This window comes from Nocardia goodfellowii (assembly GCF_017875645.1).
Lineage (GTDB): Bacteria > Actinomycetota > Actinomycetes > Mycobacteriales > Mycobacteriaceae > Nocardia > Nocardia goodfellowii.
In genome coordinates, this window is the sequence record NZ_JAGGMR010000001.1 from 2,971,152 (window position 1) to 3,027,284 (window position 56,133).

Annotated in this window: 57 protein-coding genes (2 of these 57 running past the window's edge); 30 read left to right on the top strand and 27 right to left on the bottom strand. The window is 67.8% G+C overall.

Translation table 11 applies throughout. From position 1 onward, the window contains the following. The 3 genes from modB to BJ987_RS13310 all read right to left on the bottom strand — a co-directional run. Positions 1–242: the beginning of a molybdate ABC transporter permease subunit gene (modB, locus tag BJ987_RS13300; protein ID WP_307869893.1), read on the bottom strand. 559 nt of this gene lie to the left of the window's left edge; only the first 242 of its 801 coding nucleotides appear in the window; it begins with the start codon at positions 240–242; the stop codon falls past the left edge of the window. A 199-nt stretch (positions 243–441) separates the two neighbouring features. Beyond that, positions 442–1,206, bottom strand: coding sequence for a molybdate ABC transporter substrate-binding protein (modA, locus tag BJ987_RS13305; RefSeq protein ID WP_209888922.1), 765 nt, complete (start codon positions 1,204–1,206; stop codon positions 442–444). Between the two features lie 2 nt (positions 1,207–1,208). Continuing rightward, positions 1,209–1,607 (bottom strand): TOBE domain-containing protein, encoded by a 399-nt coding sequence (locus tag BJ987_RS13310; protein ID WP_209888925.1) that lies wholly within the window; start codon positions 1,605–1,607, stop codon positions 1,209–1,211. 184 nt (positions 1,608–1,791) lie between these two features. Between BJ987_RS13310 and BJ987_RS13315 the strand changes: the two genes are divergently transcribed. From BJ987_RS13315 to BJ987_RS13350, 8 genes are all read left to right on the top strand, one after another. Continuing rightward, positions 1,792–3,156 (top strand): glutamine synthetase family protein, encoded by a 1,365-nt coding sequence (locus tag BJ987_RS13315; RefSeq protein ID WP_209888928.1) that lies wholly within the window; start codon positions 1,792–1,794, stop codon positions 3,154–3,156. Next, complete coding sequence (locus BJ987_RS13320; RefSeq protein ID WP_307869595.1) at positions 3,137–3,889, top strand: gamma-glutamyl-gamma-aminobutyrate hydrolase family protein; 753 nt, start codon at positions 3,137–3,139, stop codon at positions 3,887–3,889. The genes BJ987_RS13315 and BJ987_RS13320 overlap by 20 nt, the downstream gene beginning before the upstream one ends. Before the next feature lie 74 nt (positions 3,890–3,963). Further along, positions 3,964–5,325, top strand: coding sequence for an aldehyde dehydrogenase family protein (locus tag BJ987_RS13325; RefSeq protein ID WP_209888934.1), 1,362 nt, complete (start codon positions 3,964–3,966; stop codon positions 5,323–5,325). 13 nt (positions 5,326–5,338) lie between these two features. Beyond that, the gene (locus BJ987_RS13330) at positions 5,339–6,133 is read left to right on the top strand and encodes a 3-oxoacyl-ACP reductase (protein ID WP_209898316.1); all 795 of its coding nucleotides are present in this window, start codon (positions 5,339–5,341) and stop codon (positions 6,131–6,133) included. A gap of 52 nt (positions 6,134–6,185) precedes the next feature. Beyond that, positions 6,186–6,407: a hypothetical protein gene (locus BJ987_RS13335; protein ID WP_209888937.1), complete on the top strand. Its 222-nt coding sequence runs from the start codon at positions 6,186–6,188 to the stop codon at positions 6,405–6,407. A 56-nt stretch (positions 6,408–6,463) separates the two neighbouring features. Then, a complete protein-coding gene (locus tag BJ987_RS13340) occupies positions 6,464–7,915 on the top strand; it encodes a nitrilase-related carbon-nitrogen hydrolase (protein WP_209888940.1) in 1,452 nt (483 codons plus the stop codon). 248 nt (positions 7,916–8,163) lie between these two features. Continuing rightward, positions 8,164–9,615, top strand: coding sequence for an MFS transporter (locus BJ987_RS13345; protein WP_245365943.1), 1,452 nt, complete (start codon positions 8,164–8,166; stop codon positions 9,613–9,615). A 23-nt stretch (positions 9,616–9,638) separates the two neighbouring features. After that, the gene (locus BJ987_RS13350) at positions 9,639–10,535 is read left to right on the top strand and encodes a TIGR03619 family F420-dependent LLM class oxidoreductase (protein ID WP_209888942.1); all 897 of its coding nucleotides are present in this window, start codon (positions 9,639–9,641) and stop codon (positions 10,533–10,535) included. 5 nt (positions 10,536–10,540) lie between these two features. Here BJ987_RS13350 and BJ987_RS13355 read toward each other — a convergent pair whose 3' ends face one another. Continuing rightward, positions 10,541–11,428: an NmrA/HSCARG family protein gene (locus BJ987_RS13355; RefSeq protein WP_209888945.1), complete on the bottom strand. Its 888-nt coding sequence runs from the start codon at positions 11,426–11,428 to the stop codon at positions 10,541–10,543. 114 nt (positions 11,429–11,542) lie between these two features. Here BJ987_RS13355 and BJ987_RS13360 point away from each other — a divergent pair, with 114 nt between their 5' ends. Beyond that, complete coding sequence (locus tag BJ987_RS13360) at positions 11,543–12,373, top strand: helix-turn-helix transcriptional regulator (RefSeq protein ID WP_209888948.1); 831 nt, start codon at positions 11,543–11,545, stop codon at positions 12,371–12,373. A gap of 79 nt (positions 12,374–12,452) precedes the next feature. Here the strand turns inward: BJ987_RS13360 and BJ987_RS13365 are convergent, their stop codons facing one another. Both BJ987_RS13365 and BJ987_RS13370 read right to left on the bottom strand, forming a co-directional pair. Further along, entirely contained in the window at positions 12,453–13,463 is a 1,011-nt protein-coding gene (locus BJ987_RS13365) for a hypothetical protein (protein ID WP_209888951.1), read from the bottom strand. 65 nt (positions 13,464–13,528) lie between these two features. Then, positions 13,529–14,062: a hypothetical protein gene (locus BJ987_RS13370; protein ID WP_209888954.1), complete on the bottom strand. Its 534-nt coding sequence runs from the start codon at positions 14,060–14,062 to the stop codon at positions 13,529–13,531. A 901-nt stretch (positions 14,063–14,963) separates the two neighbouring features. Between BJ987_RS13370 and BJ987_RS13375 the strand changes: the two genes are divergently transcribed. Both BJ987_RS13375 and BJ987_RS13380 read left to right on the top strand, forming a co-directional pair. Further along, entirely contained in the window at positions 14,964–16,169 is a 1,206-nt protein-coding gene (locus BJ987_RS13375) for a helix-turn-helix domain-containing protein (protein WP_209888956.1), read from the top strand. Positions 16,170–16,523: 354 nt separating this feature from the next. Then, positions 16,524–17,054 carry a hypothetical protein gene (locus BJ987_RS13380; RefSeq protein ID WP_209888958.1) on the top strand — a complete coding sequence of 177 codons (531 nt, stop codon included), beginning with the start codon at positions 16,524–16,526 and terminating at the stop codon, positions 17,052–17,054. Here the strand turns inward: BJ987_RS13380 and BJ987_RS13385 are convergent. From BJ987_RS13385 to BJ987_RS13395, 3 genes are read right to left on the bottom strand one after another with little or no spacing between them, the layout of a single operon-like run. Then, the gene (locus BJ987_RS13385; RefSeq protein WP_209888960.1) at positions 17,033–17,371 is read right to left on the bottom strand and encodes a hypothetical protein; all 339 of its coding nucleotides are present in this window, start codon (positions 17,369–17,371) and stop codon (positions 17,033–17,035) included. The genes BJ987_RS13380 and BJ987_RS13385 overlap by 22 nt on opposite strands. 31 nt (positions 17,372–17,402) lie before the next feature. Then, positions 17,403–17,750 (bottom strand): SUKH-4 family immunity protein, encoded by a 348-nt coding sequence (locus BJ987_RS13390; RefSeq protein WP_209888962.1) that lies wholly within the window; start codon positions 17,748–17,750, stop codon positions 17,403–17,405. 35 nt (positions 17,751–17,785) lie between these two features. Further along, positions 17,786–18,355, bottom strand: coding sequence for a TetR/AcrR family transcriptional regulator (locus tag BJ987_RS13395; protein ID WP_209888964.1), 570 nt, complete (start codon positions 18,353–18,355; stop codon positions 17,786–17,788). Positions 18,356–18,454: 99 nt separating this feature from the next. Between BJ987_RS13395 and BJ987_RS13400 the strand changes: the two genes are divergently transcribed. Next, positions 18,455–18,892, top strand: coding sequence for a DoxX family protein (locus BJ987_RS13400; RefSeq protein WP_209888966.1), 438 nt, complete (start codon positions 18,455–18,457; stop codon positions 18,890–18,892). A gap of 158 nt (positions 18,893–19,050) precedes the next feature. On the opposite strand, the gene BJ987_RS13405 is transcribed toward BJ987_RS13400, so the two are convergent. Then, on the bottom strand, positions 19,051–19,800 hold the full coding sequence (locus BJ987_RS13405) for an SDR family oxidoreductase (protein ID WP_209888968.1): 750 nt from the start codon (positions 19,798–19,800) through the stop codon (positions 19,051–19,053). A gap of 19 nt (positions 19,801–19,819) precedes the next feature. Next, positions 19,820–20,191, bottom strand: a complete 372-nt coding sequence (locus BJ987_RS13410) for an Rv1352/Rv1906c domain-containing protein (protein WP_245365944.1) — start codon at positions 20,189–20,191, stop codon at positions 19,820–19,822. 154 nt (positions 20,192–20,345) lie between these two features. On the opposite strand from BJ987_RS13410, the gene BJ987_RS13415 reads away from it, so the two are divergent. The 4 genes from BJ987_RS13415 to BJ987_RS13430 all read left to right on the top strand — a co-directional run bounded on the left by BJ987_RS13415 (position 20,346) and on the right by BJ987_RS13430 (position 24,527). Further along, positions 20,346–20,882, top strand: a complete 537-nt coding sequence (locus tag BJ987_RS13415) for a sigma-70 family RNA polymerase sigma factor (RefSeq protein WP_307869596.1) — start codon at positions 20,346–20,348, stop codon at positions 20,880–20,882. A gap of 43 nt (positions 20,883–20,925) precedes the next feature. Further along, positions 20,926–22,212: an ATP-binding protein gene (locus tag BJ987_RS13420; RefSeq protein ID WP_209888970.1), complete on the top strand. Its 1,287-nt coding sequence runs from the start codon at positions 20,926–20,928 to the stop codon at positions 22,210–22,212. Continuing rightward, positions 22,213–24,258: a CocE/NonD family hydrolase gene (locus BJ987_RS13425; protein ID WP_307869597.1), complete on the top strand. Its 2,046-nt coding sequence runs from the start codon at positions 22,213–22,215 to the stop codon at positions 24,256–24,258. It abuts the gene before it with no gap. 86 nt (positions 24,259–24,344) lie between these two features. After that, positions 24,345–24,527, top strand: coding sequence for a DUF2795 domain-containing protein (locus tag BJ987_RS13430; protein WP_209888972.1), 183 nt, complete (start codon positions 24,345–24,347; stop codon positions 24,525–24,527). 73 nt (positions 24,528–24,600) lie between these two features. On the opposite strand, the gene BJ987_RS13435 is transcribed toward BJ987_RS13430, so the two are convergent. From BJ987_RS13435 to BJ987_RS13485, 11 genes are all read right to left on the bottom strand, one after another. Further along, on the bottom strand, positions 24,601–25,914 hold the full coding sequence (locus BJ987_RS13435; RefSeq protein WP_209888975.1) for a UDP-glucose dehydrogenase family protein: 1,314 nt from the start codon (positions 25,912–25,914) through the stop codon (positions 24,601–24,603). Then, on the bottom strand, positions 25,907–26,851 hold the full coding sequence (locus BJ987_RS13440) for a glycosyltransferase family 9 protein (RefSeq protein WP_443677955.1): 945 nt from the start codon (positions 26,849–26,851) through the stop codon (positions 25,907–25,909). The genes BJ987_RS13435 and BJ987_RS13440 overlap by 8 nt, the downstream gene beginning before the upstream one ends. Beyond that, positions 26,842–27,531: an SDR family oxidoreductase gene (locus tag BJ987_RS13445; protein WP_209888980.1), complete on the bottom strand. Its 690-nt coding sequence runs from the start codon at positions 27,529–27,531 to the stop codon at positions 26,842–26,844. Before BJ987_RS13445 ends, BJ987_RS13440 begins: the two co-directional genes overlap by 10 nt. Before the next feature lie 17 nt (positions 27,532–27,548). Then, on the bottom strand, positions 27,549–28,922 hold the full coding sequence (locus BJ987_RS13450) for a PfkB family carbohydrate kinase (RefSeq protein ID WP_209888983.1): 1,374 nt from the start codon (positions 28,920–28,922) through the stop codon (positions 27,549–27,551). After that, the gene (locus tag BJ987_RS13455) at positions 28,919–29,482 is read right to left on the bottom strand and encodes a D-sedoheptulose-7-phosphate isomerase (protein WP_209888986.1); all 564 of its coding nucleotides are present in this window, start codon (positions 29,480–29,482) and stop codon (positions 28,919–28,921) included. Before BJ987_RS13455 ends, BJ987_RS13450 begins: the two co-directional genes overlap by 4 nt. Further along, positions 29,479–30,522, bottom strand: coding sequence for a glycosyltransferase family 9 protein (locus BJ987_RS13460; protein ID WP_209888990.1), 1,044 nt, complete (start codon positions 30,520–30,522; stop codon positions 29,479–29,481). The genes BJ987_RS13455 and BJ987_RS13460 overlap by 4 nt, the downstream gene beginning before the upstream one ends. Next, positions 30,519–32,015 (bottom strand): HAD-IIIA family hydrolase, encoded by a 1,497-nt coding sequence (locus BJ987_RS13465; RefSeq protein ID WP_209888993.1) that lies wholly within the window; start codon positions 32,013–32,015, stop codon positions 30,519–30,521. The genes BJ987_RS13460 and BJ987_RS13465 overlap by 4 nt, the downstream gene beginning before the upstream one ends. Next, the gene (locus tag BJ987_RS13470; protein ID WP_209888996.1) at positions 32,015–33,634 is read right to left on the bottom strand and encodes a carbamoyltransferase family protein; all 1,620 of its coding nucleotides are present in this window, start codon (positions 33,632–33,634) and stop codon (positions 32,015–32,017) included. The genes BJ987_RS13465 and BJ987_RS13470 overlap by 1 nt, the downstream gene beginning before the upstream one ends. A gap of 98 nt (positions 33,635–33,732) precedes the next feature. Then, complete coding sequence (locus BJ987_RS13475; RefSeq protein WP_209888999.1) at positions 33,733–34,710, bottom strand: UDP-glucuronic acid decarboxylase family protein; 978 nt, start codon at positions 34,708–34,710, stop codon at positions 33,733–33,735. Further along, positions 34,707–35,975 carry a glycosyltransferase gene (locus BJ987_RS13480; RefSeq protein WP_209889002.1) on the bottom strand — a complete coding sequence of 423 codons (1,269 nt, stop codon included), beginning with the start codon at positions 35,973–35,975 and terminating at the stop codon, positions 34,707–34,709. Before BJ987_RS13480 ends, BJ987_RS13475 begins: the two co-directional genes overlap by 4 nt. Next, positions 35,972–36,982: a glycosyltransferase gene (locus BJ987_RS13485; RefSeq protein ID WP_209889005.1), complete on the bottom strand. Its 1,011-nt coding sequence runs from the start codon at positions 36,980–36,982 to the stop codon at positions 35,972–35,974. The genes BJ987_RS13480 and BJ987_RS13485 overlap by 4 nt, the downstream gene beginning before the upstream one ends. A gap of 123 nt (positions 36,983–37,105) precedes the next feature. On the opposite strand from BJ987_RS13485, the gene BJ987_RS13490 reads away from it, so the two are divergent. The 6 genes from BJ987_RS13490 (at position 37,106) to BJ987_RS13515 (ending at position 44,298) form a co-directional block, all read left to right on the top strand. Then, complete coding sequence (locus tag BJ987_RS13490; protein WP_209889009.1) at positions 37,106–38,449, top strand: aldehyde dehydrogenase family protein; 1,344 nt, start codon at positions 37,106–37,108, stop codon at positions 38,447–38,449. A 33-nt stretch (positions 38,450–38,482) separates the two neighbouring features. Then, entirely contained in the window at positions 38,483–39,370 is an 888-nt protein-coding gene (locus tag BJ987_RS13495; RefSeq protein ID WP_209889011.1) for a polysaccharide pyruvyl transferase family protein, read from the top strand. Further along, entirely contained in the window at positions 39,367–40,251 is an 885-nt protein-coding gene (locus BJ987_RS13500; protein ID WP_209889014.1) for a glycosyltransferase family 2 protein, read from the top strand. The genes BJ987_RS13495 and BJ987_RS13500 overlap by 4 nt, the downstream gene beginning before the upstream one ends. A 4-nt stretch (positions 40,252–40,255) precedes the next feature. Continuing rightward, positions 40,256–41,152 carry a glycosyltransferase family 2 protein gene (locus tag BJ987_RS13505; RefSeq protein ID WP_245365947.1) on the top strand — a complete coding sequence of 299 codons (897 nt, stop codon included), beginning with the start codon at positions 40,256–40,258 and terminating at the stop codon, positions 41,150–41,152. Between the two features lie 247 nt (positions 41,153–41,399). Then, on the top strand, positions 41,400–43,160 hold the full coding sequence (locus tag BJ987_RS38200; RefSeq protein ID WP_372446857.1) for an N-acetylmuramoyl-L-alanine amidase: 1,761 nt from the start codon (positions 41,400–41,402) through the stop codon (positions 43,158–43,160). Positions 43,161–43,260: 100 nt separating this feature from the next. After that, the gene (locus tag BJ987_RS13515; RefSeq protein ID WP_209889018.1) at positions 43,261–44,298 is read left to right on the top strand and encodes a CobW family GTP-binding protein; all 1,038 of its coding nucleotides are present in this window, start codon (positions 43,261–43,263) and stop codon (positions 44,296–44,298) included. A 585-nt stretch (positions 44,299–44,883) separates the two neighbouring features. On the opposite strand, the gene BJ987_RS13520 is transcribed toward BJ987_RS13515, so the two are convergent. From BJ987_RS13520 to BJ987_RS13530, 3 genes are read right to left on the bottom strand one after another with little or no spacing between them, the layout of a single operon-like run. Further along, positions 44,884–45,309: a molybdenum cofactor biosynthesis protein MoaE gene (locus BJ987_RS13520; RefSeq protein ID WP_209889020.1), complete on the bottom strand. Its 426-nt coding sequence runs from the start codon at positions 45,307–45,309 to the stop codon at positions 44,884–44,886. Next, positions 45,302–46,555, bottom strand: coding sequence for a bifunctional molybdenum cofactor biosynthesis protein MoaC/MoaB (gene moaCB / locus BJ987_RS13525; protein ID WP_209889022.1), 1,254 nt, complete (start codon positions 46,553–46,555; stop codon positions 45,302–45,304). Before moaCB ends, BJ987_RS13520 begins: the two co-directional genes overlap by 8 nt. 31 nt (positions 46,556–46,586) lie before the next feature. Beyond that, positions 46,587–47,780: a molybdopterin molybdotransferase MoeA gene (locus BJ987_RS13530; protein ID WP_209889025.1), complete on the bottom strand. Its 1,194-nt coding sequence runs from the start codon at positions 47,778–47,780 to the stop codon at positions 46,587–46,589. A gap of 181 nt (positions 47,781–47,961) precedes the next feature. Here BJ987_RS13530 and moaA point away from each other — a divergent pair, with 181 nt between their 5' ends. The 4 genes from moaA (at position 47,962) to BJ987_RS13550 (ending at position 51,315) form a co-directional block, all read left to right on the top strand. Further along, positions 47,962–49,020: a GTP 3',8-cyclase MoaA gene (gene moaA, locus BJ987_RS13535; RefSeq protein WP_209889028.1), complete on the top strand. Its 1,059-nt coding sequence runs from the start codon at positions 47,962–47,964 to the stop codon at positions 49,018–49,020. After that, a complete protein-coding gene (locus BJ987_RS13540) occupies positions 49,013–49,255 on the top strand; it encodes a MoaD/ThiS family protein (RefSeq protein ID WP_209889031.1) in 243 nt (80 codons plus the stop codon). The genes moaA and BJ987_RS13540 overlap by 8 nt, the downstream gene beginning before the upstream one ends. Before the next feature lie 97 nt (positions 49,256–49,352). After that, positions 49,353–50,063 carry a YciI family protein gene (locus tag BJ987_RS13545; RefSeq protein WP_209889034.1) on the top strand — a complete coding sequence of 237 codons (711 nt, stop codon included), beginning with the start codon at positions 49,353–49,355 and terminating at the stop codon, positions 50,061–50,063. Between the two features lies 1 nt (position 50,064). Continuing rightward, a complete protein-coding gene (locus tag BJ987_RS13550) occupies positions 50,065–51,315 on the top strand; it encodes an RNA polymerase sigma factor (RefSeq protein ID WP_209889037.1) in 1,251 nt (416 codons plus the stop codon). Between the two features lie 3 nt (positions 51,316–51,318). On the opposite strand, the gene nadE is transcribed toward BJ987_RS13550, so the two are convergent. Next, the gene (gene nadE / locus BJ987_RS13555) at positions 51,319–52,143 is read right to left on the bottom strand and encodes an NAD(+) synthase (protein ID WP_209889040.1); all 825 of its coding nucleotides are present in this window, start codon (positions 52,141–52,143) and stop codon (positions 51,319–51,321) included. A 6-nt stretch (positions 52,144–52,149) separates the two neighbouring features. After that, positions 52,150–52,752: a TetR/AcrR family transcriptional regulator gene (locus BJ987_RS13560; RefSeq protein WP_372446937.1), complete on the bottom strand. Its 603-nt coding sequence runs from the start codon at positions 52,750–52,752 to the stop codon at positions 52,150–52,152. A gap of 147 nt (positions 52,753–52,899) precedes the next feature. Between BJ987_RS13560 and BJ987_RS13565 the strand changes: the two genes are divergently transcribed. The 4 genes from BJ987_RS13565 to nrdE all read left to right on the top strand — a co-directional run. After that, the gene (locus BJ987_RS13565; protein WP_209889045.1) at positions 52,900–53,469 is read left to right on the top strand and encodes an NAD(P)H-dependent oxidoreductase; all 570 of its coding nucleotides are present in this window, start codon (positions 52,900–52,902) and stop codon (positions 53,467–53,469) included. A gap of 486 nt (positions 53,470–53,955) precedes the next feature. Then, positions 53,956–54,189 (top strand): redoxin NrdH, encoded by a 234-nt coding sequence (locus tag BJ987_RS13570; protein ID WP_194814874.1) that lies wholly within the window; start codon positions 53,956–53,958, stop codon positions 54,187–54,189. 34 nt (positions 54,190–54,223) lie between these two features. Next, the gene (nrdI, locus tag BJ987_RS13575) at positions 54,224–54,676 is read left to right on the top strand and encodes a class Ib ribonucleoside-diphosphate reductase assembly flavoprotein NrdI (RefSeq protein WP_209889047.1); all 453 of its coding nucleotides are present in this window, start codon (positions 54,224–54,226) and stop codon (positions 54,674–54,676) included. 65 nt (positions 54,677–54,741) lie between these two features. Continuing rightward, positions 54,742–56,133 carry the 5' portion of a class 1b ribonucleoside-diphosphate reductase subunit alpha gene (nrdE, locus tag BJ987_RS13580; RefSeq protein ID WP_245366949.1) on the top strand. 690 nt of this gene lie beyond the right edge of the window, so only the first 1,392 of its 2,082 coding nucleotides appear in the window; it begins with the start codon at positions 54,742–54,744; its stop codon lies beyond the right edge, outside the window.

Genomic DNA, 56,133 nt, shown 5'->3' on the forward strand with positions numbered 1-56,133 from the left:
CGCGCGAGCAGCCAGGCCAGCGGGATGCCCAGGACCAGACAGACAGCCGTCGCCAGCGTCGCGCACACCAGGGAAAGCCGCAGTGCGGTAAGAACTTCGCCGCTGAACAGTCGATCCGGCATCGTTGTCCACGGCGCTCGCACCAGCAACCCGAGCAGCGGCACCACGAGAAACGCCAGACCGGCCAGCGCCGGTACCACCAGCACCAGCGGCCGCCGCGCCCGCACCGAACGCCTTCGCACCGCGCGTTTCGACGCCGGGCGGATATCCGCACGCAGATCGGTCACGACTGCACGTCACCAGTGCGAGCGCCTCGACACAAGCAGGCACGCCGGAGGCCGTCTCCGTGTGTCGCGAGCGCCGTGCGGCGCGCGGCTGCCGGCCGGAGGCTGTCTCCGTCCGTCGCGAGCGCCGTGCGGCGCGCGGCTGCCGGCCGTGTGCTCACGGTGCCTCGAAGCCCGCTCGGTCGAACACCGCACGTGCCTGCGCGGAGCGGATGAACTCGACGAAGGCCGCGGCGGTGGCGGGGTTGGGAGCCTGGGCCAGGGGAGCGATGGGGTAGTCGTTGATCGCTCGCGCCGCCTCCGGGAATTCGATGCCCTCGACCTTGTCGCCGGCGGCTCGGACGTCGGTGCGGTAGACCAGCGCGGCATCCACCTCGCCGAGCGTCACCTTGGTCAGCACCGCTTTCACATCGGTTTCCCGGGTATCCGGTCGCGGGGTAACGCCCGCGGCCTGGAACACCGTCGCGGCCGCGGCCCCGCACGGCACCTGCTCCGCACACAGCGCGAGTTTCGGTTCGGATTTGCCGAAGTCGGTCAAGCCGCTGATGCGCCCCGGATTACCCTGGGGCACAACTATTTCCAGCCTGTTGCGGGCGAAGGTGACCGGTCCGGCGGTGATCTCGCCTCCGTCCACCACCTGCTGCATATTCTTGGGCGCGGCCGAGGCGAAGACGTCGGCGGGCGCGCCCTGCTTCAGCTGCTGAGCCAGTGCCGAACTCGCGCCGAAGCTGTAGACGACCTCGACTCCGGGGTGCGCGGCCTCGAATTGCTCGCCGAGTTCGGTGAACGTCTCGGTCAGCGAGGCGGCGGCGAACACCGTCAGCCTGCCGGTTACCCGCCCGTCCGGTGCGGCCGCGTCCTCGGCCGCACAGCCTGTCACCAATGCGGCGGCCAAAGCCGCCGCCATACCCGCAAGCTTCATACTCAACTCTCCGGAATCTCCACCACGACATGTGTCGACTTCACCGATGCGACGGCGACGCTGCCGACCTCCAGCCCGAGCTCTTCTACCGATTCCGCGCTGAGCAGCGACACCAACCGGAACGGTCCGGCCTGCATCTCCACCTGCGCCATCACCCGGTCCTTGACGACCCGGGTGACGATGCCGCGCATCCGGTTGCGGGCGGACGCCGCCACCGTCACGCCGGGTTCGGGCGCGTCGGCGCGGGTGCGCGCGAACTCCGCGAGTTCCCGTCCGCTCAGCCACTTGCGCCCGTTCTCCAACGGGATCGCGGTGAGTTTGCCCTGATCGATCCAGCGCCGCACCGTGTCATCGCTGACACCCAGTAGCGCCGCTGCCTCGCTGATCCGCAAATACGACACGAATGGGACTCTACATCCGTATCTGCGTGGATCAATGCGCGATATCTCCGAATATGCGCGCAGCAGCTCGGCTGGCACTTGGGCGATGCGACAGCGGTGCGGCGGGGAATTTCGTGTCCGTCGCACGCGGCGGACGGAATTCCTTTAGCGTGAGCAGCGGATTGGACGCCGAGAGGGGCCTGGGATGCGATCGGGGATGCTGGGGCTGGCGGAGTTGCGGGTGCGGGTGGAGTCGGGAGACATCGACACCGTGCTGGTCGCGATGACCGACATGCAGGGCCGATTGCAGGGAAAGCGGTGTGCGGCACAGTATTTCCTGGACGAGGTGATCGGGCACGCCACCGAGGCCTGTAATTACCTGCTGGCGGTGGACGTGGAGATGACCACCGTCGACGGCTACGCCATGTCCTCCTGGGACACCGGCTACGGCGATTTCGTGTTGCGCCCCGACCTGAGCACTCTGCGGCTGCTGCCGTGGTGGCCCGGCACCGCGCTGGTGCTCTGCGATGTCGAGCAGGTGCACCCGAGCGGGACGCCGGTGTCGGTCTCTCCGCGCCAGGTACTGCGGGCACAGTTGGATCGGCTGGCCGAGCACGGCCTGAAGGCCTATGTGGGGACCGAACTGGAATTCCTGGTGTTCGACGACACCTACGAATCCGCCTGGAACAGCGGCTATCGCGCCCTGACGCCCGCCAATCAGTACAACGTCGACTACTCCATGCTGGGGACCGCCCGGGTCGAACCGCTGCTGCGCCGCATCCGCAAGGAGATGGCCGGGGCCGGTTTGTATGTCGAGTCGGCCAAGGGCGAGTGCAATCCCGGCCAGCACGAGATCGCCTTCCGCTACGACGAAGCCCTGGTCACCTGTGACAATCACAGCATCTACAAGACCGGGGCGAAGGAGATCGCCGCGCAGGAGGGGCGCAGCCTCACTTTCATGGCGAAATACGATGAGCGCGAAGGTAATTCCTGCCATATCCATCTGAGTCTGCGCACCGCGGGCGGCGATCCGGTGTTCGCCGACGGCACGGACGCGGAAATGTCCACGCTGATGCGGCACTTCTTGGCCGGGCAACTGGACTGCCTGCGTGAGTTCACCTACTTCCTGGCTCCGAACATCAACTCCTACAAGCGATTCGTCGCGGGCAGCTTCGCGCCGACCGCACTCGCGTGGGGCCGGGACAATCGCACCTGCGCGCTGCGCGTGGTGGGCGCGGGACAATCGCTGCGCATGGAGAACCGAATACCCGGCGGGGACGTGAATCCCTATCTGGCGGTGGCCGCGACCATCGCCGCCGGTCTGCACGGCATCGAACGCCGGTTGCCGCTGGAGCCGGAATTCCACGGCAACGCCTACCGCTCACAGCGGCCCCGGGTGCCGAGCACGCTGCGCGAAGCGGCGCGGTTGTTCGGGGAGAGCAAGCTCGCGCGCACCGCTTTCGGCGATGATGTGGTGGACCACTACCGAAACGCGGCGCGAGTCGAGCTGGATGCCTACGACGCCGCTGTCACCGACTGGGAGCGCATCCGTGGGTTCGAACGGCTCTGATCCGGTCGCCGGGCGCGGCTCGGCGCGTCCGCTCATCGGCCTGCCCACCTACCGCGAGCGGGCGCGGTTCGGCACCTGGGACACCGAAAGCGCCGTTCTGCCCATCGGTTACCCCGCCATGGTGGAGCGCGCGGGCGGCATCCCCGTGCTGTTGCCACCCACCGGAGTGGCCCGGCCGGAGTTGGTGCACCGGCTCGACGGCCTGGTTCTGACCGGCGGCGCCGACATCGACCCGGCCCGCTACGGGCGGCCACTGGAACAAGCTCTCGGCTACACCCGGCCCGATCGGGACGCGTCGGAATTCGAGCTGTTCACTCTCGCGCGGGCGGCGGGTCTGCCGGTTCTGGCGGTGTGCCGTGGGCTACAGCTGGTCAATGTGGCGCTGGGTGGCACGCTGATTCAGCACCTGCCCGATGTGGTGGGCCACGACGAGCACTCCGGCGGCCCCGGCTCGTTCACCGTGCTGCGCGTGCTGACCACGCCGGGCAGCCGTCTGGCCGCGCTGATCGGGCCCGAGGTGAAGGCGCACTGCCATCACCACCAGGCGATCGAGCAGCTGGCCCCCGGGCTGTCCGCCACGGCGCACACCGCCGACGGCACCATAGAAGCCATCGAGGCTCCCGGTGATCCGTTCTTGCTCGGTGTGCAGTGGCACCCGGAGGCCGACACCGCCGACGACCGGCTGATGCGCGCGCTGGTCGACGCGGCGGCCGCGAGCCGGAATCGCGACTGAGGAACAAGGAAAGACGGCGTCGGCCCGCCGGCCGCCGAACAAGGTGCGGGTGAGCGTGTGAAGGGAGCGGTGTCGTGACGACTACCGAGGTGATCAATCCGGCGACCGAAAAGGTCGTAGCGACAGTAGAACTCGTGGACGCGGCCGGTGCCGACGCCGCGATCGAGCGGGCGGCGCGTGCGGCGCGGGACTGGCGCGAGGTCGCGCCCGGGGACCGGGCCCGGCTGCTGCGCCGATTCGCCGAGGCGGTCGACGCGAATCTGGAAGAACTCGCGCGGCTGGAGGTCGCCAACGCCGGGCACACCATCGGCAACGCGCGCTGGGAGGCGGGCAATGTGCGTGATGTGCTGCACTTCGCCGCCGGAATGCCGGAACGGCTGCTGGGCAACCAGATTCCGGTGGCGGGCGGCGTGGACATCACGTTCCACGAACCGCTCGGCGTGGTCGGGGTGATCGTGCCGTGGAACTTCCCGATGCCGATCGCCGCCTGGGGTTTCGCGCCCGCGCTGGCAGCGGGCAACGCGGTGGTGCTGAAGCCCGCCGAACTGACTCCGTTGACCGCGATCCGGCTGGGTGAGCTCGCACTGGAAGCTGGTCTGCCGGAGCACGTTTTCCAGGTGCTGCCGGGTAAGGGCTCGGTGGTGGGACAGCGGTTCGTCACCCATCCGGGCGTCCGCAAGGTGGTCTTCACCGGTTCCACCGAGGTCGGCAAGCAGATCATGGCGGGGTGCGCCGACCAGGTGAAGCGGGTGACCCTGGAATTGGGTGGCAAGAGCGCCAATATCGTCTTCGCCGACGCCGACCTGGAGCGCGCCGCCGCCACCGCGCCCTACGGGGTGTTCGACAACGCGGGGCAGGATTGTTGCGCCCGGTCGCGAATCCTGGTGCAGCGCGGCGTTTTCGATCGTTTCCTGGAATTGCTGGAACCCGCCGTGCTCGGCGTGCGCGTGGGCGACCCGGCCGAGGAGACCACCGAAATGGGTCCGCTCATCTCCGCCGCTCATCGCGAGCGGGTGGCCGGTTTCCTGGAGCCGTCGACCAAGATCGCGTTCACCGGGACCAAGCCCGAGGGTCCCGGATTCTGGTACCCGCCCACGGTCGTACTGCCGGACGCGCCCACCGATCGCGTGCTCACCGAGGAGATCTTCGGCCCCGTCGTCGCGGTGCTCCCGTTCGACGACGAAGCCGACGCCCTGCGACTGGCGAACGACACCGACTACGGTCTGTCCGGCTCGATCTGGACCAACGACGTCGGGCGCGCGCTGCGGGTGTCCCGGGGTGTGGAAGCCGGCAATCTGTCGGTCAATTCGCACTCGTCGGTGCGGTACTGGACCCCGTTCGGCGGCTACAAACAGTCCGGCCTCGGCCGGGAACTGGGACCCGACGCCGCGCTCGCCTTCACCGAAACCAAGAACGTCTTCATCGCCACCCAGTAGAGGAGAAGTGTTGCTGAGTTCATCCACCCCGCCGGCCGCCGTCCCCGGGCGCTTACACGATCGAGTCGCCGTGGTCACCGGCGGCGGTAGCGGCATCGGCCTCGCCACCGTCCGCCGTTTTGCCGCGGAGGGTGCGAAAGTTGTTGTGGCCGACATTGATACGGACAGCGGCGAGGCCGCCGCGACGGCGGCCGGTGGCCTGTTCGTCAAGGTCGACGTCACCGACGAGGCCCAGGTGCGGGCGATGTTCCAGACCGCGGTGGACACCTACGGCGGCCTCGACATCGCCTTCAACAACGCGGGAATCTCACCGCCGGAGGATGATTCGATTCTCACCACCGGCATCGACGCCTGGCGGCGCGTGCAGGAGGTGAACTTGACTTCGGTCTATCTGTGCAGCAAATACGCCATCGAACACATGCTGGAGCGCGGTAAGGGTTCGGTGATCAACACCGCCTCCTTCGTCGCCGTAATGGGCGCGGCCACCTCGCAGATCTCCTACACCGCCTCCAAGGGCGGCGTGCTCGCCATGAGCCGCGAACTCGGAGTTCAGTTCGCGCGTCAGGGCATTCGCGTCAACGCCCTGTGCCCTGGACCGGTGAACACCCCGCTGCTCCAAGAGTTGTTCGCCAAGGACCCGGAACGCGCCGCTCGTCGCCTCGTGCACATCCCGGTGGGCCGGTTCGCCGAACCCGAGGAAATCGCCGCCGCCGTGGCGTTTCTCGCCAGCGACGACGCGTCGTTCATCACCGCGTCCCAATTCCTGGTGGACGGCGGGATCGCCGGGGCGTATGTAACACCGCTGTAGGACAACCGATTCCACTGGTAGAACGGTGAACTACTCGGGGAGGGTTGACACCATGGCCGTCCGGTTCTGCGCAGGTGACGGCTGCCGACGCATGCTCTCGATCTCGGTGATCCCCGGCGGCAATCCGGTCGCGCGGGCCGACCCCGAACACTTCGCCGTCCGCTTCCGCACCTGCACGGTCTGCCGCTCGGGGTTCTGCGATCGGTGCCTGCCCGAGGATTCCCCGTTCTACCGGCTCCGCGCCTGCCCGAAATGCGGTGCCGATCTGCTCTGAGCAGTCGGCGCACCGGATCTAGCACTTCAGGGTGATGCGGGGGTGCGCTGTCTCCCGTGACGATCCCCTCAGCAGGCGATCTGGAGGGACGGACGATGAAGTGGTGGTGGGTGGCCGGTGCGGCCATGGTGTCGGCGCTGTTGTGGCGCTTCGGTTTCGGGCTGACGCCGACGCCGGGTCTGGCGCTGCTCGCGCCGCTGCCGGTGCTGCTGGTGGCGCCGCGGGTATCGGGAAGGGTGACGTTCGGAATAGGGCTCGGCTCCTGGTTGGCCGGGGCGCTGATCAGCTTCTGGTCGTACCTGGTCGTCACGCTCGAGCAGCCGGTACCGACTGCCGCCGCGCTGATCGGTGTCTCCGCGCTGGTGTACGGCGGCGCGGTGACGCTGTGGCGGACGCTGCTGTTGCGCGGACGGGTGGGCCTGGCCGTGCTGGCGCTGCCCGCGGTCTGGGTCGCTTTCGAGTTCCTGCTCGCGCTGACGGAGTTGTTCGGCGCGTGGTGGAGCATCGCCTACACCCAAGCCGCGGTGCTGCCGCTGATCCAGACCGCGGCGTTGACCGGGCCGTGGGGACTCAGTTTCCTGATTCTGCTGGTACCGGCGGCCATCGCGGTGCTGTCCGCTCCGGCGGTGACCCGGCCGCAACGGGTGCGGATCGGTGCGTCGGCCGCGGCCGTGCTGGTGGCGGTGGCGGCGTTCGGATTCTGGCAGCTGGCGCTGCCGCGGCCGGAGAACTCGGTGCGGGTAGGTCTGCTGGCGGTGGCGCAACCGCCGGAATATGTGCCGGTCGATTCCGCCGCGGGCCGCGACATGATCCAGCGCGTCGTCACCGAGGTCGAACGGCTGGCGGACCGCGGGGCGCAGGTTGTGGTCCTGCCGGAAAAGGCTTGGCGCGCAGAGGAATCCACGCTTCCAGTGCTCGCCGCCCCGTTGACCGAGGTCGCGACGCGACGCAACATCGATATCGTCGCCGGGCTGATCAGCACCCGCGACGGCCGCAGTGTGAACGCCGCGATCGCCTATCCGTCGGGCGTCGAATACGCCAAGCACTACTTGATCGCCGGGCTGGAGGATGAACTGCGGCCCGGCAGTGCGTGGCAGCAGGTCCCGGGCAGGCCCTGGGCCCTGGCAGTGTGCTTCGACCTGGATCGGCCCGCGCTGGTTCGCGAGAACGCCCGCCGGGGCGCCACCATGATGCTGGTTCCAGCTCTCGATTTCACCGTCGACGCCTGGCTGCACAGCCGGATGGCGATCCTGCGCGGCGTCGAGTCCGGGGTGGCGGTGGCGCGCGCACCGCAACTCGGCGAACATGTGGCAAGCGACGCGCGGGGCCGTATTCACGCCACCGCGCGGACCGACGTCAGCGTCACCCGGTCCGCGCTCGCGACGCTGCCGCTCACCGAGAGCCGGACCGTCTACGCCCGTTTCGGCAACTGGTTCGGCTGGCTCTGTGTCGCGCTGGGCGCGATTGTCCTGCTCGTGGTTGCTGTCGGCGGAAAGCGTCGTTCCTGAGCTCGCGATTAGCCGAATAGCTGCCCGCTCTGCGGTATGCGCTGTGCGTTATGTGATGGGGATCACATTTATCGAGAAAGTGGCAGGTCACCCTTCGTGCTTCTAGGTCCTCCGTGTCTGACCCCGGGTTTGTCCGCCAGCAAATCTGGGTAACGGAAGGTTCGGTGCCGTGCACTCCCGAGAGCCGGGAGGCTCGGCCGGGGAGAACCGAGTTAGGTCCGCGGGGGAGCGGGCCGAAGGAGGTACGAATGACCGCGTCCACAGCCGCCGAGACGGGCAGTCCGGGGTCCGGGCAATCATTACGCAAGTCCGTCGCCGCGTCCGCGATGGGCAATGCCACGGAGTGGTTCGACTACGGCGTCTACGCCGCTACCGCCACCTACCTGACCGAAGCCTTCTTCCCCGGTGAACTCGGCACCCTGGGCACCATGCTCGGTTTCGCGGTCTCGTTCCTGCTGCGCCCGCTCGGCGGCATGGTCTGGGGCCCGATCGGCGACCGGATCGGCCGCAAAGCGGTGCTGGGCACCACGATTCTGCTGATGGCCGCCGCCACCGGCGCGATCGGCCTGATCCCCACGCACGCGTCCATCGGCGTCGCCGCGCCCATTCTGCTGATCCTGCTGCGCGTCGTCCAAGGTTTCTCCACCGGCGGTGAATACGGCGGCGCCGCGACCTATCTCGCCGAATGCGCCACCGACCGCAAACGTGGCTTCTTCGGCAGTTTCCTGGAGTTCGGCACGCTGTTCGGTTTCGTCGGCGGCTCGGCGACGGTGCTGGCCTGTCAGCTGGTCCTCGGCTCCGACGCCATGCAGGCCTGGGGCTGGCGGATCCCGTTCCTGATCGCGGTGCCGCTCGGCCTGATCGGCTGGTATCTGCGCGCCCGCCTGGACGAGTCGCCGGTGTTCGAGGAAGTCGCCGACCAGCCGCATCCGCCGGGTGGCCTGCGCGAGGTGCTGACCACCTACCGGCGCGAAACCCTCACGCTGATCGGCCTGGTCGTGGCGTTGAACGTGGTGAACTACACCCTGCTGACCTACCAGCCGACGTATTTGCAGAACACCATCGGCGTCAGTGACTCCACCACCACCGCGATGATGCTGATCGGTCAGCTGGTGATGATGGTGGTGCTGCCCTTCTTCGGCGCGCTGTCCGACCGAGTCGGCCGGCGCCCGATGTGGCTGGTTTCGCTGATCGGTCTGTCCGTGCTCGCGCTGCCCATGTATTGGCTGATGGGCAAGGGCATCGTCTGGGCCGTCATCGGCTTCGTCGTACTCGGGTTGTTCTACGTGCCGCAGCTGGCCACCATCAGCTCCACCTTCCCGGCGATCTTCCCCACACATGTGCGCTACGCCGGTTTCGCGCTCGGCTACAACGTGTCCACCGCCGCGTTCGGTGGTACCGCCCCGCTGGTCAACGAGGCCGTCATCGAGAGCACCGGCTGGGCGCTGTTCCCCGCGGCATACATGATCGGCGCCTCGCTGATCGGCCTGGTGGCGTGGTCGTTCCTGCGCGAGACCGCCGGAACGTCGTTGCGCGGCACCGAGGTTCCCGATGTGGAGAACAGCGAGGTGCCCGTCGCGGCCGCGGCATTGACGAATACCGCCGTCCTCGATCCGATCGTGGACACCGCCGTGCTCGACGCCCTCGGCCCGGATACCGACGATCCCGGTCCGGCCGCCCCCGCCACAGCACCCGCCTGACCGAAACCTGGTACGACAGTGCCATGAAGATCGGTTTCTCGATTCCACAGTTCGGTGCCCACGCGCGGGCGGCGGCTCGGATCCCAGAGTTCGCCGCAGCGATGGAAAACGCAGGGGCGGATAGCCTTTGGGTCGGCGATCGCCTCATCGCCGCCACCGAACCGAAGGTCGGTTACGGCGGGACCGACAGCATCCCGGCGGAGTTCAATCAGGTGCTGGACCCGTTCCTGACCCTCGCGCTGGCCGCGGCGGCGACGGAGCGGGTCCGCCTGGGCGCGAATGTGCTGATCGCGCCGCTGTATCCGCCCGCCGTCCTCGCTCGTGCGCTCACCACGCTGGACGTGGCCAGCGGCGGCAGGCTGATCCCCGGCTTCGGTATCGGCTGGTCGCCGGAGGAATACGAGGCCGCGGGGGTGCCGTTCAGTCAGCGCGGTGCGCGGCTGGAGCAGACGCTCGATGCGCTGGAAGCGATCTGGACCACCGACCCCGCCGAATACTCCGGCACCTTGGTGTCCGTGCCCCGGCATCGCGCCGAGTTGAGCACGGTGCAAAAGCCTCGTCCTCCAGTGCATCTCGCCGCCTTCACACCTGCGGCGCTGGACCGCGTCGGCCGCCGCGGCGACGGCTGGCTGCCGGTGGTCCCGGTGCCCGGGCCGCCGCAGTGGGGCGTGCGGCTGCGCGAACTGCGCGACGTGGTCGACCGCGCCGCCGAACAAGCCGGTCGTGACCCTGCCGCGATCGAGACCATCGTCCGGGTCAACGTCAAGGCGGGCACCGGGCTCGACCACATCGCGGAAGCGGTGCGGCGCACCGCGGACCAATCCGGGTTCGACGACTTCTTCATCGACCTGACCTACTTGTCCGCGTCGGTGGACAGCGCCCTGACCGACGCCCACCGTCTGCTCGACCTGCTCGCCTGAGGTGTTCACGGTTTCCAATCGGTGCTGCGCAACCAGGTCTCCAGGTCCATCAGGCCCGGATGCCGGGCGCGCAGCGCCGCGGTATCGACAGGCTCGCCCGCACCTTTGTTGAAGTAGGCGAACATCTTCCCGACCTGCTCGTCGAACGCCATGACCTGCTCGACCGGTATCTGGTTGCTGTGCGCCGGGAGTTCGGTGATCCGCCCGAACACCTCGGCGATCTGCGGGGGAGTAAGGCGGTCGCCGGACAGGGGCACCGTGCGGCCCAGGTACTCCGCGGGGTGGTCGAACGCGACGGCGGCGAACGCGCCGATGTCGTGCACGGAGATCAGCTCCATCGGAATATCCGGCCGGACAGCGAGATTCACCAATATATCGCCGCGCTCGGTGCGCATCGGCCGATTGAAGGTGTTGAAATTGTCCATGAAGAACACCGGCCGCAGAATCGTCGCGGGCAACCCGGAATCCCCGATATAACTCTCGATGGCTTCTTTCGCCGCGTAATACTCCACACCGGAGTCCTCGCCCGCACCTTTGAGCGAGCTGTAGACGAAGTGCCGGATACCGAGCTCCGCGGCGAGATCGACCACCGTTTTGCCCCGGCGTTCTTCTGCCGCAACACCTTCCGCGGTGATATGCACGCCCTCCATCATGGTCAGCATCATGAACACCCCGTACGCACCGGTCATCGCGGCCCGCACCGAGCCGATGTCGTCGAGATCGCCGACGGGCAACTCCGCCCCCGCCTTGCGCAGCGCCCGCGCCGCGGGTGCCTCCGGGTCGCGCACGAAAGCCTTTACTTCCCAACCCCGTTCGAGCAACTGCCGTGTGGTTGCCCGGCCCTGCTGCCCGGTCGCTCCGATGACCAGAACCGGTCCCTTGTCGCTACTCATGTCATGCTCCTTGTCGGTGGTGATCGGTGCTCGATCACCTGATGACTGGAACGTTAGAGACGGGTAGCGGTCTGGTCCTGGCACCAATACTGCTACCCATAAAGGGATCTCGGGATGAGTGAGAGCCATCGTGCGGAGCTGGCGGACTTTCTCAAGGCACACCGCTCGCGGTTACGGCCTTCTGATGTCGGTTTGCCCGGGGATCTGATCCCTGGGCGGCGACGCACACCGGGCTTGCGTCGCGAAGAGGTCGCCGAGTTGGCTGGGGTGAGTCTCACTTGGTACACGTGGTTGGAGCAAGGCCGAAAGATCGCTGCCAGCCCGCAGGTGGTGGATGCGCTGGCGCGGGCGCTGCGTCTGAATCCTGTGCAGCACAGGCAGTTGCGCAGGCTCGCCGGTCTCGCCGACCCGGTGGTGAAGTATCAGGCCGGCGATGAGATCGCGCGTTTACAACGGTTGGTCGACGCGATGTATCCGAGCCCGGCCGTGGTGCACGATGCCCGACTGGATTTCGTCGTCTGGAATAGTGCATTCAGCCGGATTCGTACCGACCCGACCGCGCTGGCACCCGAGCGCCGGAATCTGCTGTGGTGGATGTACACCGACGACCGTAACCGCGCCATGATGCGCCGCTGGGAAGCAGCCGCACGGGCGATCATCAGCCAGTTCCGGGTGCTGCTCGGCAACAGCCCCGGCGACCCGCGCCTGACCCGGGTGGTGACCGAATTGTGCGCTGTCAGCAGCGAATTTCGCACATGGTGGTCGGAGTATCCGGTGCAGGACTTCCAACCCACCATCATCGGCATCGACCACCCCGAGGCGGGGCCGATCAACCTGGAACTGTTCCAACTGCGCCTGGTCGAGAACCCGGAACTGCTACTCGTCGTCCAGCTTCCAGCAACCGACGATGACCGCGAACGCATCGACACATATCTGAACACATGAAGGTTGCAGAAGTGGTCCGAGATCATCCGCGGCCTGCAGACGCTAACGGAACGCCCGCTGATGGTTAACCGCACCCGCACTACTTGCCTCGCGCCCTATCGTCTCGATCCCGGGCCTCTCGTGCGCGTGTCTCAGCTTCTCTACGGTGGCGGCACACCTCGTCTGCGGTACGCGCCTCGGGAGCAGGAGGCGGAACCGATGTTGTGCCAGGTACTTGGAATGGTCCCATTCGTCCTCGAGCCCACTCGATCGCTGCGTTGCGCTCTCTGTCGGCTGCCGCCCGGGCTGCCCTGGCCTGGTCATCTCCTGAGGTGCGAGACGGCGCCGCAGGTGGTTCCATCGCCTTGTCCATCGCAGCGCGAGCTTCTTTGGCAACGGCCTCGGCCGCGTCACGGATGACCTTGTCTCGCCCTGTCGGCTCTGGTGCCGACCGGGGCTCCGGGGCGCTACGTGCAGGTTGAGGTGAGCCGACTGCCCGCTCCATCCGTGCCCGGGCTTCCTCGGCGACCCGGGTAGCGGCCTCTCGCTGAACACGCTCGCGGTCGGCACGGACCCGCTCCTGATGGCGAGCTTCCTTCTCTTTCGACCGTTGCTGGTCCCGCTGCTCGCGTGCCTTCTCACCAACCCCCGGCAACTCCATCTGCTTGCCGGGCTCTCTCTGAATGCCTTTTTGGAACGCCTCTCGCGCTTCTGATCGTGATAAGAGCTGATGAGTGAACTTGTCGGGGAAGTCTCTCTTCAGAGCTTCTATTTCTTCCCTGCACTGTGGATCGACATGTTCGCCTGCAACAGATCTCAGGGTGTGCTGGTCGATTTCACCCCGCGTGAGTGCCTCTCGCACGCCCTTCAGCTGCTTGAGATCTTTGCGCCCGCTGATCCTGCCGGACTTCTCCTCGATCGTATGCAGTTTGTCGTTGATCTCTCGTTCTTTATCGACCTGAAAGTGTGCGTCGCCAGGGCCGTAATTACGGGAATGCTGGCTGTAGCCGTTCTCGCGATCCCGAAAGTGAGATTCGCAGCCATTCTGAAATATACGACCACGATCGTTTGGTTCGATGTTGTCTCGGATTTTGTCGTAGTCATCAGGCATGGCTCGACCGGCCCCCGCTCGCGGTGCGTAATGCGCAGTCCTTCAGAGAGTTCGGCTGCTATTTGTTACTCGGGAACGAACTTGCATTCCTCTTTGTACTCGCCCATGAAGTCGACCATCACTGAGAAAAGGCCATAGTCGTACTCTTTCGCCTCTTCGAACATGACTTCCATGAGCTGCCAGGCCGTCTGGTCCGTCGACCCCTTGAACCCGTAGTGCAGGGCCGGATTCACGTCAGGGTAGAACGAGCGCTCTCGCCCGACCGGGCTGTCGTACCAGGAGGCGCGTGCGAAGTTCGCGAAACATTGACCGAGGAAGCACAGGTAGGCATCTGCCATGTCTGCGCGCTCGGTCGAACGCATCGCGGCCATGTCAGGAAACAACTCCGCCACTGCGGCGTCGGCGGACTTGCGCTCTGCCATCAATTCGGGAGACTCGCTTTCGGTCCACAGCTCGGCCGGGACCTCCAGAATGCCGGCGTAGTCCATGAACTTTCGCGCCTGGATCGTCTGCCGACTGGTATCGACCCATCGCGCCCACGCGGATGGCTCGACCTCTACGCCGAGGTCCATGCTGATCTGGTCGTCGGTGTCGCTCATTACTCCGCCTCCCTCGTGTGGTCGGTCACCGGCCAGTTTGACACGGCTCGGCGCAGGGGTGGGCTCCCGTCTCCTTCGGGCGTTTCGCGCTCCGAGCGATCTTCAGAGTGTGCCGGATTCGACTTGTCGTGAGATGCGAACCGATGGTGTCTCCATCTTTGGACGGCGGCATCGACGTTCCGTTGATCCGCTGATGCGCTTTCCCATTCGAGATCGAGGACACTCGGGTCGGCCACGCGGAGCCTGGCACGTAGGACAGACGACAGTGGCAACCCGCTGAAATGGATTGTTCCGGGCACGTAAATGATGGGCTCACCGAGGTTGTTCCACATTGTCCGGAGTCGTTCCAGCGGACGAGGCTGCTCGTCTGCGGCAGGGTTGTGGAGGACGAATCCGCAGAAGTCCGTTCCGTCTACGCTCGCCACCGCGCGGATCAACTGTTGGTGCAGGTGCAGTTGATTGCCACACAGTTCGGTGTTCAGGAAGCCGATTGCGTTGGGCCGCCGTGTCATCGACTCACCTCTCCCTCTCCCAGCAGTTGGTCGGAATGATCACGACTTGGAGATCGCCCCTGATCGTTGCGACGAATCGGTGGCGTAGGACATCCACTGGCAGGCCGCAGTCGCGGAGGTGTCTGTACTCGCTCACGAGCTGGGCGGGTATGGCTGTCGTGGTCATCATGACCCCCCTCTCGCGTAGTGGCTTAGGTGCACCCGGGGTGTCCCGACTCCTCGGTCCGAGAGAGCCGAACTGCTACGAACATTCGGTTCCCGGGTGCAAGTTCAGATGACCACAAGACGCCGTTGACCTGCGGGACTATGCTGTTTTCAAGACCCATTCGCCGAACTGAAAACAACAGACGGGGTGCGACGTGAACTCCGCAGCGCCACGATTGGGTGGGATGGACGCAAACCGGACTGGTGCCACGCTCAAGCGACTCCGCGAGGAGCGCGGGCTCACCTTGCGCGAACTCGCGGGCCTGACCTTCGACTCGTATTCACAGCTGGCCAACATCCAAGAGGGTCGAAGATGGCCGAAGGATCGCGGCTGGGCCGAACGGGTAGACCTGGTGCTGGGCGGCAAAGGTCAGCTCGTGGCGGCCTGGGATCAGGACCAGCGTGCACGGGCACAAGCCGAGGACACCGTTCGAATGCTGGACCAAGCGCGGCGCGATTCTGAAGCGCTGCTGGTCGCCCCGGACGGAGCCGAACTGGACTCCATTCAGGACGGAATCCTGCATATCTCAACGAACGCCCGATTCGAGCCGTATGAGAAGACATTGACCCGCGCACTAGAGATTCGCGCAGAGCTGATGAGACGCGTTCGTTCCGGAGCCTATCGTCCCGAGGAGATCCGAGAACTGTACGTGGCCCTGGGGCGGACCTCTGGCGTGCTGTCCTACTTGACACTCGATCTCGGTCAGGCCGACACAGCGCGGGTGCACGCGCAGGCTGCATTCTCGTTGGGCGATCGGGCGGGCCATGATCACCTGAGGGCGTGGGCTCGCGGGACACAAGCGCTGGCCTATCGATTCGTCAAGGATTTCGAGGCCGCGAGAGACGCGGCCACAGATGGCTTGAACTACGTTGGCCGCTCCACAGGGACCGCCGAACCACGCCTCCTGTGCGGTCTAGCCGCCTCGGTCGCCAACCTCGGTGATTCGGCACGCGCGCTGGAGTTGTTGGAGCAGGCAGATCGGGTCCGAGAGACAGTTCGGCCCGACGAGGTTCCTGGGCTATTCACTTTCTCGCCTGCGAAACAGGTTTATTACCACGGGTTTTCGCTGATGTGGGCGGATGAGAAGAAGTTGCTCGAGAAGTCGGTTGCGGCGTCTGAGGATGCCATTGAGGCATGGCAGGCACAGCACTCGCCGGGCGACGAGATGCTGAGCCAGATCTACTTGTCCACGGCAAGCGCCCGGCTGGGCGACCTCGACGCGAGTATCGCGGCAGTGACGCCGGTCTTGGAGTCCCCCATCTCGGCCCACTTCTCGTGGGTACGGAAACGCCTCAACCAACTCGACGGGCTCCTGCAAGAGCATTTCCCGGACTCCCGCGTGGCGGGCGATATGCGCGAAACGCTACGAGCGTACGTCCACGCTGCTTGAACAAGCGGGGAGCCTGCGCCACCAATAGTCCAGATTGTCGGGTACGTACTTGTGCAGTAAGGCAGTACATCACAGGATCAGCCGTGGATTTCGTGGCCATGGGGAATCCGGAACTGCGACTGGTGCTTCAGATTCCGCTAGCGGGAACGACCACGAACGCATCCGTGCCTACCTGAACTGAATCACGAAGAAGGGGAAGCGGCGTCCTGCCTGCGGAATGCTCGGTGGCGCGCCATTGACAGACCATACGCATGTGCATATCGTAAGCGCACGCAGACGATCTGCGTCGCGAGCTCGGAAGGAGAACGGGGGCCGCGAGGTCTGCCCTGTGGGCGGATAGGTCCCCGACTATCAATGGAATCGACACGCACACCCTGGCGCAATCTGCTCGATATCCGGCCCCCGTGGCAGACCTGGTGGCGGGGGCGGGCGGCTGGTTCGCCGCTGGCCGAGTTTGTGCTCAACAGCGGATGGAAACATGGGGGCGGGGATGCGGTTGGTGGGCCGCTCATGATCAGTTTGACCCAGTACACGACGAAGCACGCCACCGATATTCCGGCGATCTGGCGTGCCTCGGAGCGGCTCGGTGATCAGTTGGCGTTGATTGACGGAGCGGTGGGGATGCTTACTTATTTCCGGCCTGTCCGGCGGCAGGTTGGGTCGCTGTCGATCTGGGCGGATGACAAAGGGTTGGCGGAGTTCATGAGTTTGCCTGAGCACGTTCGGATCATGCGGACGTATCGGCCGCGTGGACTGCCGATTCGGTCAGCTCAATGGTGGTCCGAGGAGTTGGATGTCGGGGCGGCGTTGATGGAGAGCTTGCGGATGCTCGACACGAATCCGGATCGCAGGCGGGTTCGTGTTCATCGTTCGGCTGAAGCGTAATCGGCTGTGACGGAACCGGTTCGGTCCACCGTGATGACGAAGCTGTCCCAGGGGTCGGTGTCGCTCATCAGCTGACGCAGTGTGATCATGTCGCCGGTGATCGCCGCGGCCTCGTAGGCGGGGAGCTGGTCGAGGGCGAAACCGCGGAAGACGCCTGTGCTGTCCTGGAATTCGATCGCCGTGCGGGTCCAGCCGTCGCCGGCATCGCCGGTCGCGCGGATCCGCACGGCGTCGGCCGGCAGGATCGCGCGCAGGGTCTGCCCGATCCGGTCGGTGATTTCGGTGGCCGGATCCCCGGCTGCGGCTGCTGAATTCATGGGCCTCTCCCGCGGCGGGGGTGGGGCTCGTTCAGCCCTGCGCGGCGTCCGGCCACTCGTCTTCGATGATCAAGCCGTCATCGGCGATGGCGGCCGTATAGCGTTCGGCGACCAGCGAGACCGGGTAACTCGGCCAGTATGAGACAGCGCCGGTGGCCTTGTCGATGACCGACACCGGCCGCAGGGGCGGCGCGATCGTCTGATCGGCGGTACTGCGGATCTCCGCCACGACCGTGAAGCACGATTCGAATTCGGTGACCACATTCTCGACGCCGGTCGCCGTATCGCTCGGATCCGTCAGGTGGGTGGCCGCGATCCGCTCGGCTTCGGGGAGTTGCACCGGCACAGTGGCATCGGTCGGATAGGCGTGGACTTGCATGGTTCTGCCTATCACAGATAGAAATCGGCTGCGGCTCAATCGAGTTGGACGGTGGCCAGCATCTCCCGGGCGAGCGCCTCGGGGTCGTCGGTGGTGGCCAGTGCCGAGTTCTGTAGTGCCCCTTCGCGCCACAGTGCCGCGAACCCGTGCACGAGCGACCATGCCGCCAGCTGAGTGGCGTGTTGACGATGCTGCGGGCGGGTGGGCGACAGCTCGGCCACTCCGGCCCGCAGTGCGGTGCCCGATCGAGCGCGGGCGGCCGCCAGGTCCGGATCGTCGCCGCGCAGCAGGTCTCGGCGATACATCACGTCGAAGTGTCCGGGATGGCGCAACGCGAATCGCACGTAGGCGACCGCGACTTCGCGGAAATCCGTTCCGGCGCTGGTCAATTCGGCGCCTAGTAGATCGAAGCCCTCGATCGCCAGCGCGGTGAGCAGCCCCGCGCGGTCGCCGAAGTGATGGGTCGGCGCCGCATGGGACACCCCGGCCCGCCGGGCGAGGCCGCGTAGGGACACCGCGTCTACGCCCTCGGTCGCGATCTGCTCGGCGGCCGCGCCCAGGATGGTGGCCCGCAGATCGCCGTGGTGGTAGCGGCTTTTTCCCATGGGCCCATCATGGCCCGGAATCTAGGCATTGACAAGTTTCGGGTCGCGGGCCTATCTTTCCACTGTCAAGATTCGCTGCCACAGCTCAGGAGAACCCCGATGGCACCGCTGCTCGTCCTCGCCGTCATCACCCTGCTCGCCCGTCTGACGGGCTGGCTGGGCGATATCGCCTGGCTCGATTCGTGGCCGCGCGCCGCGACGCTCGGCCTGGCCGCCATGTTCCTGCTCACCGCCTCGGCGCACTTCGCGGAACCACGCCGCGGCGCGCTGGTCGCGATGGTGCCGCCGCGGCTGCCCAATCCGGGGGCCTGGGTCACCGGCACCGGCGTGCTCGAAATCGCGGGGGCCGTCGGCCTGCTGATTCCGGCGACCGCGAAACTCGCCGCAATCTGCTTGGCGCTGTTGCTGATCGCGATGTTCCCCGCCAACATCCGTGCGGCGCGGGCGAACCTGGGTATCAAGACGATGCCGTTGCCGGTGCGCACGCTGGTGCAGGGCGTCTTCCTGGGCGCGACTGCCCTGGTGGTGTTCGGCTGAGGTGCGGAAAACCGAAAAGCTCGGCGGCACCGGTCATGCCGTCGAGCTCTTCGTTCCCCGGTGGCCCTGCTCCCCCCTCCTGGAGCAGGCCCTGCCGGTTGATAAGAACAATGCCTTGGGGTACTTGACAGGCCCTTAAAGCACCCTTAAGGAAGCGATCACCCCATCTTGGCGATGACCGAACCCGGCAGCCGGGGGAGCACTAGGTCGAACAACCGCCACGGCCAGGCGGGCACACAGGCCCGGACCTGCTCTTTCTCGATCGCCCGCACCATCGAGGCCACGCCCTTGTCCAGTGGTGCGACCAATTTCGCGTCACCGGCCTGGGTGACCATGTCGGTGGCGATGAACCCGGGCAGCAGGGTGGTCACGGCGATGGGGGATTTCGCCAGCTCCACCGCGAGCCCCGCACCCAAGGCGGCCAGTCCGGCTTTGCTCGCCGCGTAGGCGGCTTTCTTCCCGGGCAGCCCGCGCACGGCGCTCATCGAGGAGACCAGCACCAGATGCCCGGCACGCTGCGCTCGGAAAATCTCCAGCGCGGCCTCGGCCTGGGCCAGTGCGCTCACGAAATTCGTTGTCGCGGTAGCGATATTCGCGTCCGCGCGGCCACCGCCGACGCGTGCGCCCTTGCCCAGGCCCGCGTTGACGATCACCCGGTCCAGTCCGCCCAGCTCATCCCGAAGCTCGCCGAACACCTGCGGCACCGCCGCGTGATCGTCGACATTTAGCGCCCGCACGGCGACGGTGATATTCGGATGGGCGGCAATCAATTCCGCGCGCAAAGCTTCCAGTGCGTCCAATCGCCGGGCGCACAGGGCCAGATCGCGCCCCTTGGCCGCGAATTCCCGGGCCATGCCCGCGCCGAGTCCGGCGCTGGCTCCGGTGATCAGAATTTTGGTCCTCGTCATACCGAGGACCCTAACTGTCTCAGCCGCCGAATGACCCGGTGCTGGGTGGCGTGGGAATCAGCCGCCAGGGCCCGCAATTGGTGGTCTTGAACGCCACGTCGGTCGGTTTGATCACGGTGCGCAGCGGGCGCACCCGGGTGAAGTCGTTGCCGATGATGTTGCGTTGGTCGGTGTTGTCGCCCTCGACCTTCCACAGCCGCCGGAAATCGCAGCCGTGGGCGAGGTCCGGTGTCCCGGGGGCCTCCCAGGTGCCGGGCACGATATCGACGTTGACCAGGTAGAGGCCGTCTTCGGGCATGATCGTGGCGGGCTCGGCCGCCGCGACTCCGGATAGGGACAGGGTCATAGCGGACGCCATCGCCCCCGCGACCACGAACGCGCGTGCACGCATGATCTGCTTCTCTCCTTGTGAAACGGGCCCGACCTCAGCGGTCAGAGATACCAGAGTTCATTCATAGCCGCAGGCGATTCGGGAGATTCCGGTCACGCGCACAAGCCGCCCGCGCCGCGGTTGTCATTCGTGTCCGCCGCCGCGATATCGATGCGTGAACGGTTGTGGCACCACCTGCGCCGGCTTGTGCACCGAGCAAGGCATCTCCACCGTGCTGAAAGCGGATCGGGCGCTGCTGCATTGGCGCGCCATGCGCGGACTCGGCGATTCCGGACTGGCCGAGCAGGCGGTGCAGGAGACGCTGTTGCGGGCCTGGCGCGCCTGCGCCCGCTTCGACCCGGAAAAGGGCAGCGTGCGGACCTGGCTGCTGGCGATCCAGCGCAATGTGCTGATCGATCTGAGCCGCGCCCGCGCCGCCCGGCCGGTGTCCGCGGACTGGGCCGAGCACGGCGAGCTGCTCGAGCTGCGGCATGCCAGCCCGGATTTCGCCGACGGTTTGATCGACGGTCTGGTACTCGACGACCTGCTCGCGCGGCTGCCGCGGGTGCAGCGGGAGGCCGTGATCGAGGTGATCCTGCGCGACCGCGCCTATGGCGAGGTGGCCGCTGAACTCGGCATTCCGGTGGGGACGGTGAAGACGCGGGTGCACTACGCGCTGCGGACCTTGCGCAGGCTACGAATGGCCGCCTGAACAGCGAGTGTTTCATAATGCTTGATTCGGCTAGGCCTCAAGAATGCCGAAGAATGTTTTCGTTCCTGCCCTGACAGACCTACAACGCGGTGAGATCGGCACGGTCGAGATCCCCGGCGGCATGCGGTTGCACCAGCTGCTCGACTACGAGACCCTGGTCGGCGCCGACGAGTTCGACTTCGAGGACCTGCTCGACCGCTGCCGCGCCCAACTGCGCGCCTTCGACGGCGAGGTCGACGCCATCATCGCGCACTGGGACTTCCCGACCAGCGTGATCGTCCCGATCCTGGCGGCCGAGCACGGTCTGCCGGCACCGAGCCTGGAGAGTGTGCTCCGGTCGGAGCACAAGCTGTGGAGCCGGCTACTGCAGCGGGAGTCGGTGCCGGAATGCGTGCCCGAATTCAGTGCCTTCGACCCCTTCGACCCCGACGCGCTGGACCACATCGACGTGGCGTTCCCGTTCTGGGTCAAGCCGATCAAATCGCACTCCTCCCAGCTCGGATTCAAGGTGTCCACGCCTGAGGAGTTCGCGGCCGCCACCAAGCGCATCAGAGCCGAGATCGGCCGGATCGCGGACCCGTTCGACCAGGCCCTCGCCCACGTGCGGGTGCCCGAGGAAGTCCGCGCCGCCGGAGCCCGGACCTGTCTGGCCGAGCAGATCGTCACCGGTACGCAAGCCGCGCCGGAGGGGTCGATGTTCCGCGGTGAGTACCACGTGCACGGCGTGTTCGATATGCGCAAGGACGCCAACGGCCACAGCTTCTCCCACCTCGACTATCCGGCGCGCACCGTCCCGGAGTCGGTGCAGCAGCAGATGATCGACGTCACCGAGCGTTATCTGCGCCACGCCGGATACGACAACGGCTGTTTCAACTCCGAATTCATGTGGGACGAGGAGACCGGCAAGCTCTGGTTGATCGAGGTGAACACCCGGATCTCGCAGTCGCACAGCGACCTGTTCGCCAAGGTGGACGGTGTCTCCAACCATGCCGTCGCGATCGACGTCGCGCTGGGCCGGCGCCCCGAAATGCCCAGGAGGAAGGGCGAATTCGCGGTAGCTGCGCAGTGCATGGTGCCCCGGTACGAGGACGGTGTCGTCACCCGCGTGCCCGGCCCCGAGCAGATCGACGCGCTGCGACGGCGCTTTCCCGGCACCGTGGTGCAGCTCGACGTGGCGCCCGGCGATCGCCTGTCCGAACTGGCCGACCAGGACTCCTACCGCTACAAGCTCGCCACCCTGTACATCGGCGCGGCCGATCACGACGCGCTCGAGCAGCGCTATCAGGACTGCCTGGAGGCGTTGACATTCGAATTCGAGGAGGTCGACTGAGTGCACACGGTCGAATCGTTCCCCTACGAGGTACGCGTCACCGAAAACGTCTTCATCCCCATGCGCGACGGCACGCGTCTGGCGGCCCGGTTGTGGCGACCGGTCACCGACGAACCGTTGCCCGCGGTCTTCGAGTACATCCCGTACCGCAAACGCGATCTCACGCGCGCGCGTGATGCCCTCAACCACCCGTATCTCGCCGGGCACGGCTATGTGGCCGTGCGCGTCGACCTGCGCGGCAGCGGTGATTCCGACGGCGTGCTGCGCGACGAGTACCTCGCGGCCGAGCACGACGACGCCTGCGACGTCATCGAATGGCTGGCCGCGCAGCCCTGGTGTGACGGCAATGTCGGCATGATGGGCATCTCCTGGGGCGGGTTCAACAGCCTGCAGGTCGCCGCGCGCCGGCCGCCCGCGCTGAAGGCGATCGTCAGCGCCTCCGCCACCGAGGATCTGTACGTCGACAACATGCACTACATGGGTGGCTGCCTGCTCTCGGACAATCTGTCCGAGGCGACGGTCATGTTCGCGTTCAACAGCCTGCCGCCCGACCCCGAGATCGTGGGGGACCGGTGGCGCGAGATGTGGCAGGAACGTCTCGTCGGCAGCGGATTGTGGATCGAACAGTGGCTCGAGCACCAGCATCGCGACGACTACTGGAAACGGGCCTCCGTCAACGAGGACTACAGCGCGGTGCGGTGCCCGGTGCTGGCGGTCGGCGGGTGGGCCGACGGTTACACCAACGCGATCTTCCGGCTGCTCGAGCATCTGGACGTGCCGCGTCGCGGCCTGATCGGGCCGTGGGGTCACAAGTACCCGCATCTGGGCGTGCCCGGACCGGCGATCGGATTCCTGCAGGAACTGGTCCGCTGGTGGGATCACTGGCTCAAGGGCCGCGACACCGGAATCATGGACGAGCCGATGTTGCGCGCGTGGATGCAGGACAGCATCTCGCCGCATCCGTCCTACGCGGACCGGCCCGGCCGCTGGGTGGGCGAACCGCAGTGGCCCACACCGCATATCGATCAGCGCCGATTCGTCCTCGGGCGGTACGTCATGTCCGAAGATCCCGAGGCGGTGCAGGCCCGGGAGCTGTCCGTGCAGTCGCCGCTGAGCGTCGGCATGTTCGCCGGTAAATGGGCGTCCTACGCGGCGACACCGGACCTGCCGTCCGATCAACGCGACGAGGACGGCGGTTCGCTGGTCTTCGAAACGGACGAGCTGACCGAGACCTTCGAAGTGCTCGGCCTACCGGCCCTCGACCTGGAGATAGCGGCGGATCGGCCCAACGCGATGGTCGCCGCCCGGCTCTCCGATGTCGCGCCCAACGGTGAGGCGACCCGGGTGACCTACGGCCTGCTCAACCTCACTCACCGGAATGGCAGCGCGACGCCGGAACCGCTCGAACCGGGCCGTGCCTACCGCGTGCGCGTGCCGCTCAACGGCTTGGCGCACTCCTTCCCGGCCGGGCATCGGATCCGGCTGTCGGTGTCCTCGTCGTATTGGCCGCTGGCCTGGCCCTCCCCGGAGCCGGCGATGCTGACGATCTCCACCGGGCGCAGCGCGTTGACCTTGCCGCACCGCCCGCCGCGCGCCGAGGACGATCGGCTGCGGCCGTTCGATCCACCGGAGGCCGCACCCGAAGCGCCCGCTACCCGCGTCGAACCCGGTAAACACCACTGGAAGGTCGAGCGCGACCTGGCCAGCGGCGTGTCCACCCTCGAGATCGAGAACGACCAGGGGACCGTCGTCCTCGACGATGTCGGCACCCTGGTGCGCGGCGCCACCACGGAGTGGTTCAGTTTCCGCCACAACGACGTCACCTCGGTACGCGGCGAAACCCGCACCCTGCGCCGGTTAGAGCGCGACGACTGGCGCACCGAGGTGATCACGAACACCGTCTTGCGGTGTACGGCCGAGGACTTCGTGCTGGACGCGCGACTCGACGCCTTCGAACTGGAAGATCAGGCGACAGACCCGCGCACTGTGCGCAAGCGGGTGTATTCACAGAACTGGCAGCGCCGGATTCCGCGCAATCTGGTCTGATCGGTCACAGGCGGTTTGGCCTCGCACCGCGGTGGTAGTGCGTTCGGGTCCAACGATGAGAAGCGAGTCCGAAAGGAGACACATTCATGGGCCAGAATCCGATCCAGGTGCAGAAATACTTGTCCGGTGTCGACTACCCGTGTGACCGCGACGGCATTGTCTCGGCCGCCCGCGACAACGGGGCCGACCAGGGCATCATCAAAGCGCTCGAGTCGATGCCCGACCGGGTCTACAACGGACCCAACGCGGTCAGCGAAGCTGTCTCGTAGCAACTGAACTCGTGTGAGACGGTGCGGTCGGACAAGTTACCGACCGCACCGTTCATCGTTTTCGACAAGGAGTTCAGGCGCGTTCGGCCACTGCCACCTTGCCGGTGCCCAGCACCGTGAAACCGGCCTCGCTCAACTGACGTTCATCGAGCAGGTTGCGGGTATCGACGATCACGGCCTGGTCCACGTAACTGGCGAGTTTGCCCCAGTCGAGCGCACGGAACTCGGGCCATTCGGTGAGGATCACGATCGCCGCGGCGCCCTTGGCGACCAGATACGGGTCGTCGACCACCTGAATGCCATCGAGATCGGTGTGGTCCGACTCGGACACGCACGGGTCGTAGGCGGTGACCACGGCCTCGTGCCGGGAAAGCTGCCGTGCGATCGCCACGGCGGGGGATTCGCGCAGGTCGCCCGTCCCGGCTTTGAAGGTGAGACCGAGCACGCCGATGCGAGTTTTCGCCAGCGACCCGTCCACCGCTCCGGTGACCGCCCGCCGGACCTTGCGCATCACCAGCGCGCGCTGATAGTCGTTGGCGCGCAGCGCGTCTCGGACCAGCGCGAAATCCACGCCGGTCGCCTCCGCGCCGCGCAGCAGTGCCCGCGTGTCCTTGGGCAGGCAGGAACCGCCCCAGCCTGGTCCGGGTGCGAGGAAGGCGGGACCGATCCGATCGTCGAGGCCCATCGCCTCGGTGACCTTGGTGATATCGGCGCCGACCTGTTCGCAGAGCTCGGCGAGCGTATTGACGAAGGACAGCTTGACCGCGAGGAACGCGTTGCTCGCGTATTTGGCGAGTTCCGCACTGGCCGAGTCGGAGCGCAGCACCGGCGCGCCCGTCCCGGCGTACAGCGCGGCCACCCGGTCGGCGGCCTCCCGGTCCGGCTCGTCGGCCCCGATCAGCACCCGATCGGGGCTCAGGAAGTCCTCGACCGCGCGGCCCTCCCGCAGGAATTCGGGATTGCTGACGATCGGCCGGTCGGCGAGACCCGCGCGTATTCGCGCCGCGGTCCCTACCGGAACGGTGGATTTGGTGACCAGCACGCACTCGGGCGCGAGAACGGGAGCGAGAGCGTCTAGCGCGTTCTCGAGGATGCCGAGGTCGGCCGTCCCGCCGGCACCCATCGGGGTGGGCAGGCACAGGAGAACCACTTCGCATTCGCGCAGTTCCCCGGGGTCGGTGGTGAAGACGAGCCGGTTCTCCGCGAGATTTTCCCGGACCAGTTCGGGCAGACCTGGTTCGACGATCGAGACCGTACCCGCGCGCAGCGCGTCGACCTTGGTGTCGTCGTTGTCGACACACACCACGTGATGACCCAGGTGCGCGAGGCAGGCGGCGCTGGTCAGTCCGACATAACCGGCACCCACCACGCCGACACGATTACCCATGGCGCACCTTCTCTCCGAGTAGACCGGACGCGGCTGTCAGTACGTGTTCGGGTCGCACCATGAGCAACCCGGGGTCTGGCTGGTCGCCGTGCGGATCCCCGACGCGCCCGGCCCACAGCGTTCGATGCTGGGCCGCGGCGGGCGGTCCCCATCGAGCCGGTGGCGTAGGACCGAAGATCAGCACCGAGGGAGTGCCGAACGCGGTGGCGAGATGTCCGACGCCGGTGTCTCCGCACACGACCAAGGCCGCGGCCGCCACCAGTGCGGCCAGTTCCGCGAGACCGGTGCGGCCCGCGTACACCGTGTCCGGCGGTAGCTCCGCCTGCTCGGCGACGGCGGTAGCCAACGGCACTTCCGCCGGTGATCCGGTGAGCACCACGCGGTGGCCCTCGGCGGTCAGTTCCCGGGCGACGCGCGCGAAGCGATCGACGGGCCAGCGCCGCGCGGGATAGGCCGCACCGGGATGGAGGACGACGACATTCGACTCGACCGGCGGCCCGGGCGGCTCCGGCAGCCGCAACGCTGCCGGATCGGCGTCGATTCCGCTGTAAGCCAACAGCCGGCACCAGCGGTCCACTTCGTGCAGGTCCGGGTTCCATTCCGGGCCCGGCAATTCCGGAAAATCCGGGTGGCGATGGGTCAGCAGCTCGTCCGCGCCGACAGCGCGGAGATCACGGATGCTTTCCGGTCCGCTGCCGTGCAGGTTGACCGCCAGTCGCGGCGGCTCCAACTGCGGCAGCGCGCCCAGACCGGCGGTGGGCAGCAACTCGTCGACGGCGTCGATGAGCTCGACCAGATCGCGTAGTCCCTCCGGCGCGGCGAGCACCACCCGGTCCGCCGGGTAGGCCGCGCGTAGCCCGCGCAACGCCGGCACGGCGGTCAGCAGGTCGCCGAGCCCCAGCGCGCGGAGCACGAGAATCGAGCGGCTCAAGGCCACGATCCCTCGACCGACGCGCAGACGACCATTTCCCGCACCTCGCATCCCGGTGGTTGGCGCAACGCGAAAACCACTGTGTCGGCGACATCTTCGGGCCGGTTGAGCTTGGCGTCCGGCGGCGGCTTGTACTGCTCGTCGCGGTCGTCGAAAAACGCCGTGTGCATGCCGCCGGGAATCAACAGGGTCACACCGACGCTGCCGGCGGTCTCGGCGGCCAGCGCCCGGGTGAACCCGACGACGCCGAATTTCGACGCGCAATAGGCGGTGGCGTCACCGACCGCCTTGATACCCAGTGTCGACGCGCAGGTGACCACCGTTCCGTTGCTCTCCCGCAGAGCGGGTAGGGCGGCCCGGATGACGGCCACGGTGCCGAGCAGATTCACCCGGACCACGTTCTCCCACTTCGCGGTCGGCACGGCGTCCAGCGGACCGCAGGCATCGGTACCGGCGGCGGTGAAGACGCCGTCGATGCGACCGTCCGCGCGTTCGATGAGCTGCCGGACCGCCGCTTCGGTGGCGGCGGTATCGGCTAGGTCGGCTTGCGCGAAATCGACGGGGTGCTCGGGCTGGACCCGGTCGATCACGAGGGGCCGGCCGCCGTTGTCACGGACGGCCGCGGTCACCGCCGCGCCGAGCCCGGAGGCTCCGCCGGTGATCAAGATATTGCCAAGGGTTCGCATCGCGCTCCTTCGTCGTATCAATCGGCGGACTGGGCCGCTGCGACCAGTTGTGAGGTCGAGTAGCCGGGAACCGTGGGAATCAGGGCTATTTCGCCGCCGTAGCCGCGAACGACATCGGCCTCCGGCAGGTCCGCGCCGGTGTAATCACCGCCTTTGACCCAGATATCGGGACGCAGCCGGTCCAGTACCGCGCTCGGTGTCGGTTCGTCGAATATGACGACGGCGTCCACCGAGGCGAGTTCGGTGAGCAGGCGGGCCCGGTCGGGTGCGGCCACGATCGGGCGGCTCGGTCCTTTCAGATTCCGCACGGACGCATCGGAATTGAGACAGACCACCAGCGCGTCACCCATGGCCCGCGCCTGGCGCAGCAGACTCACATGGCCCGGGTGCAGCAGGTCGAAGCAGCCGCCGGTGGCGACCAGCTTGCCGCCGCGGGACCGGATTCGGGCCGCCACCTCGAAGGCCGAGCCGCCCGTCGCGGTGGCGGCGACCGAGGTGCTGTCACAGGTCGACATGGTCGCCGCGCCGCCCGCCGCCACGAAGGTGGCCGCCGCTTCCACCGCGTGCGACACCGCTTCCGCCACCGTCGACCCGCCGAGCAGGGCGGCGGCCGCGGCGGCGGCGAAGCGATCGCCGGCACCGCAGGTGTCCGAGCGGATGTGGCCCGCGACCTGAACCTCGACGGGCACCGGTACCACGCTGAGCCGCTTGCCGTTGGCCAGCACCGCGCCGTCGGCGCCGGTGGTGACCGCGACGGAATCGGCGGCCCACTCGTCCCGGAGCACTTTCGCCAGCTCGTCCGCTTCGGCGTATCCCGGCGCGAATTGGCGCGCCTCCTTCAGGTTCGGCGAGACCAGCGACGCACCGGGCGTCGGCGCCGGGCCGCGCGGATGTGGATCCCACACCACCGGCACGGTCCGGGCCAGTTCGGTCAGCACCTGCCGAATCCGCGGATGCGCGGCGACGCCTCGACCGTAATCCGCGACCAGGATGGCACCGGCGGCGCGCAGCGTATCGAGCACCGCCGCGTTCACCGAACCGATATCGGCGGTGCCGCCGCCGGTGTCGAGCCGCACTACGGACTGCCCTGCGGCTCGGACGCGGGTTTTGCGGACCGTCTCACCGCGCAGCGCCAGCGGGACGACCTCTACGTGCCGCCGGAGCAGTTGGGTGAGCGTGTGGCCGTCCGGGTCGTCGGCGACCGCGGTGATGAGACAGACCTCCTCGACCGACTGCGCCGCCAGCGCGGCCGCCAAGCCGGCGCCGCCGGGCCGCCGCCATTCCCGTTGCACGTCGACCACGGGCACGGGCGCTTCGGGACACAACCGTTCGGCCACCCCCTCGATGTCGACATCGAGGATGGCATCGCCGAGCACCACCAGCGGCTTCATGTCGGCACCCCCAACGCTTCGTCGAGCGCTGTGCACAGGGCATGCACCAAGACCAGGTGCACCTCCTGGACGGTGGCGGTGCTCGGCGCTTCGACGGCCAGCGCCTCATCGCACAGCGCCGCCAGGGGATTCGGCGCGGGTCCGGTGATCGCCCAGGTGGTGACGCCGATGTCGTGCGCGGCTTTCGCCGCCGCGACGACGTTCTGACTGGTGCCGCTGGTGGACAACAGCACAAGAACGTCGCCGGGCCTGCCGTGCGCCCGGACCTGACGGGCGAACATCTCCGCTTCGCCGTAGTCGTTGACGATCGCCGTCCCCGCCGACGTGTCGGCGTGCAGGGCGATCGCCGACAGCGGTCGCCGCTCGTTGCGGAAGCGGCCGACCAGTTCCGCGGTCAGGTGCTGGGCTTCGGCGGCGCTGCCGCCATTGCCACAGGCGAGCAACCTGCCGTCGTCGTCGAACACTTCGGCCAGATGCCGGCCCCACCTGCGGATAATCGGTGCGAAGCCGCTGTTGCGTTCCAGCGCTGTGCGTAACGCCGCGAAATGCTCCTCGATCACGTCATACTCCTGTCCCGCAGACGACCCAACCTGCCTGCGCTGAGTTGTTCCGTCACCCGGACGACTTCTTCCGGAGTGATCGATTCGAGGCAGGGATGCCCCGCGACCGGACATTCGCGCGCCCTGGTGCCGCGGCAGGCGGCGTGCTGATCACCGAGCACCGCCACCGGCACCCCATAGGGCGCCCACCGTTCGGCGGGCACCACCGGCGCGAACAGGGAAACCACCGGCGTTCCGACGGCGGCGGCGAGATGGGCCGGACCGGTGTTGGGCGCCACCACGACACTCGCATCACGCAGCACCGCGGCGAGCTCGGCCAGCGTGGTGTCGCCGCCGAGGTCGGTGCCGTGCGCACCGGCGACCGCGGCGGTGAGCGCGCGCTCGGATCGGCCGCCGGTCACGATCACTCGATGCCCGGCCTCGGCCAGGGCGGCCACGATGGCGGCCGCCTTGGCGGTGGACGGCTGCCGCGCCGGTACCGAGGCCGCCGGATGGACCACTACATAGCCGGGTTCGCCGGTCACCCCGGAGACATCCGGCAACGGCCGGCGGACAGCGAGTTTCCCGTCGTCGCCGGGCGGCAACCGGAAACCGGCCGCCGTTGCGAGCGACAGGGCCCGTTCGGCCTCGGGCGGATCACCGTCGACGCGATGGCGCAGATCCAGCAGTGCGCCGGGGTAGTCGTCGGAGATCGCACCGATCCACGGCACGCCCGCCATCCGGAGCAGCAGCGCCAGCGGCAGCGGGGACTGGTGGAAGGAAGTGAGGATCAACGCGAGATCCAGTTCCAGCGAACGTATTTCGTCGACGAACGCCGTCATGCCCGCCGAGGTCACCGGTGGCGGCTCCAGATCGATCCACGGCGCGCACCAGGTGACGACGCGGTCCACACCGGGCAGCAGTTCGGCCGCCGCGCGACCGCGCGGACCCGCCAGCAAGGTCACCGAATCGGTGTGTGCCGCCACCGCGCGCACGCACGGCCCCGCCAACAGCACGTCACCGGCGTTGTCCAGCCGCGCTACCAGCGCGCGCCCGGTCACGACACACCTGCCATCGCCAATCGGACGGCTTCGGTCAGGTCCAGCGCCACGGTCGCCTCGCGGTGCGCGCGCTCCACCTCTTCGGGCAGCGTCCGGGCCGTGGGTACCAGGATCGCGCGCGCTCCCGCCGCGGTCGCGGCATCGACGTCGGCGCCGGTGTCACCGATCAGCACGCATCGGCGGACATCGACTCCCAGCTCGGCCGCGGCCCGGTGGACCAAGCCGGGCGCGGGTTTACGGCAGCCGCAGCCATCGTCTTCCCCGTGCACACAGACCTGCCAGGTGCCGAACGGTCCGAGCAACTCCTCCACGCGAGAGTTCACCGCGGCGAGCTGATCTGGACTGATCAGCCCACGCGCGACACCGGATTGGTTGCTCACGATGCCGAGCCGCAGCCCAGCCGTCCGGATCGAGCGGAGGGCGGCAGCGGCTCCGGGCACCGGTTGCACCTTGGTCGGATCGGCGTTGTATGGCACATCGACGATGAGGGTGTCGTCCCGGTCGAAGAGCACCGCCAGCGGCGAACTGTGGGTGGCGTGCCGATGACGCACTTCGCCGCGCAGACGGTGCCAGCACGCGACCGGCGGAATCAGCGCACTGCTCAACAGCATTCGGCCGATCTCATCGGGTGTCCGAGGACCCGGCGCGATCCGTCGTGCGGCGAAGTCGCCGGTCAACGCGGTCCAGACCGCCGCCGACCCGAGGGCGGCGCGTTTGCGTCCCGCGATACCGAACGCCACGGCCAGCGCGCCCGCGGCGGTGGTGAGCGCGTGGCGGGGCAGGAGTCCGGCGCCTTCGCCGATGCGCTGACGCCATCGGTTGCCGTACTTACGTCGCATCAACGCGTTGTCGGCGTTCCCGCGTTGGGCCCGCACGCTGGCCAACGCCCCGGAATTGCGGACCGGATGACGTGTACATCGCTCCCCGGCCGCGATGCGGTAACCGGCCAGGCAGACGCGCATCGCCAGGTCGGCGTCCTCCCGAAAGGCTCGCGGGAACCGTTCGTCGAATCCGCCGACCTCTTCGAGCGCGGAGCGGCGATAGGCCATATCGGCGGTGATCCACCGTGCGGTGGCCAGTCCGGCGACGCCGCGCTCCTCATCGGTCGGCCGGCGGTGCGCGGGCAGCGGCACTTCGATCTGCGCGGTGGAAGCCGCGGTTTCCGCGTCCAGGTCGCGCAGATCGTCGGCGAGACGGGCGGCCCAATCCGCAGCGATCACCACGTCGTCGTCGAGGAAGGCGATCCAGGCGCCGCTGGCCTGCCGCCAGCCGGCGTTGCGTGCGGCCGCCGGTCCCCGGCCGCCGGACTGGACGACCCGCACCGGCGGCTCCGTCGGCGGCAGTGTGAGCGCCGCACCCGCCGGGCGATCGTCGACCACGATGATCTCTCGTGGCTTCGGGCCCGTCGCCCGGTCGAGCGACTCGAGCAACAGCATCAGATTCGCCCGGCCGGTGGTCGGGATGACGACGCTGTAGTCCAGGCTGTCGTTCATCAGCGCCGCACCAGGAACGGGCCGATGGCGAGCAGATCGATGGGTGCGGAGCCGAAGCACTCGAGCGCGTCCCGCGGCGAGTCCACCATGGGGCGTCCCGCGGTGTTCAGACTCGTATTGACGACCACGGGTAGCCCGGTGCGCCGCTCGAATTCGCTCAGCATCCGGGCCAGCACGGGGTTGTCGCCGGGGTCGACCGTTTGCACCCGGGCGGTCCCGTCCACATGGGTGACGGCCGGAATGCGTTCGCGCCAAGCGGGTTCGACGTCGTGTACGAACAGCATGTACGGGCTCGGCAACGGTCCGCGCCGGAAGATCTCGGGCGCCCGATCGGCGAGCACCATCGGCGCCACCGGCCGGAACTGTTCCCGGCCCTTGACGTCGTTGAGGCGTTCCAGATTCGCCGCCCGGCCGGGATGCGCGAGCAGCGAACGATGCCCGAGCGCGCGCGGGCCGAACTCGGCCCGGCCTTGGAACCAGGCGACCACCTGATCGTCCGCGAGCGCTTGCGCCACCTCGGCGGCGAGGTCATCGGCCCTGGTGTACCGCACCTTCGCGGTGCGCAGAATGTTCTCCAGTTCCTCGTCGGTCCACTCGCGGCCGAGGTCGGCTCCGCGCATCGGCGTTGTCCGCTCGCCGAATTCGGCGGCCAGCTGCAAGGCGGCGCCGAGTGCGGTGCCCGCGTCACCCGACGCGGGCTGGACCCAGATCTTGTCGTACGGCCCTTCGGCGTACAGGCGTGTGTTCGCGACGCAGTTGAGCGCGATGCCGCCGGCCAGGGTGAGATGACGCTGTCCGGTCTGCTCGTGCAGCCACGAGGTCAATTCCAGCAGTACGTCTTCCAGTCGGCGCTGCACGCTCGCCGTCAGGTCGGCGTGGTCCCGGCCGAGTTCGCCACCCTTCGCGGCGGGCGCGAAGGACGCCCAGTCCACCGGTTCCGTGCGGAAGCCGCCGTCACCGGTGGTGTAGATCAGTTCCCGGAATTCGTCGAGGAATCGCGGTGTGCCGTAGGAGGCGAGGGCCATCACCTTGTATTCGTCGCTGGATCGGGCGAACCCGAGATGTTCGGTGAGGTCCTCGTACATCAAGCCGAGCGAGTGCGGCAACTGCTGGGCCGCCAACTCGACAAACTTGCCGTCGCGATATTCACCGGCGAGATAGGACTGACTCTCCCCGCGTCCATCGGCCACCAGGACCGCGGAGTCGCCGCCGGGGGCGGCCAGCGCCGCGGACGCCGCGTGCGCGACGTGATGTCGCACGAAACGCACGATCGAGGGGTCCAGGCCCGGCAGCGCGGCCGCCAGAAACGCGGGGGCCCGGCGCGCGTAATCCGTTCGGGTCTCCTCGCTTCGCTGATCCAGGCCGCCCAGCGAATGATCGACCAGCCGTGGGTCGTAGGAGTAGCCCACGGCGTCGAGTTGGTCCGGCCGGATGCCGCCGCGCTCCAGGCACCACGCGGCCGCTTGTTCAGGCAACTCCCACGCGGAGAACGGGACCGGCCGTTTGCCGTGCTTGCGCCGCGTGAAGCGCTCTTCCTCGGCGGCGGCCACGATTTCGCCGTCCACGATCAGAGCAGCAGCAGGGTCATGAAATACCGCGTTGATCCCGAGGATGCGCACGAAGGTGCCTTTCTACTCGAATACCAAGCCTTGGCGATCTTTTCGCTGACGTACAGGGCGCTACCCGGTCGGCCGCCGGTCAAACGGCTGGGCGCTGATCATGGCGGGGCCTGCACCAGCGGTTGGGACGCGCGCGCGGCGAACCAGTCGATGGTCCGGCGCAACCCGGCTGCCCGGTCGATGGTGGGCCACCAGCCCAGCTCCCGCCGGGCCAGCGAAATATCCGGACAACGCCGCTGCGGGTCGTCGATCGCGCCGTCGATCTGGACCAGCGGCGACTCGGAGCCGGTGGCCGCGCGGATTTCCGCCGCGAGTTCGCGCACCGAGACTTCGTGCGGATTGCCGATATTGATCGGTCCCGGATGTTCGGCCGCCGCCAGTGCGATCAGGCCGCGCACGGTGTCCTCGACGTAGCACAGTGACCGGGTCTGCGCACCGCTGCCGGCGATGGTCAACGGCGCGTTCGACAGCGCCTGGGCGATGAAGGTGGGCACCATGCGCCCGTCGTCCGTGCGCATCCGCGGGCCGTAAGTATTGAAGATGCGGGCGATTCCGGTGTTCGCGCCGCATTCCCGGCGGACCGCCATGGTCCACGCCTCGGCATACCGCTTCGCCTCGTCGTAGACGCTGCGCGGCCCGATCGGGTTGACGTGGCCCCAATATTGCTCGGTCTGCGGGTGGACGGCCGGGTCGCCGTACACCTCACTGGTCGAGGCGAGCACGAACCTGGCGCGGTGCCGTTCGGCCAGCTCGAGGGCGTTCGCGGTGCCCAGGGAACCGGCGCGCAACGTCTCGATCGGCAGCCGCAGATAATCCGGCGGGGACGCGGCGGAGGCGAGATGGAAGACGACGTCGACGGAGCCCAACGCCGGCAGCGGCTCGGTGACGTCGTGCCGCACCAGCTCGAAGCCGGTGCGGTCCAGTAGATGCGCCACGTTGTCCGGGGCCGAGGTGGCGAAGTTGTCGAGAGCGACCACGGCAGCGCCCGCGTCGAGTAGCTGCTCGCACAGGTGCGATCCGACGAAGCCGCAACCGCCGGTCACCAACGCTCGATCGAAATGTTCGGGCAATGTCATCTCCGATCCGTGAATCCGCTGGCACGAACACCACCCACGTCCGGCGCGGACCCGGTGCGCAACTCGCCTGCGGCGCGTGCGCCCGCGGCGGCGACCCGCCGGTATTCACGCAAGGTGTCCCGGGCGATCCGGTCCCAGGAATAGCGAGCGTGCACGCGGTCGTGTCCGGCCCGGCCGTAGGCTCGGCGGGTTTCCGGCGAGGCCAGCAGATCGCCGACCGCCGCAGCGAGTTCCGCGGGTGCGCGCGGTGTGACCAGTCGTCCGGTGACACCGTCGACAACGGTGTCGATCAGTCCGCCGACCGCACTGGCCACCACGGGTACGCCGCAGGCCATCGCTTCCAACGGGGTGATGCCGAACGGCTCGTACCACGGCGTGCACACGACCACGTCCGCCGACCGCAGCAATGGTGGTACCTCGCTGCGCGGCACCTGGCCCACCATGCGCAGCCGATCGCGCACACCGAGCTCGTCGGCCAGCGCCAGCAGCCGCCTGCCTTCCGGATCTTCGGCGACGTCGCGGTCGTCCGGGCCACCGACCAGCACCAACTCGGTGTCGGGCAGGTCGGCGAGCGCGGTGATCGCGATGTCGAAACCTTTGCGCGGCACCAGCCTGCCGACACTGACCACCCGATGCGGGGCCGTTTTCGACGCGCTCGGGCCGTCGAGGGTGAACTGCTGGAGATCGACACCGCACGGAATCACCGACGTCCGGGCGGGCGGCACGCCCATCCTGGCGAGTTCGAAGACCTCGTCGGTGCAGGTGGCGATGATGCGGTCGGCTTGTTCGCCGATCACTTGTTCGAGCTGGATCCGGTCGGCGGGGCTGGTGTCGTCGGCCCCCTGATAGCGGCGCTTCACCACGCCGAGGGCATGAAAGGTTTGGACTACCGGGATTTCGACCGGTTGTGCTGCCGCGAGGGCGGCGATCCCGGACATCCAGAAATGCGCGTGCACCACATCGGGTGGGTCCTGGCTCCAGTGCTCGCGCAGGAAGTCGCCGAATTCGCCCATATGCGGCAGCAATTCGTCTTTCGGCAGGGGATGCGCGGGACCGGCGGGCACGCCGATCACGCGATAGCCCGGCTCGGTGGTGGTGATTCCCGCCGATGCGGCATCCTCGCGCCTGGTGTAGACGGTGACGTCGTGCCCTTGCCGGCACAGCGCGGCCGACAGCTCCGCGACATGCACGTTCTGTCCACCGGCATCGACACCACCCAGCGCGGCGAGCGGACTGGCGTGTTCGGACACCATCGCGATCTTCATGAGGCTGCCTTCCGGTCGGGGACGCTGCTTGCATCGGTGAGCTCGGCGAGTACGGCGTCCCACCGGCGCAGGAAGAGGTCGAGGCCGAAATGCTCCAGCGCGAACTGCCGACCGGATTTGCCCGCGAGCACGGCCAAGTCGGGTTCGTGCAGGAATTCCTGGAATTTCGCCGTGAGCGCCGTGACATCGGCGGAAACCAGGCCGGCTTCCGGCGGCACCGCACCGGGAGCCTCGGTGGTGGCCAAAGCCACCACCGGCATGCCCAGGTGCATGGCTTCCAGCAGTGACAATCCGAGCGAAGTCCAGCGCGCGGTATGCAGATACACCCGTCGCCGCGCCATCTCGCGGTGCAGCACCGACTGCGCGAAGTCGCCGATGCCCCGAATCGGATGTTCGGCCGGGGTGTCCGGCCGGAATTCGTCCGCTCCGATGCCGTACAGGTCGACCGGTCCGTGCCTGGCGAAGGCGGGCAGCAGATCACTGCCGGTGATCCGGCCGCGCCGCACGGGCTCGTTGATCAACGCGACGCCGTGCGGAAGTTCGCCGGTGTACAGCGGGCCGGGATCGACGATGCCGTGCGGCACGACCCGGGTGGGGGCGCGGCCGTTGTCCCACATCAGCTCGTTGAAATGGGTGACGTGCACGATCGGGATGTCGGCGCGCTCGGCCAGCGGATGCCTGGTGGTGGCCGCGGCGGGGCGCGGGGTGTTGTGCTCGACATAGACGGCCGGGATGTCGGCGCCGGGCCGGCGGCCGAGCCAGCGCTCGGCGAGTTCGAGCTCCTCCGGGCGTTGCAGAACAATCAGATCGGGCTCGGCGCGGCGTAGGTCGTTCGCGTGCACCTCCGTGGTGGCGGGCCAGTCGCGACCGCATCGGCCGCGTCCCCACGGTCCGCCGTCGTCCACCACGGGAAGGAGATAACGGTGTCCGCCTTGGACGAACGACGTCGTCCAAGACCCGTGCACATGCCACAGCAACACAGTGAGCTGTCGGATGGTCGGGGCCATGTCTGAAGCAGTTGCCGCTCGCCGCCGACTCAAACCCGGTCACACTGGACAGCGATCCATCGGTTATCTACCAACGCGGCGCGACACCGTTTGAATCGCAAGCGTCCGGCAACCCCCCGCGGTATGAGCGCACTCGAAATCCTCGACCCCGAACCCGGGGCCGCCGCCGGTACGGTGCCCGGAACCGATCCCGCCGACCTCGACCGGTGCGTACGAGCGGCCAACGGCGTCCAAACCCGATGGGCCCGAACACCTGCGGCGGAGCGGGCGGCCGCGCTGCGGGCCGGCGCCGCCTTGCTGCGTGATCATGCCGACGAACTCGCCGAGTTGAACGAGGCCGACACGGGACGGCCGCAGCCGGAGGCCAGGGAAGGCGTACTGGCCGGTGCGGCGACATTGGAGCAATACGCCGAATTGGGACCGGTGCATCGGGGAAAAAGTCTGATGGGAGACTTCGAGGCTACCGACCTCATGGTCTGGGAGCCGCGCGGAGTCGTCGTCGCCCTGACACCCTGGAACGACCCCGTGGCGGTGTCCTGCGGTTTGCTCGGCGCCGCGCTCGCGGTCGGTAACACGGTCATCTACAAGCCGAGCGAACGCGCACCGCGGACCGGTCAGCGCCTCGGCGAACTGCTCGCCCAGCCGCTGCCCGCTGACGTGCTGCAGACCGTGCACGGTGACGGGCAGGTCGGTGCCCTCCTCGCCGCGCGGACGGACGTGGATGTGGTCGCACACGTCGGCAGCACGGCCACCGGCCGGTCGATCGCGAAGAGCGTTGCCGCCACGGGAGCCAAGGCGCTGCTGGAAAACGGCGGCAATGATGCCCTCATCGTGGATTCCGGCGTCTCGATCGGCTGGGCCGCCGAACAAGCCGCCCTGGGCGCGTTCGCGAACGCGGGTCAGATCTGCGTGTCCGTCGAACGGATATTCGTGCACCGCGACGTCGCGGCGGACTTCCTGGACGCGCTGGTCGCCGCCGCCGAGGCCTGGGACGGAGCGCCCTTGGTGGACCGCCGTCATCGTGACCACGTGCACTCCCACGTGCGGGACGCGATCGAGCACGGGGCCGAACTGCTGACCGGCGGCGTCGTGCCGCCCGGCGACGGCGCGCACTATCCGCCGACGGTGCTGACCGGCTGCGATCCGAGCATGCTGATCATGCGTGCCGAAACCTTCGGTCCGGTCGCGCCCGTCCGGGTCGTGGACAGCTTCGAACAGGCCGTCGCGGAGGCCGCCGCCGACGAATACGGGCTGGCCGCGACCGTACTCACCCCGTCGATGGCCCATGCCCAGCACGCCTGGCGCGACCTCCCGGTCGGCACGGTGAAGATCAACGCCGTGTTCGGCGGCGCACCCGGTGGGGCCGCGCATCCACGCCGGGCCAGCGGCGCCGGATTCGGTTACGGGCCGGAACTACTCGACGAGATGAGCCAGACCAAAGTCGTGCACTTGCGCCCTGCCCCCTGAACCCGCCGTCACCGCATCGGGAGGTGCTGAGACATGCGTGTACTCGTCACCGGTTGGCCGAGCTTTCTGCACGGTGAGGCGACCGCGGGGGACGTGTTGAGCATGAGCCGGGTGTGCGACGCGCTGCACGCGGCCGATGTGCCCTACGACACGGCGTGGAGCCCGGTATACCGTTCCGACGGCTTGCATCTGGCCGACGCCGACTCCGGCCGCTATTCGCATCTGGTGTTCGTCTGCGGGCCCGCGCACGGAGAACAGGTGCGGTCCCTGCACGAGCGATATGCGAATTGCCGGCGCATCGCCGTGGGGGTGTCGATTCTCGATCCAGACGACGCCGCCGTGACCGGATTCCATCGCGTGCTGCCGCGCGACGGTCTGTCGAGGCCCCGGCCGGACATGGCCGTCGCCGCCCGCACCGTGCATGTTCCGGTGGTCGGCGCGGTCTTCGCTCCCGGGCAGGCCGAGTACGGAACCGCCCGTCGCCACGAGACGGTGCACGAAGCGCTGACGCGCTGGCTAGCCGAACTCGACTGCGCGCGACTACCCCTCGACACCCGGCTCGCGCCCGATGATTGGCGCCAATGCCGCACGCCCGACCAGCTCGCGTCGGTGTTCGCCCGCCTCGACGCCGTGGTCACCACGCGCCTGCACGGCTTGGTGCTGGGACTGCGCGCGGGCGTCCCGGTTCTGGCCGTGGATCCGATCGCGGGCGGCGGAAAAGTCAGCGCGCAGGCGCAGGCGCTGAACTGGCCCGCGCTGATTCCCGCCGAACGCGCTGTCGAGCCCGGTGCGTTCGATCGTTGGTGGCAGTGGTGCCTGTCCCCGGCCGGGCGGGCGCGGGCCGGCCGCCGCGACTTTCCGGCCGTCGACGCGTTGACCGCGGACCTGCTCGACGAACTGCGCGCAGGACAGCCGTCGTGAGCCCCTCGGCCACGGCGAAGACGACTGTCGTCATCGCCACCCGCAACCGCGCCGCCGAACTGTCGCGCACCTTGCGCGAGTTGACCGCGTTGCGTCCCTGTCCGCCGATTGTGCTGGTGGACAACGCATCCACCGACGACACCGTCGATGCCGCGGCGGCGTTCGAGGGTGTGGAGATCGTCCGGCTGCCGGACAACCTCGGCGCGGCGGCGCGCAATATCGGCGTCGCCAGGGCCAAGACGCCCTATGTCGCGTTCAGTGACGACGACTCCTGGTGGGCCGACGACGCGCTGCCGACCGCCGAGCGGATGCTGGACGAGCATCCACGACTCGGTCTCATCGCGGGACGCACCCTGGTCGGCGCGGAGCACCGGGACGATCCGGTCAACGAGCTGATGGCGCACAGCCCGCTCGGTCATCCGCCGGGTCTGCCCGGCCCGCTGGTGCTCGGCTTCCTGGCCTGTGCCGCGGTCGTCCGCAAGGAGGCCTACCAGCGGGCCGCCGGATTCAGTTCGCTGCTGCACTTCGGAGCCGAAGAACGCTTGCTGTCGCTCGACCTCGCGGCCGACGGCTGGCACCTCTGCTACGTCCCGCACGTGCGGGCCCACCACCATCCGTCGCGGCGGCGGCCCCCGCCACCGTGGCGCAGGCGTGTCGAACAGCGCAACAACGCGCTGATCACCTGGATGCGGCGGCCGTGGCGGCGATGTATCGCGGAAACCTCCCGGCTGCTCGGCCGGGCCGTGCGCGACCCCGAAACGTTGCTGGTGGTAGGGGGTCTCGTCCGTCGCCTGCCGCGGGCGCTGGCCCAGCGCCGCCAGTTGCCGCCGGAGGTAGAACGCGGGGCGCGGACGCTCGAACTTCTCCATGAAAGGAAGTGACCGGATGGCCACGGACCGAATGACGGTCGTCATCATCACCCGCGACCGGCGCGAGCAACTGCTGGAAACCCTCGCGCACATGACCGGGCTGCCCGATGCCGCGCCGATCATCGTCGCGGACAACGGCTCCACCGACGGCACCGCGGACGCGGTCGCGGCGGCGTTCCCCACTGTCCAGTTGCTGCGCTCGCGGGAGAACCTGGGCGCGGTGGCCCGGAATCTCGCCGTCGAGCGTGCGACCACGCCGTATGTGGCGTTCTGCGATGACGACACCCAGTGGCAGCCGGGATCTCTGACGCGCGCGGCCGATCTGCTCGACGAGTATCCCGGGCTGGCTTCGGTGACGGGACGATGCCTGGTCGAGCCGGATCTGCACGAGGATCCGATCACGCCCGAGCTTCGCGAGTCGCCGATTTCGGGGCCGGAGTGGCTCCCCGGGCCCGCGCTGCTCGGAGTGATGGCCGGTCTGTCGGCTTTCCGGGTCAATGCGTTCCAGCAGGTCGGCGGCTTCTCCGACCGCCTGTGGTTCGGTGGTGAGGAGGAGTTGCTCGCCCTCGACCTCGCGGCGCACGGCTGGTGGATGTGCTGGGTGGAGGACATGGTCATCCATCACGCGCCGTCGCAGCGACGGGATTCCACCCATCGCCGTCGTCTCGGTATTCGAAACACGTTGTGGACCATGTGGTTACGACGTCCGGCGCGCAGCGCCCTCCGGCGGTCCGCCGTGGTGCTGAAGTCCGCTCCGGCCGACCGGACCACGGCCGGAGCCGTCCTCGACACCTTGCGGGGGTTGCCCTGGGTGCTGCGCGAACGCGCGGTCGTCCCCCCGCACATCGAGGCCGGTCTGGTGCTGCTAGAGGATTCGCAGCGCAGTTCGCGCGCGCGGCGTTATGTCGGCTGACCAGCGCTGATAGCAATCACGGTTCGGTAAAGGTGCTTGCACGCTGTGCCGAATGTTGTCAGAGTGAACTTCTGAGTCTGGTGTTACTAGTGGGAAGGGAGGGGTGCTCCGTCCCGGGGCACCGACACCGCACATGAAGCCAAGCACTCTGAGAACCGGTCTTTGCGCAAGTGTGTCCGCCGCCGTCGCGATCACGATATCCGGATTGTTGCCCGCCGCCGCGCACGCCGCTCCGATACCGCCCGAGATGGCGACCAAACTGCTAGGCAAGACGATTTTCCTGGACCCGGGCCATCAGGGTCCCCATCACGGTGAGGACCTGTCGCGCCAGGTAGACAATGGCCGCGGCGGCACCAAGGACTGTCAGACCACCGGCATGGTCACCGTCAACGGCATCCCCGAGCACACCATCAACTGGAATGTTGCTCAACTGGTCAAGTCGTCGTTGGAGAGCCTCGGCGCGCGGGTCGTCCTGAGCCGCGCCGACGACAGTGGCTGGGGCGGCTGCGTCGACGACCGGGCGCGGGCCGCCAATGCCTCCGGCGCCGCGGTCGCGGTGAGCATCCACGCCGACAGCGCCCCCGCCGAGGCGAGCGGCTTCCATCTCATCGTCCCGCAGCTACCGATCCCGGACCCAGCCGTCGAACAGGCCCAATCCGCCGCGGGCCGGGCGGCCTCCCAGCTCGTGCGTGACGCCTACCTGCACGCGGGCTTCCAGCCCGCCGACTATGCCGGTGTCCAGGAGGGCCTACAGACCCGCGCCGACGTGGCCGGCCCAGCGCTGTCCACCGTGCCGACGGTGTTCGTCGAAATGGGCAACGGAGCCAACCCCGAAGACGCCGCCCTACTGGAGAGCGAAGCGGGCCAACTGCGCCACGCCATCGCGATCACCACCGGCCTGTCGAGCTACCTGCTCGGCGTGCCGCCGGGCGGCACAGGCTCGGCCGAAAGTGCCCCCGCCGCAGCGGTATTGGCCCAACCGATACCCGCCGCCACTGCGCCGGACGCCTCGCCGTCGCCGATCCCGGGCACGCCGCCGGCGCAACCCGAACTCCCCGCCGCGCCCGGTACCCCGAACCAAACCAGGCCCGGCGTGCAGGGGCAGGACGCGGCTACGCCGAATATGCAAGGCCAGGGCCAATATTCGACTACGCCGGGTACGCAGAATTCGGCCTCGGCCGGTACGCAGGACCAGAACTCGGCTTCAGAGGGAGTGCAGGGTCACGCCCAGAGCTCCACTCCGCCGGTCCAGAGCCAGAGCTCGCCTTCCGCGGGTACGCAGAGTGACAACCAGAGCTCCGCATCCCTGGGCGCACAGGGCCAGAACGCGACTTCGGCGGGTACGCAGGGCCAAGCTTTCGCTTCACCGGGCGCGCAAGATCAGAACTCGACCCCGCCGGGCGTGCATGGGCAAAGTCGGAACGCGACCTCGCCGACCATGCATGGCCAGAACCCGAGCCAAAACTCGCCTTCGGTCGGCGTGCAGGCGGAAAACTCGACTCCGCCGGGCGTTCACGGGCAGGGTCAGAACGCCACCTCGCCCGGTGTGCCGGGTCAGGGGCAGGGCTTGGTGTCGCCGAGTGTGCCGGGTCAGGGCCAGGGCTTGACCTCGCCGGGCACGCAGGGACAGGAGCAAGGATTGACTCGGCCGGATGTGCAGGGCCAGGGCCAGACCGCGGCCACCCCGGGTACACAAGGTCAGAGTCAGAATTCGGTTTCGCCGGGCGGGCAGACTCAAAATCAGAATTTGCGCCCGAATCAGCAGTCGACGCCTGGTTGCGCGACTACTGCAGGGGCGGTGAAGGTGCCGGGTTGCCCAGATTCGGGTACGCAGCAGCAGACCAAGCCCGAAACCGAAAAGCTGGATAGCAGCACACTTGTCAATGCCGGTATGCAGCTGTTGCTTCCGCTGATCCGCTCGTTCGGCATGGACAACTCCGCCATCACCTCGGAGCTGATCAACCTCGCCTACACCCTGGCGAGCACCTTGCTCGGTCCCGCCGAATAGATTCGCGACCCGTCCCGGCCGCCTGGTACGCCGGACACCCGTCGGAGCCCGCCCTCCGACCGTGGTGTCCGGCGTTTCCGGTTCTACTAGGCTCTGTCGGGTGGCTGAGCGGATTCCTGTTCTGATCGTGGCGGGTTTTCTCGGATCCGGGAAGACGACGCTGCTCAACCATTTGCTCCGCAACACCCGGGGCACCCGGATCGGGGTGGTGGTCAACGACTTCGGTGCGATCAATATCGACGCCATGCTGGTCGCGGGGCAGGTCGACGCCATGGTGTCGCTGGGCAACGGCTGCGTGTGCTGTGCGGTCGACGTCTCCGAACTCGACGACATGTTCACCGCGCTGTCCGAACCGCGCGCCCGCATCGATGTGATCGTCGTCGAGGCGAGCGGGCTGGCCGAGCCGCGCAATCTGATCCGGATGGTGGTGGCCAGCGAGAACCCGCGCATCCGCTACGGCGGGCTGGTGGAGGTCGTGGACGCCGAGCAGTTCCCGGCCAGCCGCGCCCAGCATCCGGAGCTGGCCAAGCATCTGCGGCTCGCGGATCTGGTGGTGCTGAACAAGAGCGACCGCGTCCCGGCCGCGGACCTGGCGCGATTGCGCGGCGACCTGACCGAGCTGGTCGGGCAGGTGCCGGTGTACGCCACCACGCACGGCCGGATCGAGCCCGGGCTGCTCTTCGACGAGCCGCTGCGGGAAACCGCCACGCAGGCAGAGCAATTGAGCTTCGACGCATTGCTCACCGAGCACGACCACGATCATGACGACCCGGCGCACCGGCACCTGCACGACGACTACACGAGCGTGTCCTTCACCAGCGAAGCGGAATTGGATCCGCGCCGCCTCATCGACTTCCTGGACGATCCGCCGACGGGCCTGTTCCGCGCCAAGGGGTTCGCCGCTTTCGCCGTCGCCGGGGAACGCCGCAAGTTCTTGTTCCACCTGGTCGGCCGGCACCTGGTCTTCGAACCCGGCGCCTGGTCCCGTGGCGAGCCACGCACCACCCAGCTGGTCCTGATCGGCACCGGCCTGGACTCCGACACCGCGCTCAAACGCCTGCGGGACTGCGTCCACACCGCCGCCGAACCACTCGATCCGCAAGCGTTGCTGGGTGTTTGGCGCTACACCCCGCACTGATCGAAAGTTGGCGCGTTCGCGCGGACGCTGGCGCGTTAATCCCTGTCGCCTCCCGCCACCCACCACCAGAATTGAGCTCTACCTGCCGAGCCGGGGCCTGTGCAACGATGCACAGACCTCGGCGCGGTACGGACGCTACGAGAACACGCGGCGCATGTCGCGCCTCCCGTAGCCGAGTAACTGGGCAGGGCACGCCCGTCTGCTGTGGTGGCCTGCCGCAGGCGTCTACCGCGCGCCCGGCCCAGTTCCTCCCACCGGATAAGGCCCGGCCCCCGGAACCGCGCCGCGGCCGCAGTGCGCGCGCCCTGATGACAGTCGCCGCGGCACCTCTCCTCGCTGCGCCCCCGCTCCCGCGTCGCGTCCGCCCTCACGGTCGCGTTCGCCCAGCTTTGCTCCCGCCTCGCGTCGCCTCCACCCCGCCCCGCTGCACTTCCCGTGGTCTCCGGCCCGCTTCGCCTCGCGTCGCCTCCACCCCGCCCGCGCCTCGTCCTGAAACAGTCCGGTGCTGCGGCCGTGTGCCCGAAATCGGCCAGTCGTCGGGCGTCGATTTTTGTGTATGGGGCTGTCGATGACCGGCCGACCGCGTCAGCCGCAGGCGTTGACCCATTCGGACAGTCCGTCGGCGAACAGCTGGCGCTTCCAGATCGGCACCTCGTGTTTGATCCGGTCCACCAGGTCCGCGCAGGTGCTGAAGGCTTCGGCGCGGTGTGGGGCGGCGACGGCCACGACGATCGCGAGATCGCCGATGCCCAGGGGGCCGACTCGGTGTACGGCGGCGACGGGTAATCCGGATGCGGCGGCCGCTTCGGCGCAGCATTTGCGCAGGAAGCGTTCGGCGTCCGGATGCGCGGAGTACTCCAGTGCCGAAACCGCCTGTCCGCCATCGTGATCGCGGACCTTGCCGGTGAAGACCACGACCGCGCCGTGTTCGGGCCCGGTCACCGCCTGCTCCACCTCGGCGGGATCGAGCGGTTGGTCGCTGATCCGGGCGACTTGCACTGTGTCACTCATGGTTGCCGCCTCCGGCTACTTGCGCGAGCAGATGATCGAGGAGCGGTTCGAGCACCGCGATACCGTCCTTTACGCCGCCGGGGGAACCAGGCAGGTTCACCACGACCGAGCGTCCGGCGAGTCCGGCGACGCCACGGCTGAGCGCGGCCAGCGGGAACTTCTCGGTCCCGCGCCGGCGGATCGCTTCGGCGACGCCGGGCAGCTCACGATCGAGCAGGCTCAGGGTGGCTTCCGGGGTGCCGTCGGTGGGGGAGGCTCCGGTACCGCCGGTGGAGATGACCAGGTCGGGTTCGAAACGCAGCGCGTCGGCCAGGCCGAAGGAGATATCAGCGTCCGCGTAGACGAGCGGACCGCGGACCGAGAAACCCAGCCCGGCAAGCCAATCCACCAGCACCGGACCGGTGGTGTCCTCCCGGGTCCCGGCCGCCGCGCCGGTCGACGCGACCAGCACCACCGCGGACCCCGCCTCGGGGCTGTCCGGATCGCGCCGATGCGCCTCGTGCAGCTGGACCAGCGGATCGCCGGATTCGGCTGTGGCGTCGCCGGATCCGACTGTTGCGTTGCGGGTTTCGCCTGTCGCCTCGCCGGATACGATTGGGGCGTTGCGGGCTCCGTCCGTTGCATCGCCGGAACCGATTGTGTCGTAGCGAGTTTCGTCCGCAGCGTCACCAACATCGATCGCGGTGTGACCGGAATCGACCGCTAAGCGGCGGGATCCGACTGTCGCGTCGTCCGATTCGACTTCCCCCACCGCGACCGCCCCACCACCGTTCTCCTCCGGCCGCTCCCAATGCCCATGCTTCCCACCCTCTTTGGTAAGCAACCGGACACCGTTCAACACCGCCGCCGGATCCACCGCCTTGACCATGTCGTGCAGCGTCAGGCCCGCCACCGCCACGGCGGTCAGCGCCTCCATTTCGACGCCGGTCTGGCCCCTGGTCTTGGCCGAGGCTTCGATGGTGATGCTGGTATCGGTGAACCCGAACTCCACTTTCACCGACGACAGCGCCAGCTGATGGCACAGCGGGATGAGTTCGGAGGTCTTCTTCGCGGCCATGATCCCGGCGATGCGCGCGGTCGGCAGCACGTCGGCCTTGGGCATGTCGTCGGCCCGCACCAGCGCCACCACCTCGGCGGTGGTCCGCAGCTCACCGGCGGCGACCGCGATCCGGGTGGACTCGCTTTTCGCACTCACGTCGACCATGCGGGCCCGGCCGGCACCATCGACATGCGACAACTCACTCATACTTCCCAGCCTCGCACAATCCGGTGCACCCTCACAGCGCGCGCACGCTGACCGCCGTCCCGGCGGGCACCTCGGTCGCCTCGGCCGGGATATCGATCAGCACATCCGCCCATGCCATTCCCGCCACCAGGTGCGACCCGGGGCCCGACACCGGTTCCACACCGTCGGCCGTGATCCGGCCGCGCAGGAACTGCCGTCGTCCCGCGGGCGAACGCACCGCTTCCGACAGCGGCAATTCCCGGGTCTCTACCTCGGGCAGGCCGCCGAGCCGCCGCAGGATGGGGCGGGCGAACACCTCGAACGACACCATGGTGCTGACCGGATTGCCCGGGAAACTCAGCACCGGCACGCCGTCGGCGACGGTCAGGCCCTGCGGCCCGCCGGGCTGCACCGCTACCACGCCGAACGTCCCGCCCAGCGGGGTCAGCACATCCTTGACCACCTCGAAATCGCCCTGGGACACCCCGCCCGAGGTGAACACCAGATCGGCGGAACCGGTTGCGGCGTCCAGTCGCCGGCGGAATTCGGCCGGGTCGTCGGTGCTGTGTTCGACCGACACCACCGCGACGCCGTTCGCGCTCAGCGCGGCCGCCAGGGCGATGCCGTTGGAGTTGTAGATCTGTCCGGGTCGCAAGGTCTTTCCGGCCGGAACCAGTTCGTCGCCGGTGGTGATGACCGCCGCCCGGATCTGCTCGAAAACCGGCACCTCGGCCAGGCCCACCGCCGCGAGCGCCGCGATATGACGGGGGTTCAGCGCGACGCCGACGGGAACCAGCAGGTCCCCGGTGCGCACGTCGGTGCCTGCCTCGCGCACGAATTCCCCTGCGACGCGGGCACGTTCGATGGTGACGGTGTCGCCTGCGGCATGTGTGTCCTCCACCGGCACCACGCAGTCGGCCCCGGGCGGGATCGGCGCGCCGGTCATCACTTTGAGCGCACCGCCGGGCGGCAGGGGAGTCTCGCCGGGATTGCCGGCCGCGACCACCCCCGCCAGCGGCAGTGTCACCGGCGCGGCCGCCACCGATTCGGCGCGCACCGCGTAACCGTCCATGGCGGAATTACGGAATACCGGCAGGTCCACCGGCGAACGCACATCCTCGGCCAGTTGCCGGCCGAGCGCGTCGGGCACCGGCACGGACTCGACCGCGCGCGCCGCCAAGGGGCGCAGCATCTGTTCGATGGTTTCGCGGTATTCGTCGACGGACCGGGCTGGTCGAGAACTCATGAGCAAAGCCTAGGGCCAGGACGGCCGTGCTCGAGAAATTCGGTCCCACCTCGCGCGCGCTTTCGGCGGTTCCACCGAGCCGAGCTCACTGTCGGAGCGGCGGTCTCGTGAGATCCTCCGAACCTGTGTCGGATCCCACGCGCCTCTGCCCAGCCCGGGTCGGCACGTACATAATGAAGGCGTGACGTTGGTCGAAATGGGCATCCCCGCCGTGCGATCAGGGCGCCCTTCGCTCGACGGGCGTCCGGAAACGCCGTTCCTGGTGGACAGATTCGGCCGGGCGGCCCGCGATCTGCGGGTCTCCATCACCGAGAAGTGCTCGCTGCGCTGCACCTACTGCATGCCGGAAGAGGGCTTGCCGCCCATCCCCAAGGACGAACTGCTCACGGTCGAGGAGATCGTGCGGCTGGTCGTGCTGTCGGTGCGTGAACTGGGCATCGAAGAGGTGCGCTTCACCGGCGGTGAACCGCTGCTGCGCCGCGATCTGGAGCAGATCATCGCGGGCTGCCATGCGCGGGTGCCCGAGGTTCCGCTGGCGATGACCACCAACGGTGTCGGTCTGAAGCATCGCGCCCGCGGTCTGGCCGAAGCCGGTCTGCACCGGGTGAACGTCTCCCTCGACACCGTCGATCGGCTGGGCTTCGCCCGCCTCACCCGCCGCGATCGCCTCGAATCGGTGTTCGCCGGTATCCGCGCCGCCCGCGACGCGGGGCTCGCTCCGGTGAAGGTGAACGCGGTCTTGATGCGCGAAACCCTCGCCGGAGCCCCCGATCTGCTCCAGTGGTGTCTCGACGAACAGTGCGAACTGCGCTTCATCGAGGAGATGCCGCTCGACGCCGATCAGGAGTGGGCGCGGGCCAACATGGTCACCGCCGCCGAACTGCTCGACGTCCTCGGCGCCCGTTTCGCACTCGTCGAAGCCGGTCGCGCCGATCCGTCCGCCCCCGCGGAGAAGTGGCTCGTCGACGGCGGCCCGGCCACGGTAGGCATCATCGCCTCGGTGACTCGCAAGTTCTGCGACACCTGCGACCGCACCCGCCTCACCGCCGACGGCATGCTGCGCTCCTGTCTGTTCAGCGACCAGGAATTCGATCTGCGCGCGGTCCTGCGCTCCGGCGCCGACGACGCCGAGATCGCCACCATCTGGCGTGGCGCGATGTGGAACAAATGGGCCGGCCACGGTATCGATGCCGCGGATTTCGTCCCGCCGGAACGCACGATGGGAGCTATCGGTGGTTGAGATCCGCTACTTCGCCGCCATCGCCGACGCGGTCGGCAAGGCGAGTGAGACCTTGGACCTGCCCGCCGAGGCCACCGTCGCGGATCTGCGCACCGTCCTCGCCGACACCTACGGCCCCGACCTGGACAAGATGCTCGGCGTCTGCGCCTACCTGGTCGGCGACGAACTCACCCGTGACCCGTCGACGGCGCTGACTCCGCGCGTCGACGTCTTGCCGCCTTTCGCGGGCGGCTGAACATTTTTTCCGCGTCCGTGTAGAGATCGCCGCGTGGTGTTCGTCGTCTGGATAGCGTGGGGTATCGGACCCCCGTGATTCGAGGGAGGATGACGACATGCACTACCTGGCGACATTGGCCGGCCGTGAGGACAACAGCGCCGAGCCGGGCACCCCGGAGTTCGAGGCGGAACTCCAGCGGTATGTGGATTTCGAGAAGCAGGCCGGTGCGGCGATCGCGGGTGGAGCGGCGCTGTATCCGGCCGAGACCGCTCTGATCGTCCGGCACAGTGCGGGCGAGACGCTGGTCACCGACGGCCCCTTCACCGAGCAGGCGGAGGTCGTAGGCGGGTTCTACGTTCTGGACTGCCCGGATCTGGACGCGGCGATTCAGTTGGCGCGCAACATTCCGGCCGCCACGAGCGGCGCCATCGAACTGCGTCCCACGGTCATGTACAACCCGCACGAGGTCCCGGGGCCGGACTGGTGGATGGCTCTGCTGTGGGATCAGCCGGACGCGGTGATCGCGCCGGAGGCCCCCGAGTGGGACAAGGCGGTGGCCGAGCACACGCGGTTCGGTGACGCTCACAGCGCGGCGATCCGGGGCGGCTGCGCGGTGCTGCCGCCGTCGACCGCCACCACGCTGCGCGTCCGGGACGGCGAATTGCTGCTCACTGATGGTCCGTTCCCCGAGATCGCGGAGGTGGTCGACGGCTTCTACCTGTTCGCGGCCCCCGACCGCGCGGCGGCGGCCGAGATCGCCGCGCAGATCCCGTGCGGCGAGAAGGGGCAGGTAGAGGTGCGTCAGGTCGTGGATCTGGGCGCCTGAGGTGACCACCGGCCCGGCCGACGTCGACGCTGTCTACCGCGCCGAATTCGGCCGGGCCCTGGCTACTCTGGTGCGCCTGGTGGGCGATATCGGGCTGGCCGAGGACGCCGTGCACGAGGCTTTCGCCGACGCGCTGCGGTCCTGGCCCGGGCACGGTCTCCCGTCGAATCCGGGCGCCTGGATCACCACCGCGGCGCGGCACCGCGCGCTGGACCGGCTGCGGCGGGAATCATCCAGGGCCGCGAAAGAACAGGACGCGGTGCGGCTGGACCGGAACGGGTATCCCGCGCCGGACGAGGAGCTCGATATGTCCCCGGTCGCCGACGACCAGTTGCGCATGATCTTCACCTGCTGCCATCCCGCGCTGTCGGCCGAATCGCAGGTCGCCCTGACGCTGCGGCTGGTGTGCGGATTGCGCACCGCGGAGATCGCCCGCGCCTTCCTGCAGCCCGAACACACTGTGGCGCAACGGCTTACTCGGGCGAAGGCGAAGATCCGGCAGGCCGGTATCCCGCTGCGGGTGCCGCCCGCGCACCTGCTTCCCGAACGCCTGCCCGCCGTGCTGTCCTGCGTGTACCTGGTCTTCAGCGAGGGATACTTCGCCACCTCCGGATCCTCGGCGGTGCGAGACGAGTTGTGCGAGGAGGCGATTCGGCTCGGCCGCCTGCTGTGCGGTCTGCTCCCGGCGGAACCGGAGGCCCGTGCTCTGCTGGCCCTCATGCTGCTCAACGACAGCCGCCGCGACCAACGCCGTTCCGGGACAGGCGAGTTGGTGCCGTTGGAGGAACAGGACCGTACCCGCTGGAACCGTCCGGCCATCGAATCCGGCCTGCGCTGCCTGATCTCGGCCGCGGCGCGCGGTCACAGCGGCCCCTATCTCGCGCAGGCTCGGATCGCCGCCGCGCACGCGGTCGCGCCGAGCTGGGAGCAAACGGATTGGCGCGCGATCGTTTCCGCCTACGACGAGCTCGCGCGGTACACCCGTTCGCCGGCGGTGCAGGTCAACCGGGCCGTCGCGATCGCCTTCCGCGACGGTTTCGACGCGGGCTCGGCCGCGCTCGACGCCGTCGCCGACCACCCGCGCCTGGCCGGTTCGCACCAGGTCGCCGCCACCCGCGCCGACCTGTGCCGCCGGGCGGGCCGCTACGCCGAGGCGGCCGAGCACTACCGCCAGGCGATAGCGTCGGCCGGCAACGAGCAGGTGCGAAGATTCCTCATCCGCCGCCTCGCTGAAGTCGAAGCCGCCGAATAACCTTCAGCGCCACCAGGTATCGAGCGGCGACACCGGCACGGTGCGCTTGTGCCGGGTGTTCAGGAAGACGGATTCGACCTTCTTCGCTACCTCGTCGGTGACGTCCTTGCCCTCGAGGTAGTCGTCGATCTCGCTGTAGCGCAGCCCGAGCGCTTCCTCGTCGGGGAGGGCGGGCCGATCGTCTTCCAGATCGGCGGTGGGTACCTTGGACCAGATGCTCGCCGGCGCGCCGAGCTCTTGCAGCAGTGCCGCGCCCTGGCGTTTGGTCAGTCCGGTCAGCGGGGTCAGATCGACGCCGCCGTCACCGTATTTGGTGAAGAAGCCGGTGACCGCCTCGGCCGCGTGATCGGTGCCCACCACCAGCAGGTTGTCCTGACCGGCGATGGCGTACTGCACCACCATGCGTTCGCGCGCCTTGATATTGCCGCGGACGAAATCCCGCAGTTTGTCCACCTTCACGGCGGAGGCCACCTCGGCGGCCACCGCGTTCGCGCTGGGCCGGATATTGACCACTACCGACCGGTCGGGCTGGATGAAGCGCATCGCGGTCCGCGCGTCCGCCTCGTCGGACTGCACCCCGTAGGGCAGTCGCACCGCGACGAAGGTCGCCTCGTATCCGGCGGTCCGCAACTCCTCCACGGCCAGCTGACATAGTCGGCCGACCAGCGCGCTGTCCTGCCCGCCACTGATCCCGAGCACGAAACCCTTTGCGGGAGTGGCGCGCAGATAGTCCTTGAGGAAATCGACTCGCCGCCGTACCTCTTGCTTCGGTTCGATGCTCGGCTGGACACCCAGCTCCGTGACGATCTGTTCGCGCAGACTACCCATGGCAAATTACTCTACGATGCGCCGCACGAAGGCTTCCCAGTTGTCACCGATTTGCTCGCGCGTGTAGCCCAGGACGTTCATCTGATGCATGACCAAGGGGGCGCCGAGTACGGCGAGCAGTCCGTCGGTGAGCAACGGCAGTTCACCGTGCGCGCCGCCGGCCCGCAGCAACATCGCCACGTGTGCCTTGAGCAGGCCGTAGGGCGCGCCGGAGTAGCGGTCGTCGCCTTCGCCGATCTCGGCCGCGCGATGCAGTTCGCCCTCCACCTCGATATCGAGCAGCCGGGCCCGGCCGAACGCGATGAGCCGGTCCAGCGCGGGCGCGCCCGGCCCGAGCGGCGGCGGCCCGAACATGAAGGCGGCCTGGAACTTCTGTTCGGAGTGGTCCAGCAGGGCCCGCATGAGTCCGGACCGGTTGCCGAACCGCCGGAAGACGGTACCTTTGCCGACACCGGCTCGTTTGGCGAGCGCGTCCATGGTCAGGCCGTCGGCGCCCTGTTCCCGGACCAGCTGCTGGGCCGCGTCCAGCAGCAGCTGCCGGTTGCGGGCGGCATCGGCGCGTTCGTGGGCTTCGGCTCCGGCGGGCAGACCGGAACTCAACGGCAGCAGATTCCGGACGCCGGCCGCGTTGCCGGGGAGGGATGTGCTGTAGGTCACAGTACTTCTCGCACTCTCGAGGGAATGGAACCGGACCACAGTCCGGTTAGTGTCTGGTGAAAGCTTCCCACACACTCGCTCAGTACATCAGGAGTCATCATGTCGGAGACCCGAATCCTCGCTCTCGTCGGTAGTCTGCGCGCCGCGTCGATCAACCGCCGACTGGCCGAGGCCGCGGTGCAGACCGCGCCGGAGGATGTCGAGATCACCCTCTTCGAGGGCCTCGGCGATATTCCCTTCTACAACGAGGACATCGACGTGGAAGGCGCGGTGCCCGCCGCCGCGCAGGCGCTGCGCGACGCCGTGGCGGCCGCGGACGGCGTTCTGCTGGTAACCCCGGAGTACAACGGCACCATTCCCGCTGTGCTGAAGAACGCCATCGACTGGGCGTCCCGGCCGTACGGCGCCGGCTCGCTGAAGGGCAAGCCGACCGCTGTGGTGAGTGCGTCGATCAGCTCCAACGCGGCACGCTGGTCGCACGGCGATGCGGTCAAGGCGCTCGGCGTGGCGGGCGGCGTGGTCGTGGAGTCGGCGCACGCGCACTTCGGTGTGATCGGCGAGCGATTCGCGTCCGCTCATCCGCGTGAGGACGCCGAGGCGCTGACTCGGCTGGGCGCGACGGTGCACGAGCTGGTGGCGGCCGCGCGAGGTGAACTTGTGTCCGCCTGAGTCCTCGCCCGCCTGTAGTAGAGGCCGTCCGGTATGCGCCGGGCGGCCTCTTGCTGTGGCGTGTCGCTGCCTCGAACTGGGGGCGGCGGGACAGTCGAGACGGGTGTGACACAAGTGCCGGAAAAAGTTTGCTGAGAAAGAGCTGCGGTACAAAACTGTGATCTACGCCATTGTCGTGTCGGGTTGCGTATCGAGCGTGCAGGTACTTACCCCAAGAGAATTTCATCCTTGTGACTCGCAACATGTCGTGTTGTATGAATCTGTCGGCCACTAGGTGTAGTGTCTTCACTGCTGGAGGACGACGCGAGACACCCTTCGGGGAGCACCACTTCGAAGCGGTGCGAACAGGGGTTTCGTAGCCGGATCCAGGAGTTTGCGCAGCACACGTTGGACCATGCGTCGCTTGCGCCTGCTTGCCAGGCCGCTCGCAAAGATCGGCATACGGATCACTGGCTGTGGAATCCGAGACTTGGAGAGAGGGACACCATGACGATCACCGTGTACACCAAGCCCGCTTGCGTCCAGTGCAATGCCACCTACAAGGCGCTCGACAAGGCCGGGGTGGACTACGAGGTCATCGACATCTCCGAGAACGCGGAGGCGCGTGACTACGTGATGGCCCTGGGCTACCTGCAGGCCCCCGTCGTCGTCGCCGGCGAGGACCACTGGTCCGGCTTCCGGCCCGACCGCATCAAGTCGCTCGCGACCGTCGCTGCCTGATCGTCTGTAGTTCCTTCGAGGAAGGAGACCGACCATGTCTGGTCTGGTGTACTTCTCCAGCGCCTCGGAGAACACACATCGTTTCGTCGAGAAGCTGGGTATCCCGGCCACTCGCATACCGCTGCACACCGCCGATACGCTCCGAGTCGACGAACCCTACGTGCTGATCGCCCCCACCTACGGGGGCGGTCGGCACGTCTTGGGTGGTACCAGGGACGACAAGGAATTCGTACCGCGGCAAGTCGCCAAGTTCCTCAACGATCCGCACAACCGTGCCCTGCTGCGCGGGGTGGTCGCGGCCGGCAACACGAACTTCGGCGATACCTTCTGCGCTGCCGGTGAGGTCATCTCGCGTAAGTGCGGGGTGCCGTACCTGTATCGCTTCGAACTCATGGGAACCGCTGAGGACGTCGCACGCGTCCGCGAGGGATTGGGATTGTTTTGGCAACAGCAACAACAGCACCGGCAGGCAAGTCAGCTCGTTTAGAGCAGCAGCAGTCGGGACGGCTCGCGGAGGCCGGTGAGGTCTTGGATTACCACGCCCTCAACGCGATGCTGAACCTCTACGGCCCGAACGGCGAGATCCAGTTCGACAAGGACCGCGAGGCCGCGCACCAGTACTTCCTGCAGCACGTCAACCAGAACACCGTCTTCTTCCACAACCTGGACGAGAAGCTGGACTATCTGGTCGAGGAGAACTATTACGAGCCGGAGGTGCTGGAGAAGTACAGCCGCGCCTTCATCAAGAAGCTGTTCAAGCAGGCCTACGCGCACAAGTTCCGGTTCCCCACCTTCCTCGGCGCGTTCAAGTACTACACCTCGTACACGCTGAAGACCTTCGACGGCAAGCGCTACCTGGAGCGCTTCGAAGACCGGGTCTGCATGGTGGCGCTGACCCTCGCCGACGGCGACGAGGTGCTGGCGAGCAAGCTGGTCGACGAGGTCATCGACGGCCGCTTCCAGCCGGCCACCCCGACCTTCCTGAACTCGGGCAAGAAGCAGCGCGGCGAGCCGGTGTCCTGCTTCCTGCTGCGCATCGAGGACAACATGGAGTCCATCGGGCGCTCCATCAACTCGGCGCTGCAGCTGTCCAAGCGCGGCGGCGGTGTCGCGTTGCTGCTCACCAACATTCGCGAGCACGGCGCGCCGATCAAGAAGATCGAGAACCAGAGCTCGGGTGTCATCCCGATCATGAAGCTGCTGGAGGATTCGTTCTCCTACGCCAACCAGCTGGGCGCGCGGCAGGGCGCGGGCGCGGTGTATCTGCACGCGCACCACCCCGACATCTACCGCTTCCTCGACACCAAGCGCGAGAACGCGGACGAGAAGATTCGCATCAAGACCCTCTCGCTCGGTGTGGTGATCCCGGACATCACCTTCGAACTGGCGAAGAAGAACGAGGACATGTATCTGTTCTCGCCGTACGACGTAGAGCGTATCTACGGCAAGCCGTTCGCCGATATCGATGTCACCGAAAAGTACTACGAGATGGTCGACGACAAGCGGATCCGCAAGTCGAAGATCAAGGCGCGCGAGTTCTTCCAGACCATCGCCGAGCTGCAGTTCGAATCGGGCTACCCGTACATCATATTCGAGGACACGGTGAACCGGGCCAACCCGATCGCCGGCAAGATCACGCACTCGAATCTGTGCTCGGAGATCCTGCAGGTGTCCACGCCCTCGGAGTTCAACGACGACCTGTCCTACGCCAAGGTCGGCAAGGACATCTCCTGCAACCTGGGTTCGATGAACATCGCCAAGTCGATGGACTCGCCGGACTTCGCGCAGACCATCGAGGTGGCGATCCGGGCGCTGACCGCCGTTTCGGATCAGACCCACATCTACTCGGTGCCCTCGATCGAGCAGGGCAACAACCAGTCCCACGCCATCGGTCTCGGCCAGATGAACCTGCACGGGTACCTGGCGCGGGAACGGGTGCACTAC

Bases quoted from the DNA above. Each gene is read 5' to 3' on its own strand.
- modA (WP_209888922.1), bottom strand. From the start codon at position 1,206: ATGAAGCTTGCGGGTATGGCGGCGGCTTTGGCCGCCGCATTGGTGACA.
- BJ987_RS13315 (WP_209888928.1), top strand. From the start codon at position 1,792: ATGCGATCGGGGATGCTGGGGCTGGCGGAGTTGCGGGTGCGGGTGGAG.
- BJ987_RS13335 (WP_209888937.1), top strand. From the start codon at position 6,186: ATGGCCGTCCGGTTCTGCGCAGGTGACGGCTGCCGACGCATGCTCTCG.
- BJ987_RS13345 (WP_245365943.1), top strand. From the start codon at position 8,164: ATGACCGCGTCCACAGCCGCCGAGACGGGCAGTCCGGGGTCCGGGCAA.
- BJ987_RS13350 (WP_209888942.1), top strand. From the start codon at position 9,639: ATGAAGATCGGTTTCTCGATTCCACAGTTCGGTGCCCACGCGCGGGCG.
- BJ987_RS13355 (WP_209888945.1), bottom strand. From the start codon at position 11,428: ATGAGTAGCGACAAGGGACCGGTTCTGGTCATCGGAGCGACCGGGCAG.
- BJ987_RS13360 (WP_209888948.1), top strand. From the start codon at position 11,543: ATGAGTGAGAGCCATCGTGCGGAGCTGGCGGACTTTCTCAAGGCACAC.
- BJ987_RS13365 (WP_209888951.1), bottom strand. From the start codon at position 13,463: ATGCCTGATGACTACGACAAAATCCGAGACAACATCGAACCAAACGAT.
- BJ987_RS13370 (WP_209888954.1), bottom strand. From the start codon at position 14,062: ATGAGCGACACCGACGACCAGATCAGCATGGACCTCGGCGTAGAGGTC.
- BJ987_RS13375 (WP_209888956.1), top strand. From the start codon at position 14,964: ATGGACGCAAACCGGACTGGTGCCACGCTCAAGCGACTCCGCGAGGAG.
- BJ987_RS13380 (WP_209888958.1), top strand. From the start codon at position 16,524: ATGGAATCGACACGCACACCCTGGCGCAATCTGCTCGATATCCGGCCC.
- BJ987_RS13385 (WP_209888960.1), bottom strand. From the start codon at position 17,371: ATGAATTCAGCAGCCGCAGCCGGGGATCCGGCCACCGAAATCACCGAC.
- BJ987_RS13390 (WP_209888962.1), bottom strand. From the start codon at position 17,750: ATGCAAGTCCACGCCTATCCGACCGATGCCACTGTGCCGGTGCAACTC.
- BJ987_RS13395 (WP_209888964.1), bottom strand. From the start codon at position 18,355: ATGGGAAAAAGCCGCTACCACCACGGCGATCTGCGGGCCACCATCCTG.
- BJ987_RS13400 (WP_209888966.1), top strand. From the start codon at position 18,455: ATGGCACCGCTGCTCGTCCTCGCCGTCATCACCCTGCTCGCCCGTCTG.
- BJ987_RS13405 (WP_209888968.1), bottom strand. From the start codon at position 19,800: ATGACGAGGACCAAAATTCTGATCACCGGAGCCAGCGCCGGACTCGGC.
- BJ987_RS13410 (WP_245365944.1), bottom strand. From the start codon at position 20,191: ATGCGTGCACGCGCGTTCGTGGTCGCGGGGGCGATGGCGTCCGCTATG.
- BJ987_RS13420 (WP_209888970.1), top strand. From the start codon at position 20,926: ATGCCGAAGAATGTTTTCGTTCCTGCCCTGACAGACCTACAACGCGGT.
- BJ987_RS13430 (WP_209888972.1), top strand. From the start codon at position 24,345: ATGGGCCAGAATCCGATCCAGGTGCAGAAATACTTGTCCGGTGTCGAC.
- BJ987_RS13435 (WP_209888975.1), bottom strand. From the start codon at position 25,914: ATGGGTAATCGTGTCGGCGTGGTGGGTGCCGGTTATGTCGGACTGACC.
- BJ987_RS13445 (WP_209888980.1), bottom strand. From the start codon at position 27,531: ATGCGAACCCTTGGCAATATCTTGATCACCGGCGGAGCCTCCGGGCTC.
- BJ987_RS13450 (WP_209888983.1), bottom strand. From the start codon at position 28,922: ATGAAGCCGCTGGTGGTGCTCGGCGATGCCATCCTCGATGTCGACATC.
- BJ987_RS13465 (WP_209888993.1), bottom strand. From the start codon at position 32,015: ATGAACGACAGCCTGGACTACAGCGTCGTCATCCCGACCACCGGCCGG.
- BJ987_RS13475 (WP_209888999.1), bottom strand. From the start codon at position 34,710: ATGACATTGCCCGAACATTTCGATCGAGCGTTGGTGACCGGCGGTTGC.
- BJ987_RS13480 (WP_209889002.1), bottom strand. From the start codon at position 35,975: ATGAAGATCGCGATGGTGTCCGAACACGCCAGTCCGCTCGCCGCGCTG.
- BJ987_RS13485 (WP_209889005.1), bottom strand. From the start codon at position 36,982: ATGGCCCCGACCATCCGACAGCTCACTGTGTTGCTGTGGCATGTGCAC.
- BJ987_RS13490 (WP_209889009.1), top strand. From the start codon at position 37,106: ATGAGCGCACTCGAAATCCTCGACCCCGAACCCGGGGCCGCCGCCGGT.
- BJ987_RS13495 (WP_209889011.1), top strand. From the start codon at position 38,483: ATGCGTGTACTCGTCACCGGTTGGCCGAGCTTTCTGCACGGTGAGGCG.
- BJ987_RS13505 (WP_245365947.1), top strand. From the start codon at position 40,256: ATGGCCACGGACCGAATGACGGTCGTCATCATCACCCGCGACCGGCGC.
- BJ987_RS38200 (WP_372446857.1), top strand. From the start codon at position 41,400: ATGGCGACCAAACTGCTAGGCAAGACGATTTTCCTGGACCCGGGCCAT.
- BJ987_RS13520 (WP_209889020.1), bottom strand. From the start codon at position 45,309: ATGAGTGACACAGTGCAAGTCGCCCGGATCAGCGACCAACCGCTCGAT.
- moaCB (WP_209889022.1), bottom strand. From the start codon at position 46,555: ATGAGTGAGTTGTCGCATGTCGATGGTGCCGGCCGGGCCCGCATGGTC.
- BJ987_RS13530 (WP_209889025.1), bottom strand. From the start codon at position 47,780: ATGAGTTCTCGACCAGCCCGGTCCGTCGACGAATACCGCGAAACCATC.
- BJ987_RS13545 (WP_209889034.1), top strand. From the start codon at position 49,353: ATGCACTACCTGGCGACATTGGCCGGCCGTGAGGACAACAGCGCCGAG.
- nadE (WP_209889040.1), bottom strand. From the start codon at position 52,143: ATGGGTAGTCTGCGCGAACAGATCGTCACGGAGCTGGGTGTCCAGCCG.
- BJ987_RS13565 (WP_209889045.1), top strand. From the start codon at position 52,900: ATGTCGGAGACCCGAATCCTCGCTCTCGTCGGTAGTCTGCGCGCCGCG.
- BJ987_RS13570 (WP_194814874.1), top strand. From the start codon at position 53,956: ATGACGATCACCGTGTACACCAAGCCCGCTTGCGTCCAGTGCAATGCC.
- nrdI (WP_209889047.1), top strand. From the start codon at position 54,224: ATGTCTGGTCTGGTGTACTTCTCCAGCGCCTCGGAGAACACACATCGT.